The sequence below is a fragment of the Streptomyces sp. NBC_01551 genome (assembly GCF_026339935.1).
GTDB lineage: Bacteria > Actinomycetota > Actinomycetes > Streptomycetales > Streptomycetaceae > Streptomyces.
Map to the genome: position 1 here is coordinate 3,103,452 of NZ_JAPEPX010000001.1, position 56,902 is coordinate 3,160,353.

Consider the following 56,902-nt stretch of genomic DNA (forward strand, 5'->3'; position numbering starts at 1 on the left):
TCGTCATGATGTGGCCGCAACCGCAGCGCCCCCACTGCGCGCGCCGATCTTCCGACAAACACCACTCGGAAGGCCCAAAAGGCGCCCCCGGGCCCCAGGACTCGCGCGCTGCGGCGATCCGCATGACGCTGATTCCATGAGCGAGCCACCACCGGGCCTGCCACCGCCTCCCGGCCCGGAGCAGCCCTGGGGGCCGAGGCCACCGGCGCCCCGGCGCCGCAGGCGCTGGCCCTGGGTCCTGCTGGTCCTCGCCCTCCTGCTGCTCGGCGGCTGCGTCGCCTTCCTCGGCGTCGTCGTCCACGAGGTCTCGGAGGACGCCTCGCGCACCGTGCGGATCACGTACACGGCCACGGGCAACACGCGGGACGTGGACATCAGCTACTCCACGTGGCGCGACGGGAACCTGGAAGTGAGCCAGGACAACGACGCGACGCTGCCGTGGACGAAGGAGCTCCACACGAAGGGCTTCATCAAGGGCGGCTCGCTCACCGTCACCCTCGGCCCCGACGGCGGCACCGCCACCTGCGCGGTAAGGGTGGACGACAACCCCCCGATCACCGCCACCGCCACCGGCGCCTTCGCCTCGGCCGTCTGCACGGGCTTCTGACCGAGCCGGCGCTGACCCGGAAACCCCTTCGCAGGGCAACCCCGCCACAGCACACAATCCGGGGCATGGGGACAGACATATACGGGTTCATCGAATGCCGCTGGGACCGCTGGCTCGACGAGGACGACCGCAGCTGGGACGCGGCGATCGACCTCGCGCATCTCTACAACGGGCGTTCCTACGACGCGTTCGGCTGCCTGTTCGGTGTCCGCGACGACACCTTCCGGCCGCTCGCACCCGCTCGCGGGCTGCCCCCAGACACATCGCCGCATGCCCGCAGCCACTTCGACTGCTGTAGCCGCAGCGCGTCCTGGATCACGTGGGCCGAGCTGCTGACGGCCGACTGGGACGAGGTCGCGGCCGAGGTCGACGCATGCGTGCACGAGTACCGCCGCAACCCCGACGGCGTCTGGGAACTGTACGGCCGGAACACCAGCCTGACCCGCTTCGCCGAGCTGTCCGGCCTGACCGCACCGCACGACGTGTACCGCGCGGGCCGCACCCAGCCCGAAGGCACCGAGTGGCGCGACGGTGACCGTCTCTTCCGCGTCGGACGGCTCCGACGGAAGGACGCTGTGCCCGAGAGCGACTGGGGGGCCGTCTGGGCGGTCATGCGCACCCTCGCGAGCCTGCACGGCGACGACGGCGTTCGGCTCGTCGTCTGGTTCGACGGCTGATGCGCGAAGAGCGCATGCAGAAGGGGTGTCGCCGGTTCGGTGACACCCCTTCTGAGCTGGGCCTCAGGCCCTGCTGGCGGTGGGTGTGGGATTTGAACCCACGGTGACTCGCGCCACGACGGTTTTCAAGACCGGCTCCATGAAGGAACCCCTTCGTGGCCTCACCTGGGGTTTCTCTCCCACAGACACCCCGTAACGGGCCCACCTGGCCGGAGGTTGGCCACAGCCATGATCAGATACCGGCTCAGCCGAAGGGTGCCATGGGCTTCGGCGCAAGCGCGAGATCTGTAAGCGAGGAGTCCGCCAGACGCGTCGGACGCTGCGCAAGCCACCCAGACACACGGGGGCCGCCGTTGACCGCGCCACCTTCCCGCACCGTCCGGACGTGCTCGAACCCGTGGCTGAGGTAGTAGCGCTGAAGCGCCTCATTGGTGGTCCAGGCATCGAGCCGAAGCCATGAAGCGCCTGCCCGACGGGCGCGATCACCCGCCCAGTCCAAGAGGGTCCCACCGATGTCCTGCCCCGCGTGCGTCCGCGCGACAGTCAGCTTGTTCACGAACATGGACGGCTCTTTCAGTTCATCAGCCGTCCAGAGCCCGTCTTCCGCTTCCTCAGTGAGCGTGATCGTGGCGACCGTGGCGCCCTCATCCCTCAGCATGAAGACCGTCCCGGATTCGATGGTCTTCAGGAGTCGGTCCGCCGGGTACGGCCTGCGCCACTGATCACTGCCCAGCGCGCTCAGCCACGCCGCAGCCTCCTCCCGAAAAGCGAGCAGCGCGGCGAGGTCATCTGGCGTCGCGTTCTCGATGATCACAGCTGCTCGCCCTCGGCTCGGTCGGGCAGAGTGCCGATCTCATAGTTCATGCGGTTGAGGTCGCCGCGGAACGTGGTGATCGTGCAGCGGATGATGCGTTCGCCGGCGTACCCGGTTCGGGTCCAGAGCAGCACCGGCACGCCTGCGCCCACATCCAGGAGCCGCGCTTCGTCCGGCGTCGGCATGCGTGTGGCGATCTCGTCGAAGTAGCCGACCTGCTCGATCCCCGCTGCGGCGAGGTAGCGGGTCGTCCCTTCGGCGATGTCGCCCGGTTCGGCCAACCGGGGGGCCTGCTTCACGAGCCAGTCCGGGTAGTACGTCGCCTGGGTCGACCAAGGAACGTCGTCCACGAAGCGGTGGCAGAACCGAAGCACCGTGGTCGAACCGCCAGCCACCTTGAGGCGTTCGGCAACGTACTCGGTCGCCGGCGTCACCTCGACACGGAAGGTCTGAGTCGGCCTACGACCGGCATTGGTGACGTCGGTGTTGTAGGCGTCGCCGTTCTGCGGAAACGTCAAGTTCTCAAAGCGTGAGGCGTTCAGCTCGAACACCTCATGCTTGCGAACCTCGTAGCCGAGACCCTGGCTAGACGAGATCAGACCCTCGCCGACCAGGGCCTTCAGGCCCGATCGCACGGTGTTCCGCGAAGCGTCGAAACGAGCCGAGAGGTCACTTTCGGACGGCAGGCGAGTCCCCGGCGGATAGACGCCGCTGTCGATCTCCCGACGGAGGGCGTCAGCCACCTGTAGGTACTTCGGCTGCTTGTTCATGGCCCCATCATGACGCACTCGGTCAACTTGTTGGTACATGCGGGCCCCAATCGCTTGACGACTCACCGTCCGTGGGTGCAGCATCACTACATCAGCTTGTACCCACAAGTTGAGCAAGCAGTGCAGCAGGCTCAAGTATTCCGGCCTGCCCGCACAGCAGAACCACCGCGTTACAGCCCGGAGGAAAGCCCGAGAGGGCGAGTACGAAGGCAGCGTCCGTTCATTGAGAACTCAACAGTGTGTCTAAGCAATACGAGACGGGGCGCGATCCCCGCCCCCTGGCGACGGGCAGTCGCTGGCGGCAACACCTTCTTCTTCCGTGTTCCGGCTCTGGAGAACACCCCGCTTCTCAGGGGGTGCCACCCGGTACAGGCCGCCCTGCTGGCGTCAGAGCAGCAACGATGACGCGCCCGACTCTCAGGCTCGGGTGGATCGCCGTGGCAACGGGGGTCCAGTGAAGCCTTGCCCCTCCGGTTTGGAGGCTGCTGTGTTCCACCGACATCCGCGGGCGCCCGCCGTACTGGACCGGTACGGCCGGCCGCGCCCCACGCGTCACCGATCGACCGCCGTGCGAGCGACCCCCGGGCTTCACCGCCCGACCCCGCTCGCACAGCCCTTCCCTTCCGAGGGCGCCACGGCGCCCCCGGTCGGCTGCCTCCCCCGGCCGTCCGGCGCTTCTGCGCCGTACGGGCGGGGTTGCAGGGAGCCGAGTACCTCCGCTCCACCCGCAAAGCAGTGCAGCCCCCGGCGTGTCCGCGCCGAGGGCTGCTGAGTCCCGTTCCTCTCTCGAAGGAGCAAGACCCATGAAGTCCATCGCTGCACTTCAGGACGTTGTTACGCCGTGGTCCGACGGTTTGGAGCCGTCGGACGCGGAGCTGGACGCGATCGAGGCCGAGATGCCCGTGATCCTGGCCGAGGTCGAGTTGCTGAACACGCTGATCGTCCTGCTGCACCAGGAGCCGACCCAGATCCACAGTCGGCGCATCCGGCGGGCACACCGGCGGGTGCTGGCGGCCCGTCGGGACGCGGCCAACCGCGCCACTGCGCAGGTCTCGGGGGACGCGGCATGAACGAGCGCACCGAAGCGGCCCACGTCGCGCTGCTGGAAGCGATCGTGGACGCGCTGGACCTGCCGCTGCCCTCGATCGAGGCGGCGGACGAGCGTCTCTACTACCGGCTGCTGGAGCGCCGGGCCCTCGCCGTGCGGATCATCATCGAATCGAACCGCGCCGTCACCCGAGACCCCCGGCTGGCCGCGGACGCGATCCGCACCCGGACCGCCGAGGAACCCGTCACCTACACCCCGTACAAGGACGAGAAGAACGGGGAAGTCCGGTGACCGGCCGTCCGCTGACGCGAGCCCAGAAGTTCGTCCTCGGCCTCGCCTTCGTCCCGATGCTCGCCACGGGCGCGGCCGGCGGGTACGGCACCTACTCCAACATCAAGGGCGCCTACAACTCCGGCACCGCCCTCGGCGCCGTCGCCGCAGGCGAAGGCGCCACCGCCGTCCTCGCCCTCGTGTTGCTGGGGCTGACCATGCTGGGGCAGTCCTCCCCGACAGTGGTCCGCGCCGGCCTGTGGGCCCTGCCGGCCGCCGCGTCCGCCATGTCCGCCGTCGCCGCCCCGGACGGACCCCGCACCGTCATCTACGCGATCACCCCGCTCGGCATGTCCGTCTCGGCCGAGGGCATGGCCTTCCTGGCCCGGCGGATCGTGGTCCACGTCGACGGCCGTGACGCCGAGTCCGAAGCGCGGGCGGCGGCCGTGGTCCAGGCCCTGGCCTACCACCGCGCCCGCGCCGCCAACCACCCCGACAAGAACATCCGCAAGAGGTCGGACCGGGCGTCGTGGCGCCTGGCCCGCAAGGTCGGCAGGTCCGACACACCGCTTGGGGCGCGGCTGCTGGACGTCCAGCGGGAGCGGATCACCACCGGTGCGGACGTCGCCCTCGGCGACATGTTCGCCATCAACGTCACACCTCTGAGCGAGCCCGTCACGGGTGACCGTGACGCCGTCACGGCGGCCGTGACTCCCGCCCTCCCCCCGGTACCCGAACCGCCCTCCGACGAGGGCCCCGTCACGGGTGGGCGTGACGGGGAGGACACGCAGGTCAACGACCCGCCGACCGGCCTGGAGGAGGAGGGCGTCACGCCCGCCGTCACGCCCGTGACGCTCGACGAGGTCGCCGTCATCGCCGGGGTGCCCACACCGCTGATCGGGGAGCCCCTCACCGACGAACAGATCGTGGTGGTCCTCAGGTTTCTGCGCTACTCCGCCGACCCGCCCTTGTCCTACCGGCAGACCGCCGCCGCCTTCCGCGAGTTCGGATTCACCGGAGGCGAAGCTCGTATCCGGGGCGCCTGGGCCACCCTCATGGCCCAGGAGGAGAGCCCCCGGTGAGCACCCTTCCCGTCTACCGGTGGCGCCTCGCCCCGGACGGGCTCGCCACCCGACGCCAACTCCGCGCCCTGGGCCTCAGGCCGGGCGGACAGGACGTCGTCGCCCAGGTCGAGCGGCCCCGCCGCCGGCGCGGCCCGCTGGTCGCCTACCTGTACCGGATCGATGCGGCCCGGCCCGTCCGGCCGATGACCGAACGGCGGGCCGCGGCCCTGGCGAAGGCCAACGCCGCCCGCCGCCGCTGCCCCGCCTGCCGACGCGACGCCGGATACGTGATCCCGGCCTCCCTCGGCACGTGCGTCCCCTGCGCGGACACCCCGCACCTCGCCGCCTGAACGCCCGACTCTTCAAGGAGTTCCAGTGACCACCACGACCTCTTCCGCCACCGGCACCCCGACCGCCGCGCAGGGCTCCCACATGTGGGTCATGACCCTGGAGATGCCCGGTCGGGGGATGACCACGCAGTACGGGACGTGGACCCCGCCCGCCGGCGCCACCCGCTACGACGTGTTCGCCGCGCTCCGGGGCCACATCGTGGCCGAGCACCCGCAGATGGGCTCCGCCAACTGCGTCTTCTTCAGCCTGGAGCCCAACCGGCTCTGACCGGCACGAACCCGAGCACCGGAAGGAGGGAACCGCCATGTCCAGCATCGACTGGGACGAGGAGTTCACCCGCATCACCCCCTCGGCCCCGGAGAAGCCCAGCACGTCGTCCAAGTTCTCCGCCACGATCGGCAAGATCGGCGGGGTCCGACGCAACACGGCCGCTCTCGCCGTCTGCGGCACTATCGCCGTCCTCGCGGTGTGCGGCACGGTCGTGGCCATCACCGGCATGCAGGGCGAACAGGCCGCCCAGGACCGGGCCAGGGCCAAGGAGCAGGCCGCGAACACGCTGGTCGAGGCGGAGGCGGACAAGAAGCGGGCCGAGACCGAGGAAGCCGCGGCCAAGGCCCTGTACGAGCGGGAGATGGCCGTCTACCTGGAGTGCATGAAGATCCGGGCGGCGGCGGTCGCCAAGGCCGCGTCCTACGACGTCGCGAAGATCCCCGCCTGCGCCGCCCCGACCCTCGGCGGCGCGGCCCCCAAGAAGCAGGAGCCCACCGGCGGTGCCGGCGACGGCATCACGTCCAGCCCCTGGCTGTGGGTGGCGCTCGTCGGCGGCGGCGGCCTCGTCGCCTACAAGAAGCTCTCCGCACCCTCCGCTTCCGGTGCGGTCACCCCCGCGAACAACAAGGGATTCACCTTCGAGAAGGGTGCGTGAGATGACGCTCCAGTTCTTCGCCCTGGCCCTGTTCTGCTGGGCCCTGTTCTTCACCTTCAAGAAGACCAAGGGAAAGCAGCAGATGATCTGCCTACTGCTGATCGTCTCCGGGATCTTCCTGCCGTACACGCCGTTCAGTGACGAGATCCGCAGCACCCTCGCATCGGTCTTCAACACCGCGAACGACACGGTCAGCGACATCGGCACGTCACGCTGAGCGAGCGTCCACATCGGTTACCGGTTACCGGTTACAGGCCGAGGACGCCACCCTGTCCCCGCCCTGGGCGGCCCGAACCGTCGCCCGCAGTGCCTGTAACCGGTAACCGGTAACCCCCGACAACTACACAGTGTCACGGAAGGAGGCTCGTGGAACTCCTCATCCTTCTCGCCATCACCTACCTCGTCGGCGTCGACAACACGCACGGCAAATACGAGCAGGCGGGAATCAAGAAACCCCCGCCGAAACCGAAAGCCAAATGGCAGCCGACCCGGGCGCCGGACACTTTCCGAAACGCCTCCTACAACGCGGCGGCGAAAGCGCATTACGGGCTCCTCGCGGGTGCTCATTGGGCCGGGGGCCTGCGTGACGGGTGGCGGTCCGCCTACCTGAAGAAGCCGGATGTTGCGCCTTCCGGTTCGCCTTCCGCCACAGCTCCTCCGGCGCCCTCCGCACCTGCCTCGGGGGCCACCGTGCCGCCGAAGCCCACGACACCCCCGAAGCCCACCTCGCCTCCGACGGCCCCGCCACCGCCGCCCACTCCGCCTACTGCGGCGCCTCCTCCGGGTTCGACCATTCCGCCGCCCGGCACCGTTCCCCCTCCTCCGACCGTCACGCTCCCCGAGCAGATCAGGAAGGACCCTGCGATGCAGCCCAACCCGCCCGTTCCGCACACCGCGACCGTCGACGACAAGGGCGTCCACGTCACCACCGCCGGCGGGAAGACCCGCACCTACAGCGGCGGTGAGGTCATCACCCTCACGCAGGTCATCGACCTCGCCGAAGGCGCGGCCACCCTGTGCCAATCCAGCTCCGAGACCTGCCTGGAGCTCGTGGACGAGTCCGCACAGCTCGCCGCGGACTGCGACGTCCTCATCGCCGAGATCACGGCGAAGGACGTCGGCACGAACCTCATCGGCAAGTGCGGGCACCTCAAGGAGCAGCTCGACCTCCAGGCCGCCGCCGCCCAGAAGCTCCACGACCAGATCCAGGGCGGCGAGGAAGCCTGCCGCACCGCGTCCGCGAACGCCGAGGTCCGCCACGGCCAGATCTTCCGCGCCGTCGCCGACTCCCCGCTCACCAAGCCCGCCGAACGCGACTTCTACAACGCCCGATAGGAGCAGCCCGCATGACTGCCACCGAAACCCTCAAGGACGCCGCCACGTACGCGGCCCTGCGTACCAAGCTCGCCTGGCTCACCCACCAGGTCCACGCCCACGCCGACACCGTCAGCCGGCTGGCCTCCGACGTCGACGACACCGCCGAACAGATGCAGGACGCCGCCGAAACGATGAAGGCACTGGCCGTGGATGCGGCCACCACCGCCGAGTTCGCCGACGCAGCCCTGACCATGACCGGCGCCAAGGACGCGGCCGGCGCCTACACGGCCGCGGCGGACAGTGCGGCCGCGGCCGCCGACGACGCCAAGACAACCACCGAGTCCGACCACGGGGGCATCGCCGACGCGGTGGACACCTCGCCCGTCGACATGGCCGAAGCCACCTTCTACACCCAGCAGTAAGGAGAGCCGGACCATGGGGCCGACCCGAGCACAGTTCATCCAGTACGCGCCCGCCGCCCTCGCCGTGGCATCCGCCGCTGTCGGCCCCTGGTCCGCCCTCGCCGCCGCAGCGGCCGGTGCGGGGGCGTGGGCCATCAACGCCTCCGCCCCCGCTCTGCGCTCCCTGATCGCCTGCGGGATCACCACCAGCGGATGCGGCATCGCCGCCCATCAGATCTTGGCGAGCGGCATGGATCCGCTGTTTGCCCTCGGGCTCGCGGTCCCGGCCGGGGCGGCCGTCCTGGCCCACCACCGCAACACCGCCGGCGAACTTCCCGCGCTCCCTGTCCCGACCGCGGCGGGGCAGAGCTCGCAGGCGCAGCTCATCACCGCGTGGTGGGCGGAGTTCATCTCCGGGCCCACCCAGACCGAGGGCCGCAAACTGGTCCAGGCCGGGGCCGTCCTCGCGCACCTGGCCATCGACGCGGGGGACGACCACGTGTCGTTCACCGGAATCATCACCCTGCCCCAGGGCCAGCAGGTCCGGGTGAAGGCCGCCGACATCGCCGCCGTCTACCAGATCCCTGTCTCCCAGGTCGAGATGGGCGACCCCAAGCACTACGCGCCCAACGCGCTACCGGTCACCGTGCACCTCACAAAGCCATCGGCGGCACCGGCGATCGCGGCCTGTGCTCCGACGACTCCTGAGGAGCTGTGGGCCGCGCACGTCGCCATCCCCGAGGGAGCGATGCCCGGCACCACCCTGGCGCTGACTCGCTACGACGGGCCTCTGGACTGGGAGGGGGTCGCCACGCGCGACCGCAGGGCGATCGGGACGGTCAACCTGCAAGACCTCGCCGGGAACCTCGACCTGTCGAGCATCCAGATCGCTCTGGCTCCCACCGACAAGCCCTCGCAGATGGGGGTGCGCGTGATGAAGGAGCACGCGCTGATGCACGGCACGATGCTCTCCACGGTCGTGGACGAACTGGCCATGGACTCCCGCGGATACGTCCGCCTGGGCACCTACATCGACGCGAGTGCCGCCCTGGTCCCTCTGGCTCAGCCCGGTTCTGGTGCCCGCCACCTCTACCTTGTGGGCGGGTCCCGCTCGGGGAAGTCCGGGGTGCTGGAACAGGTCCTGCTCTCTGCCCACAAGTCACGCATCGCCGTGATTCTGTCCTCTCCGCAGGCCGGAACCATCGCCGGCGCGCGTCTGGCCGCCTACTGCGGGGACGGGCTGGACGAGGCGATGGGCGCCCTGCGCCTGGCCTACGCGCTCATGCTCGACCGCGAAGCCCGCTACCGCTCCCCGTCCTTCCCCTTCACCGACCCGCTGATCCTGTTCGTCATCGACGAAGCCCACATGCTGCTGTCGGTCTCCTCGCCGTACCACGCGGAGGCCAAGGCGATCGTCGAGCAGATGACCCGCCGGTCCCTCAAGCGGGGTATCGGCGTGGTTCTGGCCACCCAGACCCCGCTGGCCGAGGACCTCGGCAACTCCTCGATCATCCGCTCCCAGCTGTTGATCGGCGGCGGCGCGGTGTTCCTGCGCTGCGCCAAGGGCCAAGGCTCCCTGGTCGGGGCGAACGCGGTCCAGGGCGCTGAGGGCATCGACCTGTCGATGATCCCCGACTCGTGGCCAGGCCAGGCCCAAAGGGTCGCTGACCGGGACATGAGCGGCCTGGACACCACGGCCGTCGCCAACCCCGAGGACGGCACCTTCGGCCTCGGCTACCTGTTGACCCCCGGATCACAGGCCGTCCAGTTCCGCTCCCTGTACCTGGACGTCCCGCCCGCCTCCCTGGCCGGAGACCAGCCTCCCGTCACCGTCGAAGACTGCCAGGCCTGGCAGCACAGGGAGGCAATCACGCGCACCCCGATGGTCGACCAGCGAGGCAAGAACCTGATCGGCAGCCTCGCCGACCTCCTCACCAAGACCCAGCAGGACCCGCCCGTCCCGCACCAGCGGGCCCAGACCGACCCCGCCGCCCCCGTGGCCGCGACGGACGGTTCGGAGCTAATCAAGCCGCGAATCCTCGAACTCCTGCGACAGGAATCGATCTCCATGACCGCCGAGACCATCGCCCGAAAGCTCGGCACCACCGCCAAGAACATCAAGCCTCGCCTCTCCGAACTGAAGCGGCGCGACGAGGTCACCAACGAGAACGGACTGTGGAGGGCAGCATGACCACCCGCACCGAAACCGGCTTCACCCACGTCGACCAGGACCTGTACGAGCAGGCGTTCCAGCTCCTCGACCCCACCCCGGAACCCACCGCCCCCGCCGCGCCCGCACCGCTCTCGCTGATCCTCGCCGCGGCCCCGCCCGCGCACCGGGCCGGCCCGGTCGAGAAGACCCTCACCGACGCCCTCGCCTTCCTCGACACCCACGGCTGGGCCAAGCACCGCCTGATCCACCCCGAGGGCGCCCGCTGCTCCATCGGCGCCCTGCGCGCTGCGGCCGGCGACCGCAACGCCGCCTACCGGGACGCCGGAACCCTCCTCCTCGATGAGGCCCGCCGGCAGCACGGCAACCAGTGGGAGTCCATCCCCTCCTGGAACGACTCCCACACCGGAGCCCAGGTCCGCAGCGTGTGGGAGGTCGCCATCCGCCGCGCACACCACCTGAACGTCTGAGACCGGAGCTGCCCGTGTCGTTCTCGTTCACCGACTCCGAACCGAACAACGAACCGTCCTTCTCCTTCACCGCGCCGGGGGAGGTGGAGGAGAAGCTGCAGGCGATCGCCGACATGGCACACGAAATCCTGCGCCTCGTCGCCGAAGTACGCAGGCAGACCGGCACCCTCCACAACCGCTGAAAGGGCATTCCGTGTGCCGGAACCTCCTGTCGGAGCGGATCTCCGACGCCGCCGTCCTCATCGCCGGCAAGCACACCGTGCTCTGCCCCTACCCGGCTTGTGACGTCAGCGTCCGCTACCGCCACGTCACCCCCGACGAGGCCAAGCGCCTGATCGAACTCGCCACCGACCACAGCCGCCACTGAAACGACGAGAGCGGCCCCGTCTCGGCAAAGTCGGGCCGCTCTCGTCTCCCAGCACTCTCAAGAACTGGAGACATCCAGCATGACTCAACCCACCCTTGTCCCGCGAGTGGACGGGCCGAGGATCTTGTCCCTGTGCACCGGCTACGGCGGACTCGACCTGGCCGTCACCGCCGGACTTCCGGACGCGACCGTGGTCGCGCACGCCGAGACCGACCAGGCCGCCGCCCGGATCCTCGCCCACCACCACCCGAGCGTCCCGAATCTCGGCGACATCACGCGCGTGGACTGGGCGGCCGTGCGGGCCGCGTTCGCGCCGACCGTGATCACCGTCGGGTTCCCCTGCCAGGACATCTCCAACGCCGGTACCCGGGAGGGCATCCGAGGTGAACGCTCCGGAATCTGGACCTCCGTCGCCCACGCCGTTCGCGACGTTCGACCCGAGTACGTCTTCCTGGAAAACGTCGCCGCCCTCGTCCGACGCGGCCTCGACGTCGTCGCAGGCGACCTGGCCACGCTCGGGTACGACCTGTCGTGGACGTGCCTTCGCGCGTCCGACATCGGAGCCCCCCACCGCCGGGACCGCTGGTGGGGACTGGCCCACCGCGACGATTCCGACCCCGACACGCTCCGACGGGACTGGCGGCCCTGGCAGCAGCCCCCGACGTCGGGGCGGACTCAACCTCCGCACCTGGGTCACCACACTCCCGCACCCCCCGCACACCCCGGAGTGAGTCGGGTGCGGATGCTCCCCACCCCGAAGGCCTCCGACGGGCCCAACCAGCGTGACCGGGCCGGGAACTACTACCTCCCCGGCCTCGCCCCCCGACTGGACTCCCGCTGGGTCGATCACACCGGCACCGACCACGCTCCCGCCATCCACCGTTGGGCACACGTCCTTGGCCACCCGGCCCCGGAGCCGACCGAGCCCGCCCAACGTGGTCCGGGACGCCGGTTGGCGCCGGCCTTCGCGGAATGGCTCATGGGGGTCCCCGGCCGCGTCACCACCGTCCCCGACCTGACCCGCTCCGACCGGCTCCGCGCCATCGGCAACGGCGCCGTCCCCCAACAGGGCCACGCCGGCTACACCCACCTCGTCCACGCCCTCGCCGACGGCATGGAGGTGGCCGCATGATCCACGCGACCGGCCACCTGCGAACCGCCCTGTGGCTCGCCGAACTCGGACTGCCCGCGATGCCCCTGAGCCGCGCCAAACGACCGGTGGCCAACTGCCCGGCCTGCAAGGACAACGCCTGCGGGGACCGTCCCAACATGCTCGCCGCCGGCCCCTGCGCCTGCCCCAACCCGTGCCACGGCTGGGCCGCCGCCACCACCGACCTTGAAGTCCTCGCCTCCCCGGCCTGGGCCCCTGCCTGGCGGCAGGCCGATGGCGTCGCCTACCACCCCGGCGGTGCCGGCTACACCGTCGTGGACCTCGACCACGACGACGCCGTCGCCTGGGCCCGCCAGAACCTCCCCGCCACCAAGACCGTGCCCACCACGCGGGGCGAGCACTGGATCTACCAGGGCACGATGCCCTCGCCCAACGGCGTCCGCGACGGCATCGACATCAAGTCCTGCATGGCCTACGCCCGGTGGCGCGGCCCCGGCACCGGCACCATGACCGCCCTGCCCGACGCCGTGCGCGCCCTGGCCGTGAAGGAACCCGCCCCGGTACGCGCCGGCGTCGTGACGGTGCCGGCCCTGGCCGGGGGTGGGGAGTGCCCGCACCGCTCGCCCGCCTACCTGGAGCGGGGCATCGCCATGGCGGAGCAGCGCATCACCGACGCCGCCGACGCCATCCACCGGAGCGTCTACCGGGTCTTCCTCGCGGTGCTGTCCGTCCACGGCCGGTGCGGCTGCATCACCGACGCTCACGTCGGCCGGCTGTTCAAGGCCGCAGGGGACAAGGGCGAGTCGCTGCGGCACTGCGAGATGGCCTGGGCCAACGCCCGCACGAAGCTGGGAGTGTGACCGTGCCCGACGAGGACAAGAACCCCGCGCGGCAGGTCATCACCGACTACGCGCAGGACCACTTCCGGTACTTCCGCACCACCGAAGGCACCGTCTACGCGCAGCGCAACGGCCATCCGGTCGCCCGGCCGATCCGTTCCCAGGGCACGACCGGCAGCCACCGTCAGGAACTCATGGTCGGCCTCTACAACGACGGCGTCGGCTCCTTCAACGGCACGGCTCTCAAGGAGGCACTGGACTTGATCGAGGCACTCGCGCTCAGCCAGGAAGTACAGCCCACCCACATCCGGGTCGCCCCCGGATTCGACGGCGCGACCTGGCTCGACCTGGGCCGTGACGACGGCAAGTCCGTCCGCATCCACCCCACCGGCTGGGACATCCGCGTCCCCGACCCGCGCGAGGTCTGCTGGCGGCGCACCCAGCTCACCGGCGAACTCCCCCTTCCCGAGAAGGACACCGACGGCAAGGGCATCGACGCCCTGCTACGGCTGTGCAACTTCGCCGGCGCCGAAAGCGAGTGCCTGGCCGTGGCGTGGGTGATCGGCTGTCTGGAGCCGTCCGTGCCCGTCCCCGCGCCGTTCCTCACCGGCCCCCAGGGCGCGGGGAAGTCCACCGCGGCTCGCATGCTGATGCGGATCGTGGAAGGCATGACCGGCGACCTGCGCCGTGCCCCGAAGGACGAGGAGAACCTGATCACGGCCGTCGCCGCCGGATGGATCACCGCCCTCGACAACCTCTCCCACCTGCCCCCGGACCTGTCCGACCTGATGTGCTGCATCGTGACCGGCGCCGAGAGCATCAAGCGGGCCCTGTTCAGCGACGGCGACGTCTACCGCTCCCGCTACCGCCGGCCCCTCCTGCTGACCGGCATCGACGTCGGAGTCATCCGCCCCGACCTCGCCGAACGCCTCCTGCCCCTGCGCCTGGTACGGCCCCGGGTACGGCGGACCGAAGCCGAGCTGTGGACGGAGTACGCGCAGAAACTGCCGGTCATCCTCGGCTCCGTCCTGGACCTCACCGTCAAAGTCCGGGCTGCCGAGGCTGACACCCCCACCGACCTGCGCATGGCCGACTTCGCGCACCTGTGCGCGCAGCTCGACGCCGCAAGCGGCTTCGGTGCCCTCCACGCCTACCGGGCGGGCCTGGACGAGCTGAACGACGACGTGATCGAGGGCGACCTCATGGCGCAGGCCGTCCTCAAGCACGCGGCCGGCGCCGAACCGGGCGAGGAGGTCCGGATGACGTCGGCGGAGTGGCTGCACGCCGTCACCCAGCTCTACGCCGGTGAGGACTTCCGGCCCCTGCCCAAAGGGTGGCCCACCACCGGCAAGGTCTTCTCCGACCGCCTCAAGCGCCTCCAGCCCACCCTGGCCGCCCGCGGCGTCCTCGTCGACTGGGGCCGCACCAAAGCGGCCCGCTACATCGCCATGACCCGACCGGCCCCCGAACCGCCGGGCCACCAGCAGACGGTGTTCTGACCCGCGCCCCCAGGGCGCACCTGTACGGGCAAGAAGAGCACGCCCCGCCGTGACCGGGGTGCTCCTCTTGCCTGTCCGGCGGCTCGCCGCCGCCGCAGAGGTCGTGCCGCGAAGCGGCCCCTCACTTCGTCTTGAGCGGAGCGCACCACAACAGAAACCACCCCCGTCTTTTCCTAAGAGAGGAAATGCTGCGTCACCCGCGTCACCACGGCCCCCGAAACGGTCTATGACCTGCGACTACAGGGGTGACGCAGACGGCCAACGGCTGCGTCATCGTGCGTCACCTGCGTCACCACCTCCGACACCCCGATGACGCGGGTGACACAGCCGATGACACACGAACCCCTGCTGCGTCACCCCAAACCCGCAGGTCAGAACCATAAATGACGCAGATGACGCGGTGACGCAGAAATCCCAGCCTCGGACAGCACGCCCTACCAACGAAGCCCCTTGCTCACCGCAAGCTAAGGAGTGGAACGATGGCCCGCCCCAAGATGCTCAAGCTCGCGGAAGTCCTCATCGAGATCAACATGAGCCGCGCTGCCTTCTACCGGCAGCGCGCCCGGGGCAACGCGCCCCGCCTCTTCAAGCTCCCGAACGGGCAGCTCCGTATCCGGCAGTCCGACCTGGACGACTGGCTGGCCAAGTGCGAGGAAACGGCCGCATAGCCAAGTCAGCCCACACGGGCCCCAGCCACTCCGGCTGGGGCCCTTCCCTTTGAACGGAGTCGACTTGTACAGCTATGACGTGCGGATCTGGGGCATCCGGACCCGCCAGAGCAAGAGTGCCCCCTACCAGCTCCGATGGATCGTCGGGGGCGAGGAGCACCAGGCACCGTTTCTGACCAAGACTCTGGCCGATGGTCGACGCGCTCAGCTCATGGAGGCCGTGCGAAAGGGCGAGCAGTTCGATGTGTCGTCCGGGTTGCCCGTTTCCGAACTTCGTCAGCTCAAGTCGCCCACCTGGTTCGAGCACGCCAGGGCCTATACCTGCATGAAGTGGCCGGACGCTGCGGCCAAGCACCGGGTAGGCATTGCCGAAGCGATGACGAACGTGACCATGGCTCTGGTCACGGGCGGAAAGTCGGCTCCCGACCCGAAGGTGCTGCGGCTCGCCTTGCGGTCCTGGGCCTTCCAGATGACGCTGGACGATCACGGCAACGCCGTCCCCCGTATGAAGGCCGAACAGCCGCCCGCGCCAGCAGCCCAGGCTCTGGAGTGGATGGCCAGGCATTCCCTTCGCCTGTCCGAAGTGGCGGAGGCGGAGAACCTGCGCCGTGCGCTGGCTGCCATCTCCCGGCGCCTCAACGGCAAGCGGGCGGCCGACAATACGATCAGGCGCAAGCGCGCCGTCCTGAGCAACGCGCTTCGGTACGCCGTCGAATGCGACTCGCTGCCCACGAATCCGCTACCCAAGGTCGACTGGGACCCGCCACAGACCGATGACGAAGTGGACTTCCAGTACGTGCCTGGGCCCGAGCTGGTCCGTCGGCTCCTGGACGCCGTCCGGGCTCAGGGGAGCCGCGGCGAGCACCTCCACGCGTTCTTCGGGTGCATGTACTACGCCGCGATGCGCCCATCGGAAGTGGCAGCCCTCTCCAAGAACGACTGCAAGCTGCCCCGGACGGGCTGGGGGGAGTTGGTCTTGCGCCGGAGTCGCCCTGAGGTCGGCGCGGGCTGGACTGATGGCGGAACCCCCTACGACGAGCGGGGGCTCAAGCGGCGGGCGCGCAAGGCCAGCCGGTCGGTACCCGTGCCGCCGGCGCTCGTACAGCTCCTCCGGAGCCACCTGGACCGTGAAGGGACCGCTGCCGATGGGCGGCTGTTCCGGGCGGTGGAAGGTGGCCGGGTCGGCTCCAACGAGTACACCCGTGTCTGGGACGAAGCGCGGGCGAAGGCCCTGCCCGCCGCGGACGTGGATACGCCATTGGCCGAGGTTCCCTACTCGCTGCGGCATGCGGGTGTCTCGCTCTGGATCAAAGCAGGCGTCGATCCGGTGGAAGTGGCCCGTCGTGCCGGCCACAGCGTGGCTGTCCTCTGGAAGTTCTACGCGAAGATCCTGCGCGGCCAGCAGCAGGTGTCGAACCAGCTCATTGATCAGGCCCTGGCAGAGGACGGCGCCCCCGGAGACGCCTGACGGCCTGGCCACAAGTTGGCCACACGCGCTGGTCAACAGCGGGATATGGGCGATCCGGGGTGAGACAGGGTGAGCAGAGAGGGCGTGACCCCGAAACGGGATCACGCCCTCTGACCTGCTGCTTCTCTGACCTGGCGGTGGGTGTGGGATTTGAACCCACGGTGACATCGCTGCCACGACGGTTTTCAAGACCGTTCCCTTAGGCCGCTCGGGCAACCCACCTGGCCGGTACAGAGTACCGGCAGGTGGGGGGCGGGTGGGTCAGGAATTCTGGGCCTTGTCGTAGGCCGCCTTCGCCTCGTTGCCGAAGTACGGGCCGTACATCCGGTTGGGCAGGAAGGTGTAGCCGAAGCTGTTCACCGAGACCTGCGTGCCCAAGCCGGTGGCCTCGTTGAAGTCCTGGAACCAGGGGCCGCCGCTGGAGCCGCCGGTCATGTTGCAGGCCAGGCTGTGGTCCTTGGTCAGCAGGAAGTCCTTGCCGGAGTTCCCGCTGCAGTAGACCAGCTTGGTGCCGTCGTACGGGGCCGCCGCGGGGAAGCCGAAGGAGTACATCTTCTTGTTGTAGCCGCCGTTGAAGAGGATCCCCTGGGCCCCGACCACCTGGCTGAGCTTCTGGCCGCCCAGGGGGGCCACGACGGCGAGGCCGACGTCCATGTTCATGTCCTCGCTGGCCGCCCACTGGTCGGTCGCGAAGGTCTTGGTGGCCGACCACTGGCCGTAGGGCGCGTTGCCGTTGTCGTACGCCGGGACGAAGACCCAGTTGGTGTGCCAGGCGCCCTGGTACTTCACGCAGTGGCCGGCGGTGATCACCGTGCTGCCGTTGGCGCTGGTGATCGAGTCGCCGGAGCAGGAGGCGGTCCGGTCTCCCATGGTGAAGAAGACCCGGCCGGAGGTCTTCACGACCGCTCCGCCGCCCGTCCACGCGCCTCCCGCCTGCGGGAACGCGGTGGGGGAGGAGGGCGCTGTGGGGGCGATCGCCGTGGGGCGGTCCGCCGCCGAGACCGCGGTGCGGGTGGCGCCCGGGGCCGCCGTCACGTCGAGCGGGGTGGCGTTGCGCATCCGCTCGGCGGTCCAGAAGCCCTGGGTGTGCTGCTGCCGGAACGAGGACGTGTCCGCGGGGGCGGCGGCCGAGGGGGTGGCCGCCGTCAGCGCGCCCGCGATCAGGGCGCCCGCCGCCAGGAGGACCGATGCTGCCGTGTGATGACGATTCACGCATGACTCCTTCTGCCGTGCCCGGTCCGGTCGGTCCCGGGCAGGGTGGGGGTGAAGAGCTGTCGGTGCGGATCGGCTGCAGGGTCGCACGCACGGCACGAGATGTCAGGGCACGGTCAGAACGTTCGGTCGGTTCCGGCCAGGAATTGGCCAACTCCGTTCCCTGCGCGGCTCATACGGTGAGTACAACACCGGCGTACGAGACCCCGGCCACCACCACCCACGCCCCGAGCCCCAGCACCGCGGCCCGCCCTCCCGTCCGGGCCAGCGTCGGCAGGTGCACCGCGCTCCCCAGGCCGAACAGGGCCGCCGCCAGCAGCGCTTCCTGCGCGGTGTGCGCCCACTCCAGCGCCGCGTCCGGCAGGACCCCGGTGGCTCGCAGCGCGGCCGCCGCCAGGAAGCCGGCCACGAACAGCGGCACCGGGGCCGGCCTGCGGCCCGACGCGGTGCGGACCCCGCGCCGCCGGGCCCGTACGGAGAAGGCGACCGCCGCCACCAGCGGGGCCAGCAGTGCCACCCGCATCAGCTTGACCAGCACGGCCTCGCCGAGCGCCCCGGGGCCCGCCGTCTGGGCGGTGGCCACCACCTGGCCGACGTCGTGGACGCTCGCGCCCACCCAGCGCCCGAAGGCCAGGTCGGAGAGGCCCAACGGCCCCTGGAAGAGCGGGAGCACGGCGATGGCCAAGGTTCCGCACAGCGTCACCAGCGCCACCGAGGAGGCCACGTCCTCCTCGTCGCTGCCGGACACCTCGCTAACCGCGCCGATCGCCGAGGCCCCGCATATGGAGTACCCGGTGGCGATCAGCAGGGGCTGGTCTCCCGGCAGCCCGAGTCTGCGGCCCAGCCAGAGGGTCCCGAGGAAGGTGGCCGCCACGACCCCGACGACCATCGCCACCGTCGCCCAGCCCAGCCGGAGCACCTGGTCCAGGCCCAGACCGAGGCCCAGCAGGACGATGCCGAGCCGCATCAGCCGCCGCCCGGCCAGGGAGAGCCCCGGACGGGCGGCTCCGCGCACGAAGGTCCGTATGCGCGGGAGGTGGGCCACCGCGATGCCCAGGACCACCGACGCGGTCAGCATCGGCACCGCCGGGACCAGCCGGTGGACGCTCCACGCGACGAGCGCGCCCGCGGCCGCCAGTACCAACCCCGGCCAGGAGGTGGATGTTTCACGTGAAACACGGCGCACCCGCACCACCTGGTGGGTGGGGCGGTTCAGCAGGGCCATCAGTCGGTGGGGAGCGTGTAGACGCGGCGGACGCTGCTGCCGAGGCGGGCGACGTCGGCGCCGTAGACGTGCAGGGAAATCGCCGTCGTGCGACAGGAGTTGCGGACCTTGTGGATGTCGCCGGGCGGGGCGAACCCGCAGACGTCACCGGGGCCGTTGACCACCTGCTCCGTCGCCACCAGCCGGGCGCCGCCGGATCCCGTGGCGGGGGCGAGCCGGTAGCGCAGCTCACTCTCCTCGCCCTCGTGGACGCCGGCCACGCACCACGAGACGTGGTCGTGGATGGCGGTCTCCTGACCGGGCAGCCACACCAGCGCCACCACCGAGAAACTGCCGTCCGCCTCGGCGTGCAGGATGTGCTGCCGGTACCGGTCGGCATGCCCCACGCGCTGCTCGGGGGTGAGCAGGTCGGGTGTGCCCAGGTGCGGGGCCACGCGTTCACCGACCAGGTAGGCGGTCAGGTCGGGGGCGAGGCCCCGGTCCACGACCGTGCGGATCTCACTGACGAGTGCGGCCATCCTCGCGGTGGTGCGGGCCTGGGTGCTGGTGGTCATATGGGCAGCGTCGAACAGCCCATCCATCACGTCCAACGACAGTTCTGACCCGAAATCCCAAGCTCTGCTTATGGGTTGGGACCCGTCTGACAACCGGGCTCAGCAGCCGACCCGATTCGACGCCACCCGCTTCAGCTCGTCCAGCACCACGGCCGTCGCCGGGATCCGCAGGTGGTCGCGGTACACGTACGCGGCGATATGGCGGCGCGCGGCGGGTTGCAGCGGCCGCCCGCAGACCCGGCTCAGGGAGAGGGAGGGCAGCACCAGCGCGGGCATCATGGCCACGCCGAGGCCCTGGGCGACCAGGCTCTGCACCACCAGGTTGTCATCGGTGGCGAACCGGATGTCGGGTACGAAGCCCAGCTCGGCGCACTCGTGCAGCAGGTTCGCCCGGCAGCGCGGGCAGCCCGCGATCCAGCGCTCCTCGGCCAGGTCGGCGAGGTTCACGGCGCGCCGCCGGGCCAGCGGATGGCCGGTCGGCAGGAGCACCGTCAGCTGGTCCTCCAGCAGCCTGACCTCGGTGACCTCGTCCGGGATCTCCTCGTGCAGCCCCGGGTAGGTGAAGGCCAGGGTGATGTCGCACTCCCCGCGCTCCAGCCGCCGCAGGGACTCCGGGGGCTCCCCCTCCAGCAGTTCGACCTGGACGCCCGGATGGTCCTTGGCGAGGCCGCTCAGGGCCTCCGGGACGAGCGTGACGTTGGCGCTGGGGAAACCGCAGAGCCGGACGCGTCCGGTGCGCAGCCGGGCGTACGCCTTCAGCTGGGCCTCGGCGGCGGAGAGGGTGCCGAGGATCGACTCGGCGTGCCGGGCCAGGGATTCGCCTGCTTCGGTGAGCTGCATCCTGCGGCCCACGCGGGTGAACAGCGGTGTGCCGACAGCGCGTTCGAGCGCCTTCATCTGCTGGGTGATCGCGGGCTGGGTGTACCCCAGGACGCGGGCGGCCGCCGAGTAGGACCCGGAGGCGACCACCTCGTGGAACGTCCGTATGTGCCGCGAATCGAACACATGTGAAGCATAAGCGGACGTTGGGAGGGGCCGTAGGCGAAATCCGCCCACGGCCCCTCACCTTCAAGCCAGGGATCCCTACTTGTCGCCGACCCGCGAGCCGAGCGTGATGTCGACCGTGGTCGGCTTGCCGTCGCGGACGTAGGTCAGCTTCACGACGTCGCCCGGCTTGTGCGTCCAGATCTCGCTGATCAGGCTCGGGCCGCTGTCGATCTGCTTGCCGCCGAACTGGGTGATCAGGTCGCCGGGCTTCAGGCCCGCCTTGCCGGCCGGGCCGTTCGGGTCCACGAGGTCGCCCGCGGCGGCCCCGCTCTCGGAGATCTTGGCGCCCTCCGCCTTGGACTGGATGTCCACGGAGACCGAGATCACCGGGTAGACCGGCTTGCCCGTCTTGATGAGCGACTCGGCGACGTTCTTCGCCTGGTTGATCGGGATGGCGAAGCCGAGGCCGATGGAGCCGGCCTGGCCGCCGCCGAAGCCGCCGTTGCCGGCGGACTGGATCGCGGAGTTGATGCCGATCACCGCGCCGCGGCCGTCGATCAGCGGGCCGCCGGAGTTGCCCGGGTTGATCGAGGCGTCGGTCTGGAGCGCGCTCATGTACGAGTTCTTGCTGCCGGAGCCGTCGCCGGAGGCCACCGGGCGGTTCTTGGCGCTGACGATGCCGGTCGTGACCGTGTTGGACAGGCCGAACGGCGCGCCGATGGCGATGGTCGGGTCGCCGACCGCGACCTTGTCGGAGTCGCCCAGCGGCAGCGGCTTGAGGCCGGACGGCGGGTTCTTCAGCTTCAGCACGGCCACGTCGTAGCCCTGGGCGCGGCCGATGACCTCGGCGTCGTACCTCTTGCCGTCGGAGAAGGTCGCGGAGAGCTTGCCGCCGTTCGCGGCGGAGGCCACCACATGGTTGTTGGTGAGGATGTGGCCCTGCTGGTCGTAGACGAACCCGGTGCCGGTGCCGCCCTCGCCGTCGCCGGCCGAGGCCTCGATGGTGACCACGCTGGGCAGCGCGCCGGCGGCCAGGCCCGCGATGGAGCCCGCCTCCCGCTTGAGGTCCTTGGGGGTGTTCCCGGCGGTGATCGTGGTCGAGCCGGTGCCGGTGCCGCCGTTGTCGTTGCGCTCGGCGGCCCAGTAGCCGATGCCGCCGCCGACGCCGCCCGCGAGCAGGGCCGCCACCAGCACGGCGGCGACGAGACCGCCGCGGCCCTTCGGCTTGGGCGCCGGCTGGCCGTCGGCGGCGAGGTGCGCGCCCCAGCCGCCGTGGCCGGCTCCGCCATAGGCGGGAACCGCGGGCGGGGGCGGCGGCCAGCCCTCGGCGCCGTACGCGGCGGGAGCCGGGCCTGCGGCGCGGGGCCCTGGGGCGGCGGGGCCTGGCCGTAGGCCGGGTTCGGCGGGAACTGCTGGGTGGCCTCGGTCCCGGGCGCGGGCGTCGGCGGGATCTGCTGGGTCACCGGCTCGGCGGGCGCGGCCGCGGGCGCGGCGACGGGCACCGCGTCAGTGGGCGCGGCGGGTGCAGCGGGTACGGCGGGTGCAGCAGGTGCACCCGCAGGCTCCGGCGCGACGGGCCCGGTCCCGGGCGCGGACGCCGGCGCCGCGGGCGTCTCGGCGGTCGGGGCCCCGTCGGCGTGGGGAGCGGCCACCGGCACGGGGGGTGCGGACGGGGCCGCGGGGGGCGTAGGGGCCGCGGTGCCCTCGTTCTCGGTGCTCACAGCGCTCTCTCCTCGTCACACGCAACACACACGGCTTCTGCACTATCTGGCGATATCGGTCCGACTGAACGTTCGACATGCCGCACAAGTTCCTGGGCAAAGCCTTTCCCATGACCCGTCAGAGCACTGTAAGCCGGACCTGTGCGTCTCCCCCCATCCTTTATCCCCGGCATTTCGGGCGCATCCCCAGGGTTCCCCCCGACGCCGGGCACCCGCTCGGTGGCACCATGACCCGGTGACCCACGCAACGCCGCGCCCCATCCAGGTCGTCGCCCACCGCGGCGCCTCGGAGGATGCCCCCGAGCACACCCTGGCCGCCTACCGCAAGGCCATCGAGGACGGCGCCGACGCGCTCGAATGCGACGTCCGGCTCACCGCGGACGGCCATCTGGTCCTGGTCCACGACCGCCGGGTCAACCGCACCTCCAACGGCCGCGGCGCCGTGTCCGCCTTGGAGCTGGCCGAGCTCGCCGCCCTCGACTTCGGCTCCTGGAAGGACCGCGAGGAGTCCCCCGACTGGGACGCGGACCCGGAGCGCACCTCGGTGCTCACTCTGGAGCGGCTGCTCGGGCTGGTCTCCGACGCCGGCCGCCCGGTGGGCCTCGCGATCGAGACGAAGCACCCCACCCGCTGGGCCGGCCAGGTGGAGGAGCGGCTCCTCTTCCTCCTCAAGCGCTTCGGTCTGGACGCCCCGCCCGCCGAGGGCCCGCACCCGGTCCGGGTCATGAGCTTCTCCGCGCGCTCGCTGCACCGGGTGCGGGCTGCCGCGCCGACGATCCCGACCGTGTACCTGATGCAGTTCATCTCCCCCCGGATGCGGGACGGGCGGCTGCCTGCCGGCGTACGGATCGCGGGGCCGGGCATGCGGATCGTGCGCAACCACCCCGGCTACATCCGCAAGCTCCAGGCCGCGGGCCATTCCGTACACGTCTGGACCGTGAACGAGCCCGAAGACGTTCAGCTCTGCGCTGATCTGGGTGTCGAAGCGATCATCACGAACAGGCCGCGGCAGGTTCTGTCACAGCTGGGACGCTGACATCCCGGTTTGCGCACCCGCCACCCGCGACCCGTTCGTCACAGGGTGTGCCCCGGCGCATCCGCTCCGCATTCACTGGTCATGAATGCGTCAGAGCTCTCCGCTTCGGCGGTTTCCGGTCCAGGCCATTGGGGCATCCAGACCATGGCGTGGGGCTAAGGAGGTTCCGGGGGTGGCGTTGGTGGTGGCACAAGAAGTGCCCACGTCGTCGTGCGTGGACGTGACCCATGGTCCTGCGGGCGTGGGCGAGGCGAGACACCGCATGCGTGAGCAACTGCGCATGAGCGGGGTGTCCGAATCGGTCGTGGACGACGCCGTACTGATCCTTTCCGAACTGCTCAGCAACGCCTGCCGGCACGGCCGGCCGCTGGGCTCGCGGGAGGTCGGGGACGGGGAGATACGCGCTGCCTGGCGCGTCGACAAAGCGGGGCGGCTGACGGTCGAGGTCACGGACGGGGGCGGTCCCACCCGCCCGGTTCCGGCCACGCCCTCGGTCACCGCGCGCGGCGGCCGGGGGCTGAACATCATCAGCGCCCTGGCCCAGGACTGGGGTGTCCGGGACGGTGCGGCGGGCGAGGTCACCGTATGGGTGATTGTCGCGTGCGGGGCCCGGCACGAGGATTTCGCTACGCGCGTTGCGCCCCCGGCGGTCGACTTCAGCACGGCCTTCGACGATCTGAATCCCTGACCGGATTCCGCTCGGGATCCGCACGGACGCCGAGCGCGATTCCACAAGCATGAGACACGCGATCAGACATCCGTCAGACACGCGTTCAGACACGTGATCGCACATGCGGCCGACCGGGAGCGCACGCCGACCGTGCTCCCGGCCGCACCCCGCCGGTTCCGGTGGTACGAACGGCTAGGCTCGCGCCCAGACACACCCGTACCGCCGCAACCGGGAGACACCCACGATGGCCAAGAAGCGCCCCGCAGCGAAGACTGCAAAGCCGCAGCTCAACAACGGGGAGATCCCGGTGGTAGGCGCCCGCGAGCCCTGCCCCTGCGGATCCGGTCGCCGCTACAAGGCCTGCCACGGCGCGGCCGCCGCGCACGCCGTCACCGAGCACGTGCAGCGCCCGTTCGAGGGCCTGCCCGGCGAATGCGACTGGGTGGCGCTGCGCGAGCTCGTCCCGGCGGCCACCATCCCGCTCACCCTCAAGGGCGGACTGCCCGAGGGCGTCCCGTCCGTCACGCTGGTGACCGTACTCCCCATGGCATGGCCGGCACTGCGCCGCGAGGACGGGTCCGTCCTGCTCGGCCTCCAGAACGACTCGACCACCGGGGACCTCTCCCGGGACATGGCCGACACCCTGGAGCGCGCGCTCGCCGCGGAACCGGGAACTCCGGTCCCGGCCCGCCGGGTTCCGGCCGAGGGTCCGCGACTTCAGGATCTCCTGGACACGGACGGCGCTTTCGAGCCGGTTGTGCACAGCGGCTTCGAATTCTGGATTCCGGAGTCGGAGAGTGCCCAGAACTCCTCTCCGGAGATCGCCGCCTCGCTGGAACGCGCCAACGCGGCCGCCATCCCGACGGTCAAGCTGGCCGGCGTGGACGCCGCCTACTGGTGCGAGACCCCGGACAAGAACCACCTGCGCTGGGTCATGCCGCACCCCGAGGAGAAGCTGCTCGACGCCCTCGCGCGACTGCACTCCGCGGGTACCTCCTCCCTCGGCGAAGGCACCAAGCTCGTCGGTTCCTTCCGTGCGCACGGCCTGATGGTCCCCGTCTGGGACCTGCCCACCGGGGTCACCGCCGACGACGTGGAGAAGCCCGCCGCGGAGTTCGCGGAGCGGCTGGTCGCGGCCCTCGCCTCGGACGCTCCGCTCACCACGGAAGAGCGCCGGGCGCGCGGTGGCCTCACCAACCGCCAGGTCACGCTGAGCTGACGACCGCACACGCGCGGGTCCGGTGACTGGGGTCACAACTCCCGCTAATCGCCTGCAAATCGGTGTCTGAATATCAGAGATCGAATTTGCGAACAGGCGATCTCTTGTTACGGTTCTTGTAGCCCGGTCGCTGGTGCATCCCCCGTCGCCAGCGACCGGGCCCTCACATTTCCACGGTGTTCAACCGTCTCGCGGTGCCGGTGAGTTGCTCCCGGACCGCAGCAGCAGCGCTCCCTCATCATCCGGAGCTGCAAACTCCGCTACGGCCGAGTAGTCCTCCGGCGTTCCCGTCGACGCCTCGCGCGGCGTCTCGCACAGCGCCGGCTCGTCCCCCGCGTCGACCGCGCACCGAATCTGCACCGTGCGTCCCGCCGGCCCCATCACCGTCAAAACGGCGTCCAGCGGGTGGCCGCTGGTGTTGCGGTAGTAGCTGCGGCCCCAGGTCTGGCCCTCGCCCACCAGCACGCAGGTCTGCGCCTCCACGCCGTGCGGCGAGGAGAGTTCGGGGCCGCACCGGGAATCCGTACGGGGCTGCTCCGGCGGACCGGGAGATGCCGGATCGGCGGGCCGGGCGTCCGGACCGGCGGACTCCGGCCGGCCCTGAGCCCCTGTCGCGCCCGCGCGACCCTGCTGGTCCGGCCGCGCCTGACCCGACGTACGCGAGGTGTCCGCGGGATCGGACAATCCCAGCGAGGTGAGCAACCCACCGCCCTTTCCGTCGCCCTGACCGGCGAAATCCGGCCCGGCGATCGCTCCCGCGAGGGGAAGCGACAAGATGACCAGCACACCGGCGCCGATACCGATCAAGCGGAGATTCATTCGCCGAAGATAGCGACGCGGGAATGGGGCACGGAGATCCCCGCGCCCAATTCCCTTGGAAACTCGTCCTGCTGGCACCCGTACGAGTGATGTGCCGAATGAGCCGTGGCGCCGAAAACGATCAGTACGCGAGCCGGCTGCCGCCACCGGGCGCCCCGCTGCTCGCCTCGACCAGCGCGTGCACGACGTCCTCGACCTCCGGCAGCCACGGACCACCCGCTCCGGCCACCGGCTCCCGCTCCCAGTGGACCTGACCGCCGCCCGACGCGGCGGAGGGCGGCAGCAGCAGATAGCCGCCCTCGCCGTGGAAGCGCAGCGAGGAGGGCACGTGGTCCTTGGAGTAGAGCAGTTCGCCGAGCCGCTCCAGCGAGTACGGGGCCACCAGCAGCGACCACCGCGTCGGCGTCGCGACGATCGGGCCGAGCCGCATGCCCTGCGCGTCCAGACGCACGACGGCGCGCGCGGCGGCGACCGCCGGAAGGCTCACCGCGCACGGAGCGGCCCCGCCCGTGGCCAGCAGCACCGGAGCGGAGGGCCGTCTGGCCCACCACCAGGCCACCATCCGGGCGTCGGTGGTGGCCGCGAGCAGCCCGGGGTCGAACGGATGCGCGCCGGGCACCACGCAGTCGGGGTCGGGGCAGGCGCACCGGGCGCTGTCGGCGCCGGCCCGGCCGACACCGGGCAGCACCGGCCACTGCCAGGCGGTGGCGCAGGTCAGCGCCGCGTCGAGGAGGGTGGGGGCAGGTGCCGTGGTACGGGCCGCGCCGCGCTTCGCCGGGGTACGGGTTGCCGGAGTTCGGGTCGTCGGAGTACGGCCGTCCGCCGCGAGGGAGCCCCGGGCCGGGGCGGCCGGACGCAGGGACTGCAAGCGATCGCGGAGCCGCTGGAGACGCCTTCCGAGGATCTCGCGCATGAGCGCTCGTTCCTTTCCGTTGAACGCCGAGGGCCACATCACACCATGTAAGCGGTGTTTCACCGCACGTACACGTTCGTGCAGTTTCTTACGGGTCCGTGAAACGTCCGGCGGGGGCGGAGCGCGACCCACGCCGATGCCCAGACCGGCTGCCGCCGCTAAGGACGGCGGCCCGCGCCGGGCGGTTCCCGGCGGGTGCCGGATCGCGTCAACTGTCCCTGGGCACCAGGGGTTACGTACCCGGAGCGACTTCGACGCCCGCTCAGTCGATCGCAAAAACCGCTTGCTTCCGGCTTTTTCCGGCCAAGTTCTAGCCTTGGCTCGACAGTGAGTTGCCGTCCCACGGACACCAGGATTCCCACTGGGACAATGCTGGACATCGCTCCTCGTGTGCGTGTAGATGTGGATTCATTGATGGCGGCGCAGCACGATCTGGGGGTTTGCGATGCTATATGGCGAATCGCACCAGGTGGAAAGGCGGACGCCATGAGCGCCCCGCATCTGCCGAAAGTGGCTGGAATCGATCCGGCAGTTACAGCGTCACCGCACACTGCGGCGCCCACGCCCGCACGCACGACCCACGCACCGACCCCCACCCCTCCCACCGGCACCCTCATCCAGGACCGGCTGGCGGGCATGGTCTCCGACCTCACCACCCTCAACGAGCTCACCGAACGCCTGGCCCGCGCGGGCGACCTCGACTCCTCGCTGCACGAGTTCCTGCGCGCCGGAGCCGTCCTGGTCGGCGCCCGCCGCGGCCTGATCGTCCTCGAACCCTCCGACGGGCTCGGCCCCAGCACCACCATCGGCCTCGGCCTCGGCCGCGCGGATCTCGGGCACATCGAGACCGTGCCGCGCAGCGCCACCTCGTACGGCCGCATCCTCGACGGACTCCCCGACGCGCAGGGCGGCTCCGAGGTGCTCCCCGAACCCGGCGCGCCCCCCGGCGCCGGGGGGCCGGGCGCCCCCGTCGACCCCCGCCACCGCGAGGTCGCCGCCCGGCTCGGCTATGCCGCCAGCTACGCGCTTCCGCTGACCGCCGAGGCCACCGGGCGGCTCGGCGCGGCCGTCTGGCTCTACGACGAGCAGGCCGAGCCCAGCGAACGACAGCGCGACCTCATCGGGCTGTATGTCCGCCACGGCTCTGAACACCTGGCCCGGATGGTGGAGGTGGAGCGCTCGCGCTCCCGGCTGGCCACCGTCGCCGAGGAGCTGCTGCCCAGCCGGCTCCCCCGGATCCCCGGGGTCCAGCTCGCCGCCCGCCACCACACCGGCCCGCTCGGCGGTGGCGACTGGTACGACGCGCTGCCGCTCCCTGAGGGGGCGATGGGTCTGGCCGTCGGCTCCGTCACCGGGGCCGGCCCGAGCGCCGTCGCCGCGATGGGACGGTTGCGGGCGTCGCTGCGCGCGTACGCCGTCATGGAGGGGGAGGACCCCGTCGCGGTCCTGTCCGACCTGGAGCTGCTGCTGCGCCTGACCGAGCCGGCGCGCTCGGCGACCGCCCTCTTCGCGTACTGCGAGCCCGCCCAGCGGAAGATCATCCTGGCCGGGGCCGGGCACGCCCCGCCGCTGCTGATCGGCGAGCGCCGCACCGAGTACGTCGAGACCTCGCTCTCCGCGCCGCTCGGGATGCTGGCCTGCTGGGAAGCGCCGAGCGTGGAGATCGAACCCGCGCCCGGAGAAACGGTGCTGCTGTACACCGACGGGCTGCTGCGGCGCACCGGTGACCCCATGGACCGGGCGTACGCCCGGCTGCACGCGGCGGCCGCGGGGGTCCCCCGTAGCGCCCGCGACGACCCGGGCGCCATCTGCGACCACATCCTGCGCAACGTGCTCCCGGAAGGAGACGCCGAGGCGGCGCTGGAAGACGCCGTCGAGGACATCGTGCTGCTCGCCGCCCGGTTTGACTGATCAATCACACATCAGCCGGTTTTCTTCCCTCCCCGCCTACGATGGACGGGGTCCTCACCCGGACCTCGCTATGCCGTTCCGTCGCAGCTGAGGAGAAGAAGTGGCTGACGAGCTCACCCCGGAGACCCCGGAAGAAGAGCAGCCCCAGAAGAAGCACGAGCAGCGCAAGAACGGGCTGTACCCGGGCGTCAGCGACGAACTCGCGGACAACATGCGCACCGGCTGGGCCGACACCGAGCTGCACGGCCTGAAGCCGATCGCCCAGGCCGCGCACACGGCCCAGCGTCGCGCCGCGCTGTCCGCGCGCTTCCCCGGCGAGCGGATCGTCGTCCCCGCGGGCCGCCTCAAGACCCGCTCGAACGACACCGAGTACCCGTTCCGCTCCTCGACCGAGTACGCGTACCTCACCGGCGACCAGACCGAGAACGGCGTTCTGGTGCTGGAGCCCACGGGCACCGGCGGCCACAGCGCCACCATCTACCTGCTGCCGCGCTCCAACCGTGAGAACGGCGAGTTCTGGCTGTCCGGCCAGGGCGAGCTGTGGGTCGGCCGCCGCCACTCCCTCGCCGAGGCCGAGCAGCTCCTGGGCATCCCCGCGCAGGACGTCCGCGAGCTCGCCGACGCCCTCGCCGAGGCAAAGGGCCCGGTCCGCCTGCTGCGCGGCCACGACGCCGTCATCGACAAGGCCCTGACCGACAAGGTCACCGCCGAGCGGGACGAGGAGCTGCGCGTCCACCTCTCCGAGGCCCGCGTCGTGAAGGACGCGTTCGAGATCGGCGAGCTGCAGAAGGCCGTCGACTCCACCGTGCGCGGCTTCGAGGACGTCGTGAAGGTGCTCGACAAGGCCGAGGCCACCTCCGAGCGCTACATCGAGGGCACCTTCTTCCTGCGCGCCCGCGTCGAGGGCAACGACGTCGGCTACGGCTCCATCTGCGCCGCCGGCCCGAACGCCTGCACCCTGCACTGGGTCCGCAACGACGGCCGGGTCCGCCCCGGCGACCTGCTGCTGCTCGACGCCGGCGTGGAGACCCGCGACCTCTACACGGCCGACGTCACGCGCACGCTGCCGATCAACGGCACGTACAGCGACATCCAGCGCAAGGTCTACGACGCCGTGTACGAGGCCCAGGAGGCGGGCATCGCCGCCGTCCGGCCCGGCGCGAAGTTCCGCGACTTCCACGACGCCGCGCAGCGCGTGCTCGCCGAGAAGCTCGTCGAGTGGGGTCTGCTGGAGGGCCCGGTCGAGCGCGTCCTGGAGCTGAGCCTGCAGCGCCGCTGGACCCTGCACGGCACCGGCCACATGCTCGGCATGGACGTCCACGACTGCGCCGTCGCGCGCACCGAGGCGTACGTGGACGGGACGCTGGAGCCCGGCATGTGCCTCACCGTCGAGCCCGGTCTGTACTTCCAGACCGACGACCTGACCGTGCCCGAGGAGTACCGCGGCGTCGGTGTCCGGATCGAGGACGACATCCTCGTCACCGAGGACGGCAACCTGAACCTGTCGGCCGGGCTGCCGCGTGCGTCGGCCGAGGTCGAGGCGTGGATGGCGCGGCTGAAGAGCTGACCTTCGACGCGGCTGAAGGGCTGGCCTCCGGCGCGCCTGGGGGGCGGCCTCCACCGCGACCACTGGTGGGCGGGGTTCTCGTGCTCTCGTACGCGAGTCCCGCCCATCGGCATGTCCGGGAGCCTGCTTCGGCGGGTTTCACGACACCTTCAGGAGCGCTCCCTCGCGCCACTTGAGGATCTTGTCGAAGCTGACCACCGCGCCCCGCCCGGGCCGGTTGCGGAACAGGGCGTGGTCGGCGAGTTCCGTGATCAGCCCCAGCCCCCGGCCGTGTTCCTTCTCCGAGGGGCCGGCCGGCCCCGGTCTGTACCCGGACACCGTCGAAGGCGGGAACCCAGGGCCCGAGTCGGTCACCTCGATGCGGCAGCAGTCCCCGTCCAGGTACGCCGTAACGCGGTACGCCGCGCACGCCTCGGAGACCGGGTCCCCGTCCGGGCCGGAGCCCGCGCCGGCGGCCGGACCACCGTGCTCCACCGCGTTCGCGCAGGCCTCGCTCAACGCCACCGACAGGTCGAAGGAGATGTCCGGGTCCACCCCCGCGGTCTCCATCGTCCCCAGCAGCAACCGCCGGGCGAGCGGGACGCTCGCGGCTTCGCGCCGCAAGTGGAGAGACCACCAGATGCTCATACGGTTACCTATTGCCTCATGCGGTCGGCCGTAAGCGCCCGGCGGCCGACACAGCCCTCATTCGGCCGATGTGACACTCCCGGGCCGCGGTGTAAGGCCACGGCGCCGTTCCACCACCGCGCGCCGCGGGCGGCACCCGCCCTCCCCGCTGGGACGCATCGGACGTTCCGGACCTGCCGTATGCGCCGCCCAAGCGCAGTGCGATGATGACCCGGCCATGACTGCCCCCCACACGACGCATGCCGGAGCGGGCCTCCGGACGATCCGGGCCGCGGTGTTCACCGCGGTCTGCGTCGTGCTGTCCGCGGCCGGGCACGCGGTGGCCTCCTGCGCCACCGTGCCGTGGTGGGTCCTCGGCATCGCCTTCCTCGCCGTCTTCGCGGTCGCCGTCCCCCTCGCGGGACGCCGCCGCACGCTGCCCGGCATCGCCGCCGGGCTGACCGTCGGCCAGTTGGGGCTGCACGCGCTGTTCGGCCTCGGCCAGCACGGCGCGGCGGCGGGCAACACCGCCTCGTCGGACACCTCGCTGGCGGCGCTCGCCGCGCAGCTGGTCTGCGGCGGCAACTCCATTCCGCTCAGCCCGGCCGACGCCCGGCAGATCCTGGAGACCGCCGGACTGGACCCGGCCGCCCTGGCCGCACAGGCCGCCGCGCAGGGCCACACGGCCCACGCGCACATGGCCCAGAGCGCCACGGCACCCGCGACCGGCCTGTTCAGCCCGGCCATGCTGACCGGCCACCTGCTGGCCGCGCTCGCCGTCGGCTGGCTCCTCGGGCGCGGCGACGCCGCCCTGTTCCGGCTGGTCGAGCTGTCCCGGCTGTCCTGCGGGGCCGACCCGGTACGTCCGCTGCGGGCCGCGCTGGCCTTCGCACGCGCCCTCGTGTCCGGGCTTGCCGGCGCTCCGGCCCGTACCCCGCGGGCCACCCGGACCGCGGCCGCCCCGGCGGCGGCGACCGGCCGGGAGGCACTCCAGCACACGGTGATCCGGCGCGGGCCGCCCGCGGCCGCGTTCGCCCTCGCAGCCTGACGCGGCACCCACTCCCAGGGACATCCAGCGGGAGCACGGTGCCGCGAACTCCGCGCGCGCCGCGCCCGGAGCCACCGTCATCCCTGCTTCCGTGGAGTGATCCCGCAATGAAGACCTCTCGCGTCTCCTTCGCCGCCGCCCTTGCCGCCGGTACCGTCCTCGCCCTGTCCGGCACGGCCTTCGCGCACGTCAGCGTGCAGCCCGGCGACGCCGCCAAGGGCGGCTACGCGACCATCAACTTCAAGGTCCCGAACGAGCGCGACAACGCGTCGACCACCCAGCTGGAGGTCAACTTCCCGGTCGACCAGCCGCTGACGTCCGTCATGCCGCAGGACATCCCCGGCTGGACCGTGAAGGTCGAGAAGAGCAAGCTCGACAAGCCGCTCACCGTGCACGGCAAGCAGGTCAACGAGGCCGTCACCAAGGTCACGTGGAGCGGCGGCAAGATCGAGCCCGGCAAGTTCCAGCAGTTCCCCGTCTCCGTCGGCAAGCTGCCCGAGGACGCCGACCAGATGGTCTTCAAGGCGATCCAGACGTACGACAACGACGAGGTCGTCCGCTGGATCGAGGAGGCCAAGGAAGGCGCCGCGGAGCCGCAGAACCCGGCGCCCGTCCTGAAGCTGACCGCCGCCAAGGACGACGGCCACCACGGCGCCGGCGACAAGAAGGCCGACGCGGCCGACGGCGGCAAGAACGCCGACAAGGACCACAAGGGCAGCCAGGACAAGGCCGCCAAGAGCGGCTCCGACACGACCGCGCGCGCCCTCGGCATCGCCGGCATCGTCGTCGGACTCGGTGGCATCGCCTTCGGCGTCGCCTCGCGCCGCCGGGCCTCCTGACCCGCCGCACCCGTAGAACATCCTCAGCATCCCCGATCCCAGGGACATCTCTTCATGCGCACCACACGTGTGACGGTCGCCGCCCTCGCGGTGGCGGCCGCCCTCACCCTCACCGCCTGCGGCGGCGAGACGGCCAAGAGCAGCGCGGTCCAGCAGATCAGCGGCCAGACCAAGGTCGGCCCCGCGACCGTGCTCGACCGCCCGTTCACCAAGCCGGACCTCGTCCTGACGGACACCACCGGCAAGCCCTGGAACCTGCGCGAGCAGACCAAGGGCAAGCCGACGCTCATCTACTTCGGCTACACCCGCTGCCCCGACGTGTGCCCCCTGACGATGAGCAACATCGCCGTCGCCAAGAAGGCACTCCCGAAGGCCGACCAGGAAAAGCTCCAGGTCGTCTTCGTCACCACCGACCCCGAACGGGACACCCCCGAATCCCTCCGCGCGTGGCTCGGGTCCCAGGACACCGCGTTCACCGGCCTGACCGGGGACTTCGCCACCATCCAGGCCGCCGCGCGCAGCCTCGGCATCGGCATCGAGGCCGCCAAGACGGAGGCCAACGGCGACGTCGTCTCCATGCACGGCGCGCAGGTCATCGCGTTCTCTCCCAAGACCGACGAGGGCTACGTCCTCTACGGCGAGAGCACGACCGTCGATGACTACACCAAGGACCTGCCGAAGATCGTCAAGGGGGAGAACCCGTGAACCGCCGCACCACCCGCACCCTCGCCGCCGCCCTCTCCCTGACGGCAGCGCTCGCCATATCCGGCTGCTCCTCCGACTCGGACTCCGCTTCCGGCTCGGACTCCGGCTCCAAGAGCTCGGCGGCCAAGCCCGCGATGACGGTCAGCGGCGGCTACATGCCCGAGCCCGTCAACGACAAGATGGCCGGCGCCTTCATGGTCATCAAGAACGACTCCAAGACCGCCGACAAGCTCGTCGCCGTCACCAGCCCGCTCTCGGACGATCTGCAGATCCACGAGACCAAGGACCAGCAGATGCGGCACGTCCAGGCGATGGAGGTACCCGCCAACGGCGAGCTGAAGCTGGAGCGCGGCGGCAACCACGTCATGTTCATGGGCCTGAAGAACACTCCGAAGGTCGGCGACAAGGTCACCGTCGAGCTGCGCTTCGAGAAGGCCGACCCCGTCAAGGTCGAGCTGGACGTCAAGGAGCGGACGTACAACGCGAAGGCTTCGGCACACACCGACGGCACCGCCCACTGACGGACCGAGGGACTGAGACGCCATGACGGCCACCGCCCCCGCCCCTTCCACGGCCCGCGTCCGGACCGCGGCACTCCTGCCGCGGCTCGCGCTGGTCCTCGCCGCCCTGCTGGCAACCCTGTTCACCGCGGCCACCCCGGCCACGGCGCACGCCGCACTCACCGCGAGCGACCCCAAGGACGGGGCGGTGGTCGCCACGGCCCCCGCCCAGGTCACCCTCTCCTTCTCGGAACAGGTCGCCATGGGCGGCGACTCCATCCGCGTCCTGGACCCCCAGGGCAAACGCGTCGACACCGGCGAACTGCGCGACATGTGCAGTGGATCAACCATCCGCTACGGCACCGCGCTGCACTCCGGCCTGCCCAACGGCACCTACACGGTCGCCTGGCAGGCCGTCTCCGCCGACAGCCACCCGGTCTCCGGCGCCTTCACCTTCTCCATCGGCGCCCCTTCGGAGACCAACGTCAGCCTGCCCGACCGGCAGGCGGGCGGCGGACCCGTCGGCATCGCCTACGACATCGCCCGCTACGCCGCGTACGGGGGCTTCGCCGTCCTCATCGGCGGCGCCGCCTTCGTGCTGCTGTGCTGGCGCCGGGGCGCGGCCGAGCGGCCCCTGCAGAAGCTCGTCGTACGGGCCTGGGTCACCCTCACCGCCGCCACGCTCGTGATGCTGGTGCTGCGCAACCCGTACACCGGCTCCGGGAAGTTCGCCGACGCCCTCGACCTGGACGGGCTGCGAGCCGTCCTGGAGACCAAGACCGGCGCCTCCCTCGTCTCCCGGCTGCTGCTCCTCGGCGCGGCCGCGCTGTTCATCGCCGTCCTCTTCGGGGCGTACGCGCGCAGCCAGAGCGGCGCCGGCCCCGCGAAGGGCGCCAAGTCCTCCGACGGCCCGGGCTCCGCGAAGGACTCGAACGACCTCGTCTTCGGCCTCGGGATCGGCGGAGCCGTCGTCGCCGCCGGCATCGCGGCCACCTGGGCGCTCTCCGAGCACGCCTCCACCGGCATCCAGCCCGGCATCGCCATGCCCGTCGACATCCTGCACCTGCTGGCCGTCGCGGCCTGGCTCGGCGGGCTCACCGCGCTGCTCGTCGCCCTCCACAAGATTCCCGAGATCGAGCGCGAGGCCGTCCAGCGCTTCTCCAAGGTCGCCTTCATCAGCGTCCTGGTCCTCGCCGTCACGGGCGTCTACCAGTCGTGGCGCCAGGTCGGCAGCTGGTCCGCACTGACCGGCACCGGCTACGGGCAGCTGCTGCTCGTCAAGGTCGGTCTGGTCATCGTCCTCGTCGGCATCGCCTACCTCTCCCGGCAATGGACCGCACGGCTCGCCGAAACCCCCGCGGGGCGGAAGACCAAGGTCGTCTCCCAGCGCGATGTTTCACGTGAAACAGAGCCCGTGACCGTCCCCGCCGACCCCAAGCGCGCCGCTCAGCTCGCCCGGCAGCGCGCCGCCCGGGCGAACGCGCGCGAGAAGCAGGTCCGTGACGCCGACGCCGACCGGGTCGGCCTGCGCCGCTCCGTCCTCGCCGAGGCGGCGGTGGCCGTCGTGCTGCTCGCCATCACCACCATCCTGACCAGCACCGAGCCTGGCCGGACCGCGGAGCTGGAGACCGGCTCCGGCTCCGCCGACGCCGCCACCGCCGTCCCCGACCGCGCCGTCAAGATCAGCCTCCCCTTCGACACCGGCGGCCAGGCCGGCAAGGGAACCGTCCGGCTCGAACTCGACCCGGGCCGGGTCGGCGCCAACACCCTCCACCTGTGGGCGGACACCCCCGACGGCCGGCCGCTGGAGCTGCCCGAGATCAAGGTGGCCTTCACCCTCCCCACCAAGGACATCGGACCCCTGCCCGTCGTCCCCGAGCAGGCCGCGCCCGGCCACTGGACCGCTTCCGGCGTCCAGCTCCCGCTCGCCGGCGAATGGCGGATCGACGTGACCGTCCGTACCTCCGACATCGACCAGACGACCGTCCAGAAGAACGTGAAGATCGGCTGACCCGCGTGACCGAGAGCAACGAGAGCAACCCCGACATCGAGATCTCACGGCGCCGGCTGCTGGGCACCGTAGGCGCCGCCGGCGCCGCCGGGCTCGCGCTCGGCGCCACGGGCGGCGCCCTTGTGCGGTCCGCGGCGGACGACCAGGGGACGGCCGCCGCACCCGGCAGCCGCGGCGCGCTCAGCTCCCTCGGCGCCACCAAGATCGCCTTCAACGGGGACCACCAGGCGGGCATCACCCACCCGCTCCAGGCCAAGGGCCACGTCGTCGCCTTCGACCTCGCCCCCGGCGCCGGGCGCAAGGAGGCCGCCGCCCTGCTGCGCCGCTGGTCGGACACCGCCCGCCGGCTCATGGCCGGCGAGAGCGCCCCGACCGCCGACACCGGCATCGCCCTCGACGCCGGGCCGTCCTCGCTGACCGTCACCTTCGGCTTCGGCCACTCCTTCTTCGAGCGCACCGGCCTCATCGACCGCCGCCCGACCGCCCTCGACCCGCTGCCCGCCTTCTCGGCCGACCAGCTCGACGCCCAGCGCAGCAACGGCGACCTGTGGATCCAGATCGGCGCCGACGACGGGCTCGTCGCCTTCCACGCCCTGCGCTCCCTCCAGAAGGACGCCGGGGACGCCGCCCGCGTGCGCTGGCAGATGAACGGCTTCAACCGCTCGCCCGGAGCCACCGCCGCCCCGATGACCGCCCGCAACCTGATGGGCCAGATCGACGGCACCGCGAACCCCAAGCCGGCCCAGCCGGACTTCGACAAGCGGATCTTCGTCCCCGCCGCCGGCCCCGGGCCCGCCGAGCACGCCTGGATGGGCGGCGGCTCGTACGCCGTCGTCCGGCGCATCCGGATGCTCCTCGACGACTGGGACAAGCGGTCCACCGCCGAGCAGGAGCAGGTCATCGGCCGCACCAAGGCCACGGGTGCGCCGCTGACCGGCGGCACCGAGACCACTGCGATGGACCTCGCCAAGATCGGCGCCGACGGCAAGCCCGTCATCCCCTCGAACGCCCACGCCCGGATCTCCGCCCCCGAGCAGAACGGCGGGGCCGCCATGCTCCGGCGCCCCTTCTCCTTCCACGACGGGATCGGCGCGGACGGCACCCCGGACGCCGGACTGCTGTTCATCTGCTGGCAGGCGGACCCCCTGCGCGGCTTCGTCCCCGTCCAGCGCAAGCTCGACCGGGGCGACGCGCTGTCCGCGTTCATCCGGCACGAGTCCAGCGGGCTGTACGCCGTGCCTCCCGGACCGCGCGCGGGTGAGTACGTGGGGCAGCGGCTGCTCGAAGGGTGAACGGACCCGCCCCGGCCGCTGACCCGGCGTTAGGCTGACCGCATGTCGGCCACCCGCTTCACCTATCTCGGTCCCGAGGGCACCTTCACCGAAGCCGCCCTCCGCACCCTCCCGGAAGCCGCCACGCGGGAGCTCGTCCCGATGGTGTCGGTCCCGGCCGCCCTGGACGCCGTACGCAACGGTGAGGCGGCCGCCGCGCTGGTGCCCATCGAGAACTCGGTGGAGGGCGGGGTCACCGCGACCCTCGACGAGCTGGCGTCCGGCGAACCGCTGATGATCTACCGCGAGGTGCTGCTGCCCATCGCGTTCGCGCTGCTCGTGCGGCCGGGTACCAAGCTGCCGGACATCAAGACCGTCACCGGGCACCCGGTCGCGCAGCCGCAGGTACGCAACTGGCTGCGGGCCAACCTGCCCGAGGCGGTGTGGGAGTCGGCCGCCTCCAACGCCGACGGCGCCCGGCTGGTCCAGGAGGGCCGTTTCGACGCGGCCTTCGCGGGTGAGTTCGCCGCCGCCACCTACGGGCTGGAGGCGCTGGTCACCGAGATCCACGACGCGCAGAACGCCGAGACCCGGTTCGTGCTCGTCGGCCGGCCCGCCCGGCCGGCCGCGCCGACCGGAGCCGACAAGACCTCCGTGGTGCTGTGGCTCGGCGACGACCACCCCGGTGCGCTGCTGGAACTGCTCCAGGAATTCGCCGTGCGCGGGGTCAACCTGATGCTGATCCAGTCCCGGCCGACGGGCGCGGGCATCGGCAACTACTGCTTCGCGGTGGACGCCGAGGGCCACATCTCCGACCGCCGGGTGAGCGAGGCGCTGATGGGCCTCAAGCGGACCTGTCCGCAGGTCCGTTTCCTCGGCTCCTACCCGAGGGCCGGTGTCGCTGTGGGTGACGTCCGCGCCACGCGGCCCGGTACGTCGGACGGTGATTTCACGTCCGCCTCCGACTGGCTGGCGCGCTGCCTCGACGGCCGGGCTTAGTCGTTCGTCCACTGTCCACAGAGTTATCCACAGGACGAGATGGGGACCTGGGGACAAGTCGACAGAACGGCACGACAAGGTCGACAAATCGGTCGGGGGGCCCAGGTTTCGCGCTGGGGAGCGGGAGGTGAACGGCGTCACCCCCGCATCACCAGGCAACTCTTTGGGGCGAGTCATTCCCACCCGAATGAGTGTGTGAGGGCGGTTTGAACCCCGATTCGCCCCGACCCCCCGCCGGCCGCGAATGATCTATTTCCGTGTCCACAGATGCGGCGCACAGCCTGTGGATAAGACAGGGATCCTGTGAATTCCTGTGGACAAGGAACGGCCTCCGGCCCTGCTCAGGGGCTGACCGGCGGCCGACGTTCTGCCCCATTTCGGGGAATGGGCCGCTTTTATTGACTCGCCCTGGAACGATCGCTTCCGGCCAGCGGCCGCTTCTTTTGCATTCACCTCAATTGGGGCATAGCGACACACAGCGTGATATCGGTGTGATCCTCAGAAGCCCGGCCCGGTAGCCTGGAGGGGTGATTGACCTCCGGCTGCTCCGTGAAGACCCTGACCGTGTCCGTGCCTCGCAGCGCGCCCGTGGAGAGGACGTCGGCCTCGTCGACGCATTGCTCTCCGCCGACGAGCGCCGCAGGTCCTCCGGCATGCGTTTCGACGAACTGCGCAATGAGCAGAAGTCGCTCGGCAAGCTCATCCCGAAGGCCTCCCCGGAGGAGCGGGCGGAGCTCCTGAAGAAGGCCGAGCAGCTCAAGACCGACGTCAAGGCCGCCGAGGCGGAGCAGAACGAGGCCGACGAGGCTGCCAAGGGGCTCCTCCTCCAGCTCGGGAACATCGTCCACACGGACGTCCCGGTCGGCGGCGAGGAGGACTTCACCGTCCTCGAAACGCACGGCACCATCCGCGACTTCGCCGCCGAGGGCTTCGAGCCCAAGGACCACCTGGAGCTCGGCGAGTCGCTGGGCGCCATCGACGTCGAGCGCGGCGCCAAGGTGTCGGGCTCGCGCTTCTACTACCTGACCGGTGTCGGCGCGCTGCTGGAGCTCGCCCTGGTCAACGCCGCGATCACGCAGGCCACCGAGGCCGGCTTCATCCCGATGCTCACCCCCGCGCTGGTCCGCCCGCGCGCCATGGAGGGCACCGGCTTCCTCGGCCAGGCCGCGGAGAACGTGTACCACCTGGAGAAGGACGACTACTACCTCGTCGGCACCTCCGAGGTCCCCCTCGCCGCGTACCACATGGACGAGATCATCGACGCCGAGAAGCTGCCGCTGCGGTACGCCGGCTTCTCGCCGTGCTTCCGCCGCGAGGCCGGCACGTACGGCAAGGACACCCGCGGCATCTTCCGCGTCCACCAGTTCGACAAGGTCGAGATGTTCTCGTACGTCGCGCCGGAGGAGGCCGAGGCTGAGCACCAGCGCCTCCTGGAGTGGGAGAAGCAGTGGCTGACCAGCCTGGAGCTGCCGTTCCAGGTGATCGACGTCGCCACCGGTGACCTGGGGGCCTCCGCCTCGCGCAAGTTCGACTGCGAGGCGTGGATCCCGACCCAGGGCAAGTACCGCGAGCTGACCTCCGCCTCGAACTGTGACGGCTTCCAGGCCCGCCGCCTGTCGATCCGCTACCGCGACGGCAAGAAGACCGCGCCGCTCTCGACGCTGAACGGCACGCTGTGCGCCGTACCGCGCACGATCGTCGCGATCCTGGAGAACCACCAGCAGGCCGACGGTACGGTGCGGGTGCCCGTGGCACTGCGCCCGTTCCTCGGCGGCCGCGAGGTCCTGGAGCCGATCGCCAAGTGAGCCCGGTTCCGTTCCCGTACAAGCTCGTCGCGACCGACCTCGACGGCACGCTGCTGCGTGGCGACGACACCGTCTCGGAACGCACCCGTGAAGCGCTCGTCGCGGCCACCGCGGCGGGCGCGGCCCACATCATCGTCACCGGCCGGGCCGTGCCCTGGACCCGGGGCGTGCTGGACGACCTCGGGTACAAGGGGATCGCGGTCTGCGGTCAGGGCGCACAGGTCTACGACGCGGGCGCACACCGGCTGCTGACCTCGGTGACCCTGGACCGGCAGCTGGCCGGGCTGGCGCTGTCGAAGCTGGAGGCCGAGATCGGCCCGCTGGCGCTGGCGGCCAGCCGCGACGGCGTGGACGGCGAGGTGCTGTTCGGGCCCGGCTACCAGGTGCAGGAGGGCCTCCCGGCCGTCTACCTGGACGACACCGCCGCAGTGTGGACGGCCCCCCTGAACAAGCTGTACATCCAGCACCCGACGCTGGGCGACGACGAGCTCGTCCGGGTGGCCCGGCAGACCGTGGGCAGCCTCGTCGACATCGTCATGGCGGGCGCCGGGATAGTGGAGATCCTGCCGCTGGGGCTGACGAAGGCCACCGGCCTGTCGCTGGCCGCGCGCCGGCTGGGGGTGAAGGCGGCGGAGACGATCGCCTTCGGCGACATGCCCAACGACATCCCGATGTTCGGCTGGGCCGCGCACGGAGTGGCGATGGCCAACGCCCACGCGGAGCTGAAGGCGGTGGCCGACGAGGTGACGACCTCCAACGAGGAGGACGGCATCGCGGTGGTGCTGGAACGTCTGCTCGGCGCCGCCTGACGGCTCCGCCCTGAAACGGGGAAAGGTCCGGAACAGCCCGCGCCGCAAGGCGCGCTCGAAGTGGCTGCTCCGGACCTTTTTTGTTGCTCCCCGCACGGCTCACTCTGCCCGGGCCGCACGTCCCGTACCAGTGATTTTCCGCGCCGCTCCCTGCTCGGCCCCGCTCATGTTTCACGTGAAACAGCGGTCGGCTGCGGATGCCGGGTCAGCGGCCAGGCGAGCAGGCCGACGGCGAGCGCGATGGCGTGGCCGAGGTCGGTGAAGTTGGCCCCGCCGGCGAGCGGGATCCCGAAGAAGGCAACGGCCGCGGCGAGATAGAACCAGCGCCAGGGGTTGGGGAGCCGGTACGTCAGAACGCCGACGGCGGCCGCGAGTCCGTAGCTGACGCCGATGTCGACGACGTGGACCATGCTGCGCGGGGCGCGGTGGTCCTGGATGGCCATCAGGACGGCCCGCTGGCTGACCAGGGTGGCCGTGATGTGGGCGGTGGCGATGATGACGAGCCAGCGAAGCGTGCCGAGCCAGCGTTCGACCGGGGCCTGGAAGAACTCGAAGAGCACCACGTACAGGGCGAGGGAGGCCGGGTTCTCGATCCAGAAGGCGCTGGAGATCAGGGAACGTATGGGGTGCCGGGTCAGCTCGTGGAGGTTGCTGCTGTTGCGGTGGAGCAGGACGTGATCGAGCTGGTCGGGCGCGATGGCCACGATGACGCTGGTGAGGGCGATGATCAGCAGCCATAGATGGGTGCCCGGCGAGGAGCGTATCCAGGACCTCAGCGGCCTCGACAGCTCCGGCTCGGGATGCTCGATCATGCACTGATGATGGCCCGCGCGGCTGTGCCCCGCCTGGCCGGTGGGCCGGGCGGGGCACAGTGCGGGCAGCGGTCCTACTCCTCGCCCGCCAGGGTGAGGCGGCGCAGCTTCTGGCCGGCGTAGGCGGTGGCGCCGACGGTGACCACGGCGAGCAGGACGGCCGCCGTGGGCAGGCCCACGGTGGCGTCGACGTAGCCTTCGCCCGCGACCTTCTCGGCGAGGGCCAGGGCCCACTGCTGGACGCTGAGCGTCTTGGCGCCCGAGACCAGGCTGCCGAAGAGCGACTCCCAGATCAGGGCGTAGACGAGGCCGAAGACGACCGCGTGCCGGCTGACGGTGCCCAGCAGCAGGAACAGCGCGCTGTAGGCGATCGAGGCGACGAGGGCGGCGACGGTGTAGGCGACGGCGATCTGCTGGCCGTTGCCGTTGAGGATGAACCCGGCGATCAGGGTGGGGATCGCGGAGAAGGCCATGGTGACGGCGATCGCGACGATCAGCTTGGTCATGATGATCGTCGGGCGCTTCACGGGCTTGGAGAGCAGGTAGACGATCGAGCCGTCGTCGATCTCCGGGCCGATGGCTCCGGTACCGGCGATGACGCCGATCAGCGGGACCATCGTGGCGAGGGCGAACCCGCCGAGCAGGTCGGCGGCGACCTTGTCGTCCACGCCGGTGAAGGCGCGGACGGCGACGGCGATGACGATCAGCAGGGCAGGCAGCGCGAAGAGGATCAGCGCGCGGCGGCGGCCGAGCAGGGCCCGGTAGGTGAGCCGGGCGACGGTGGGGTTGTACATGGTGCCAGCTCCTTCAGGCCGCGACGAGGTAGGAGAAGACCGACTCGAGGGACTCGTCGGAGGGCGAGACCGTCAGCAGCCGGATGCCGTGATCGCGGGCGACCTGCGGCAGCAGCTCGGTGAAGCGTCCGAAGTCGACGGCCTGGATGCGCAGGGCGCCTTCCTTGTGGTCGACCTCGATGCCGGCGGTGGACGGGTCGGCGATCAGGGCCGCGGCGAGGGCCCGGTCGTCGGAGGAGCGGACGAGGTAGCGGTGCGGGCGGTCCGTCATCAGGCGGCGGATCTTGCGGAAGTCGCCGGAGGCGGCGTGCCGGCCGGCGACGACCACCTCGATGTGGGAGGCGAGCTGCTCGACCTCCTCCAGGATGTGGGAGGAGAACAGGACGGTGCGTCCCGAGTCGCCCATCCGCCGCAACAGGTCCATGAGCTGCATGCGCTGGCGCGGGTCCATGCCGTTGAACGGCTCGTCGAGGAGCAGCACGGACGGGTCGTGCACGAGGGCGGAGGCCATCTTCACACGCTGGCGCATGCCCTTGGAGTACGTGGAGATCTTGCGGTCCTGGGCGTACTCCATCTCGACGGTGGCGAGGGCCCGCTGGGCGGCCGCGTCGTCGAGCCCGTGGAGTTCGGCGTTGGCGACGACGAACTCGCGGCCGGTGAGGAAGTCGTACATGGCCTCGCGCTCGGGCACGACGCCGATCTGCTTGTAGACCTGCTCGTTCTGCCAGATCGGCGCGCCGTCGAGGGTGACGGTGCCGGTGGAGGGGGCGAGGAAGCCGCCCATCATGTTGATGAGGGTGGACTTGCCGGCGCCGTTGGGACCCAGCAGCCCGGTGACACCGGGGCCGATGCGCATGGAGACGTCGTTGACGGCCACGACGTTTCCGAACCAGCGGGAGGTGTGGTCGATGTCGATGAAGGTCACAGCCCGGCCTTCCGGTAGCGGGCCATCAGGACGGCGTAGGAGCCGGCGATGAGGCCGAGGACGACGAGCAGGTAGACGACGCCGACACCGGTCGACGGGGCCTCCTGGCCGGGGAAGGCGGAGGTGGCGCCGAGGAACGAGGCCTGGACGCCGTCGATCAGGCTGATCGGGGAGAAGAGGCCCATCCACTCGATGGCTCCGGTGGAACCCGTGGAGTAGGCGACGGCCTGCACGGTGGAGACGGCGCCGTAGGGGATGAGCAGCAGGGCGATGACGGCGGCGACGCCGAACCCGCGGCGTGGGGTGAGCGCGGCCATGACCAGGCCGAGGCCGGCGAAGAGCAGCGACAGCAGCAGTACGGACACGAGGCCCTGCCCGAATCCCTTGGTCTGGTGGGCGAAGTCGAACTTCGCCAGGAGCGAGCCGATGTACATGATCAGCAGCGGCGTGGCGGTGAGCATGAACAGCGCCGAGGCCATGGCCGCGTATTTGGCCAGGACGTAGTCGGCGCGCTCGATGGGCCGCGAGAAGTACAGCGGCACGGTCTTGAAGCGCAGGTCTCGGGAGACCGACTGCGGCGCCTGGGAGGCGAGGTAGAGGCCGATGACCACCTGGGTGGTCAGGGCGTACGTCGTGTACTTGAGCGGCAGGTCGGTGGAACCGGGGACCGCGATGGCCACCGCGACGATGATCAGTGCGGGCACGCACATCACCGCGAAGAGGATCATCGGGAGGACCTTGGACTTTGCGGAGCGACCCAGACCGTAGGCGCCGCGCAGGGACTGCGAGAACAGCGACTTGCGGGCGTAGGCGCGGCCGAGGCGGGAGCCTTCGTAGGACCGGTATCCGATGTTGTGGATCTGGGTGGAGGTGTCAGGCGCCATCGGTACCGGCTCCCTTCCGGACGAGCTGCTGCTGGTCGTTGTCGCGGAAGACCTCCGCGATGTGGTGGCGGCGCTGCTCCATGCGGACCAGGCCGAGGCCGAGGTCGGCGACGGTGTCGCGGACCCGGTCGTACGTCTCTTCCCCGGTGGCCTCGACCAGCAGGATGTGGCCGGCGCCGGGCAGGCCCTGCTCCTCGCCCGCGTGCAGGGTGATGCCCGCGTCGGTGAGCGCCTTGCGCAGGGCGGCGGTGCCGTCCGGGTGGGTGTCGGAGTCGGTGACCTCGACCGCGAGGGTCGTGGTGATCTGGGTGAAGTCGCTGGTGGAGCTGGAGCGCAGCAGCTTGCCGCCGTCGACGACCACGACGTGGTCGCAGGTCCGCTCCAGCTCTCCGAGGAGGTGGGAGGTGACCAGGACCGAGATCCCGAAGTCGGTGTAGACGCGGCGGATCAGGCCGAGCATCTCGTCGCGGCCGACGGGGTCGAGGCCGTTGGTGGGCTCGTCGAGGAGGACCAGCTGGGGGTCGTGGACGAGCGCCTGGGCCAGCTTGACGCGCTGCTTCATGCCGGTGGAGTAGCCGCCGATGGGGCGGTAGCGCTCCTCGTACAGCCCCACGTGGCGCAGGGTGTCGGCGGTCCGCTCGCGGGCGGCGGTCGGCGGCAGTCCGGACATGCGCGCCATGTGCACGACGAACTCGGTGGCCGACACGTCGGGTGGCAGGCAGTCGTGCTCGGGCATGTAGCCGACGCGCTCACGGATGGCGCTGCCGTGAGTGGCGACGTCGAGTCCGAGCACGGCGGCGCGTCCCTCGGTGGCGGGGGACAGTCCCAGCAGGATCTTGATCAGCGTGGACTTGCCGGCTCCGTTGGCACCCACGAGCCCGGTAACGCCGGGTCCGATGTCCAGGGAGAGCCGGTCGAGGGCGGTCACTCGGGGGTACCGCTTGCTCAGGCTTTCGGTCGCGATGACAGTCACGAGTGAGACGTTATCGGCGGGGCTCCTGTGAGACGTCAGACCTGGAGCTGGATCCCGTCTCCGCCTTCCGGCGTACACACCCGTACTGGAGGCTGATGGTCCGGTGCGGAACCGGCCGACTTATCCACAGGTGCGTGCACGACCCTTGACGTGATCTCCAGTCATTGTCACATTCATCAGTGTCAACTTACGGGCGCGTACGGCTACACGGACGGACGGCTGGCATGGCTGGGGACACCAAGCAACACACGAGGCAACTCTCGGCCGACCTCATCGGGTTCAGGGAGGTCCAGCGCCTCTCCTACGCGTGCGCGGAGGCCGTCGCGGCGCAGCTGCGGCCCGGCGTCACCGAGCGCGAGGCGGCCCGGATGCAGCGCGAGTGGCTGCGCGAGCGCGGGGTGCGGGACTGGTTCCACCTGCCGTTCGCCTGGTTCGGGGACCGCACCGCCTTCGCGAACTTCAAGATCCCCCTCCAGTTCTTCCCCACCAACCGGAAGCTGGAGCCGGGGATGCCGTTCATCCTCGACATGGCACCCGTCCACAAGGGGTACGCGGCCGACATCGGCTACTCCGGCAGCCTCGGGCTCAACCCGGTGCAGGACCGGCTCATGTCCGATCTGCGCGAGCACCGCACGCTGATCCTGGAGCAGGTGCGCGAGCGCCGCACCCTGCGCGAGATCTACGAGAACGTCGAGCGGCTGATGACCCGGCAGGGCTATGCCAACCGGCACCGCGCGTACCCCTTCGGCGTGATCGCGCACAAGATAGACCGGGTCAAGGAGCGGCGCTGGTCCCCGACCGCGTTCGGTTTCGGCACGCAGTCCCTGAAGGGCCTGGCCGGCGACGTCCTGCACGGGCACCGCGAGGGCTGGTCCCCGCTGTGGAGCCCGTACCGCTTCTCCGACCACCCGCCGCAGCCCGGACTGTGGGCGGTGGAACCGCACCTGGGCTTCCGGGGCACCGGCGCGAAGTTCGAGGAGATCCTGGTCGTCACCGACTCCCGGGACCCCGAGGAGAGCGCCTTCTGGCTGGACGAGGATCTGCCGCACGTGCGGCGCTGGGCTGAGGAGAAGACGGCATGAGCGGGACGGCTGCATTCGCGGGGGCGCGCGAGCGCCGGGTGAGCACCGGCGGGATCGAGCTGTGCGTCATCGAGCTCGGCGAGACGGACCGGCCCACCGTCGTACTGGTGCACGGCTACCCGGACAGCAAGGAAGTCTGGTCGGAGGTCGCCGAGCGGCTCGCGGCCCGCTTCCACGTGGTGCTGTACGACGTACGCGGCCACGGGCGCTCCACGGCTCCGGTGCCCCTGCGCGGCGGCTTCACCCTGGAGAAGCTGACCGACGACTTCCTGGCCGTGGCGGACGCGGTCAGCCCGGACCGGCCGGTGCACCTCGTCGGCCACGACTGGGGCTCCGTACAGGGCTGGGAGTTCGCCACGACCGCCCGCACCGAGGGCCGGATCGCCTCCTTCACCTCCATGTCGGGACCCTCCCTCGACCACTTCGGGCACTGGATCAAGAAGCGGATGGCGCGGCCGACCCCGCGCCGGGCCGCGCAGCTGCTGAACCAGGGCGCGAAGTCCTGGTACGTCTACATGCTGCACACGCCCGTGCTGCCGGAACTCGCCTGGCGCGGTCCGCTCGGCAAGCGGTGGCCGCGGATGCTGGAACGCGTGGAGAAGATCCCGGCCGGCTCCTACCCCACGGCCTCGCTGCCCTCGGACGCGGCGAACGGGGCCTGGCTCTACCGCGACAACATCCGGCCCCGGCTGCGCCGACCGCGCGCCGACGCGTACGCGCACGTTCCGGTCCAGCTGATCACCCCGACCGAGGACGCCTTCCTGTCCGAGCGGCTCTACGACGAGCTGGAGCTGTGGGCTCCGGATCTGCTGCGCCGCACGCTGCCCGCCAAGCACTGGGTGCCCCGGACCCGGCCCGACCAGCTGGCCGCGTGGATCACCGACTTCGTCACCGCGCGGGAGGAGCCCGCCACGCGCGCGCCCGAGCGGAAGGCGCCGGGCAAGTACGCCGACCGGTTCGGCGGCCGACTGGTCCTGGTCACCGGCGCCGCCAGCGGGATCGGGCGGGCCACCGCGTTCGCCTTCGCCGAGGCCGGCGCCCGGGTGGTGTGCGTGGACCGGGACGCCGAGGGCGCGGCGCGCACCGCGGACATGGCCCGCCTCGTCGGGGCGTCCGAGGCCTGGGACGAGTGCGTCGACGTCAGCGACGAGCAGGCCATGGAGAAGCTCGCGGCGAAGGTCGCCGCCGAGTACGGCATCGTGGACGTGCTGGTGAACAACGCCGGGATCGGGCTGTCGGGGCCGTTCCTGGAGACCACCTCGGAGGACTGGAAGAAGGTCCTCGACGTCAACCTGTGGGGCGTCATCCACGGCTGCCGGATCTTCGGCAGGCAGATGGCCGAGCGCGGCCAGGGCGGCCACATCGTCAACACCGCCTCCGCCGCCGCCTATCTGCCGTCCCGGACCCTGCCCGCGTACAGCACCTCCAAGGCGGCGGTGCTGATGCTGTCCGAGTGCCTGCGCGCCGAGCTCGCGTCGCAGTCGATCGGGGTCTCGGCGATCTGCCCGGGCATCGTCAACACCAACATCACCGCCACCTCCCGGTTCGCAGGGGTGGACGCGGCCGAGGAGAAGCGCCGCCAGGAGCGTTCGTCGCGGCTGTACGGGCTGCGCAACTTCCCGCCGGAGAAGGTCGCCGACGCGATCGTGCTCGCGGTGGTGCGGAACCAGGCCGTGGTGCCGGTGACGCCCGAGTCCAAGGGCGCGCTGTGGATGTCGCGCTTCGCGCCGAGGACGCTGCGGCGGCTCGCGAGGCTGGAACCGAAACTGTGAGCGGGGCGGCGGAGGGGGTCGCGGACGCGGCTGGTGCGGAGGGGGGAGGAGTGGGCGCGGCTGGTGCGGGTTCGGCTGGTGCGGGCGTGCGCGGGGCTTCGTACGAGATCGGTCCGCGTCGAGTGGCCTTCGACTGGAAGGCCACCCCGCTGCACTGGATACCGGGCGAGCCCACCGCCACCCATGTGATCAACGTGCTGCACCTGCTGCTGCCCGCCGGGGAGCGGTGGTTCGTGAAGGTCCTCAAGGAGGCCCTTCCACTGGTCACCGACCCCCGGCTGCGCATGGACGTCAAGGGGTTCATGGGCCAGGAGGCCACGCACAGCGTGCAGCACGCCTACGTCCTGGACCACCTCGCCGAACAGCGGCTGCCGACCGAGGCGTACACGAAGTACGTGGACCTCCTCTTCGACCGGCTGCTGGGGGAGACCCCGCCCTTCGGCGCTCCGGTCAACGCGCGGGAGTGGCTGCGTTTCCGGCTCGCCGTGATCGCCGCGATCGAGCAGTTCACGGCGGTCCTCGGGGACTGGGTGCTGCGCGCCGACGGGCTCGACCGGGCCGGCGCCGACGAGATCATGCTGGACCTGCTGCGCTGGCACGGCGCCGAGGAGGTGGAGCACCGCTCCGTCGCCTTCGACATGTACCAGCACTGCGGGGGCTCGGGCCTGCCCCGCTACGCGCGGCGCGTCGAGGGCATGGTCGTCGTCGCACCGGTGCTGGCCTGGCTGTGGGTGTGGGGAACCTCGTACCTCCTGCGCCACGATCCCCAACTGGCCGCGCCGCAGCGCTATTCGCTGCGCGCGCACAACCGAGCCGTGGCCAAGGGGCTGCTCCCTCCGTGGAGAGAGCTAGGCACGGCCATACCCCGCTACTTCCGGCGGTCGTACCATCCCTCGCAGGAGGGCTCGCTGCGCAAGGCTGTCGAGTACCTGGCGGCTTCACCTGCCGCCCGGGCCGCGGCGGGCGCGGTCGGCCGAGCCGCCATGTCGTAGGGAGCCGGGATTGTCCGATCAGGCGGTAGCCGAGTACCGGATCGAGGATCTGGCCCACCACAGTGGGGCGACGGTGCGCACGATCCGGGCGTACCAGGACCGCGGCCTGCTGCCGAAGCCGGAGCGGCGCGGCCGGTCCAATGTCTACCGGGCCACGCACCTGGCGCGGCTGCGCCAGATCGCGGACCTGCTCGACCGCGGCTACACCCTGGCCTCCATCAAGGAGCTGCTGGAGGCGTGGGACGCCGGGCGCGGGCTGGGCGGCGTACTGGGGCTGGTCGCCGAGGTGCACGGGCCGTGGACCGACGAGGAGGCGGCCCGGATCAGCCGGGACGAGCTGAACGAGCGGTTCGGCGGCAAGCCCGACGACGACGCGGTGGGCGAGGCGTGCGAACTGGGGGTGCTGGAGCGGATCCCGGGGCGCCCGGACGAGTTCCTGGTGCCCTCGCCGCAGGAGCTGGCGGTGGCCGCCGAGCTGTACGCGGCCGGGGTGCCGCTGGCCGCGATCACCGGGCACCTGCGGGAGCTGCGCGGGCAGGTGGAGCACATCGCCTCGCGCTTCCTGGAGTTCACCACCGAGCACGTCTTCGCCCGCTACCTCGGGCACGTGCCGCCGACGGACGCCGACGCGGCGGAGGCGGCGACGATGGTACGCAGACTGCGGCCGCTGGCGCAGCAGACGGTGGACGCCGAGCTGGCGCGGGCGATGCGGCTGTTCGCCACCCGGCATCTGCAGCGGCACCTGGGGGCCGCCGGGTCCACGCAGCCGTCCGGTCCGTCGCCGGTGGCGCTGCCGGCCGAGACGGTGCGGGCGGTGCAGGAGCTGGTGGGCCCCGATCATGTGGCGGAGTTCGTCCGGGCCGCGACGGAGCGGGAGCTTCAGGCCCGGACGATGAATGACCTGGCGCGCCGGGGCGGCCGGTAAGGCTCGCTCGGGCTCGCTCAGTAGTCCACAGGGCGGATCACGCGTTTGGCAGTAAAACCGGGCCAAACGGTTGTGGACAACTCGGGTGTTCTTGTGGGCAACACCGAGCTCGTCTCAAACGATGGGCTCGTACGCCTGCTTGGTGCGCGGTATTTCGGCCACCGGACCGGAGCCGGCGGCGGTGCCGGAGTCGGCATCGGCGTGGGCGTCAGAGCCGGAGCCGGAGCCGGGGTCGGAGCCTGCGTCGGATGCCGCCCGGCCCGTGTTCCCGTAGAGCAGGCTCGCGAGGACCAGTCCGACGGCTCCGCCGACCAGCTGGGCGGCGACGAACCCGGGCAGCGACTGCGGGGCGATCCCGGCGAAGGAGTCGCTGAAGGCGCGCCCGATGGTGCCGGCCGGGTTGGCGAACGAGCCGGAGGACGTGAACCAGATCGCGGCGGCGATGTACGCGGCGACCGCGGCCGGGATCAGCCTCGGCCGGCCGATGCGGCCGAGCCCCTGGATGACCAGGACGAGTCCGGCGGTGGCGACGACCTCGCCGACCAGCAGGTGGCCGCCGCCGCGGACCTGGGTGGCGAAGGTTCCGGGGACGCGCCCGAACATGACCTCGGCGAGAACGGCCCCGCCGACGGCCCCGGCGGTCTGGGCGGCGGCGTAGACGAGCGCCTCCGGGCCGCTGACCCCCTCGCCGCCGCTCCGCCGCCCCCACCAGGAGGTGAGGGTGACCACGGGGTTGAGGTGGGCGCCGGAGAGCGGCCCGAACAGGGTGATGATCAGGCCGAGGCCGATCGCGGAGGCGAGCGAGTTGGCGACGAGGGCGACACCGGTGTCACGGCTGAGGGCCGCGGCCTGGATTCCGGATCCGATCACCACCACGAGCAGGCCGGCGGTGCCGATGAGTTCGGCGGCCGCGCGGCGCGGCAGAGATGCGTCGACTGGCATGTTTTCTCCCTCGGGGCAGCAGTTCAGCGGAAAATGTATTCCGTATCTTGGAAGTGCGATAGGGGCGGTCCAGTCCTCGGTGACGGCGGAAATTCCCTGCCGGAACCGCCCGCGACGCGGCACCCTGGGGCCATGGACGACAGACGCACCGTGAAGGTGTCCAAATACGTCTCGAAACACCTGCGGCATCAGCCGGAACGCATCGGACTGGTGCTCGACCCCCAGGGCTGGGTGGAGATCGACGACCTGCTGCGGGCGGCCGCCGCCCACGGCTTCCCTTTCAGCCGCGCCGAGCTCGACCACGTCGTCGCCCACAACGACAAGAAGCGCTTCGCCGTCGACGGCACCCGCATCCGGGCCAGCCAGGGCCACACCGTCGCCGTGGACCTGGACCTGCCGGAGGCCGAACCGCCCGCGTACCTGTACCACGGCACCGTGGCCACCGCCCTGGACGCGATCCGCGCCGAGGGCCTGCGCCCGATGGCCCGCCACCACGTGCACCTGTCCCCCGACCGGGAGACCGCGACCCGGGTGGGCGCGCGGCGCGGCCGGCCGGTGGTGCTCAGCGTGGACGCGGGAGCGATGCGGGCGGCCGGGCACGTCTTCCGGGTCAGCGCCAACGGCGTCTGGCTGGCCGACGCGGTACCGCCGGAATTCCTGCGGCTCCCCTAATCGGCGCGGCCGAATTCACGGGGAGATTGTCAGCTCATCGCCCTACCCTGTTGCTCACTCCGGGATCTGTGAGGGGGGTACCTCGCGATCGCCGAACCTTCCAAGCGAGCACGCGAGGTGACGCCCCATGACGTCCTCATCCCCGAACCAGACAGCCGAGAACGAGATACCCGAAGCCTCCAACAGCTTCCAGGTCGATCTGCGCGGGCTCGTCGACCTGCTCTCCCACCACCTCTACTCCAGCCCGCGCGTCTACGTCCGCGAGCTCTTGCAGAACGCCGTGGACGCCGTCACCGCCCGCAGCGCGCACGAGCCCGGGGCGCGGATCCGCATCCGCCTGTCCGCCTCCGCCGGGCGCGTCACCATCGAGGACTCCGGCATCGGCCTGACCGCCGCCGAGACGCACTCCTTCCTCGCCACCATCGGCCGCAGCTCCAAGCGCGGCGGCGACCACGATTTGGAGAGCGCCCGCCGGCAGTTCCTCGGGCAGTTCGGCATCGGCCTGCTCGCCTGCTTCGTCGTCGCCCGCCAGATCCGCGTCGTCACCCGCTCCGCCCGCGACCCGCAGGCCGCGCCCGTCGAATGGCTTGCTTCGGACGACGGCTCGTACACCGTCCGCGAACTGCCCCACGAGGCCCGCCCGGAGCCCGGCACCACCGTCATCCTGGAGGCCCGCGCCGGCGCCGAGGAGTGGACCACCCCGGCCAAGGTCGAGCAGCTGGCCCGCGACTACGGCTCCCTGCTGCCCTACGACATCACCTTCGACGACGGCGAGGGCGGCGAGCCCCGCCCCGTCACCGACCGGCCCGCCGTGTGGGACCGCCCCTACCCCACCCCCGCCGCCCGCCGGGTCGCGCTCGCCGGGCACTGCGCGCAGCTGTTCGGCTTCACCCCGCTCGACAGCATCGACCTCGACCTGCCGGTCGCCGGGGTGCGCGGCGTGGCGTACGTCCTGCCGGAGCCGACCAGCCCCGCCCACCGGGCCGGACACCGCGTCCACCTCAAGGGCATGCTGCTGACCGACCAGGCCGACAACCTGCTGCCCGACTGGGCGTTCTTCGTCCGCGCCGTCCTCGACACCGACACGCTGCGGCCCACCGCCTCCCGCGAGAACCTGTACGACGACGAGACCCTGGCCGCCGTACGGGAGGCCCTCGGCGCCCGCGTCCGCGGCTGGCTCGCCGAACTCGCGGCAAGCGAACCGGAGCGCCTGGCCGCGTTCCTGAGCGTCCACCACCTCGGCGTGAAGTCGCTGGCCCGGCACGACGCGGAGCTGCTCGGCCTGATGCTGCCCTGGCTGCCGTTCGAGACCAGCGACGGCTCGATGAGCCTGCAGGAGTTCGCGGCCGCCCACACCGAGATCCACTTCACGCGCACCGTCGAGGAGTTCCGCCAGATCGCCCCGATCGCGGCGGCCCACGGCCTCGGCGTCATCAACGCCGGCTACACCTACGACGCGGACCTGCTGGCCCTGCTGCCCTCCGTACGGCCCGACCTCAAGGTCGCCGAGCTGGATGCGGGAGCCGTCACCGAGCGGCTCGACCCCGTTCCCAGCTCCGCCGAACTGGCCCTCGCCGCCTTCCTGTCCACCGCGCGCACCCGCCTGGAGCCGCAGGGCTGCGACGTGGTGCTGCGCGCGTTCCAGCCCGTCTCCGTCCCCGCCCTCTACCTGGACGACCGCCAGGCCCGGCAGGAGCGCGACCGGACCACCGCGCTGGAGAGCGCCGACTCGCTGTGGACCGGCATCCTCGGCGCACTGCGCGGTTCGGCGCCGCGCGCCCGCCTGGTCCTCAACCACAACAACCCGCTGATCCGGCGGATCGCTTCGCTGCCCGACGAGACGCTGACCGGCACGGCCGTCGAATCGCTGTACGGGCAGGCGCTGCTGATGTCCCAGCGGCCGCTGCGCCCCGCCGACTCCACGCTGCTCAACCGGGCCTTCCTCGGGCTCCTGGAATGGGCGACCCACCCCGTCGAGACCCAGGAGGACCCGAAGTGACGACGATGACGCGCGAGGAGATCGAGCGGGGCCTCGAAGAGAACCGCCGCTCGCCCGGCGGCGCCGCCCGCAACGCGCACGCGGAGGCGCTGTCCGCCGCCGCCGAGGCGAGCGGCGACCGCGCGCTGTTCCGCGAAACGCTCGACAACCAGATCAACGCCTACCTCTACAGCTCGGAGTCGACGAAGCTGCTGGTGCCCTTCGCGCGGCTGCTCCAGGAGTACGACAAGGACGCCGGCGCGTTCTCCGAGTGGGAGGCTCACTCGCTGTTCTGGCAGTTCAAGTGGGTGGCCTCGTCGATCGCCGATTCCCCCGAGATCCCGGTGGAGTCCGCCGCCGGGTGGCTGGACGAGATGGAGCGCCGCTACCGGATCGCCGGCTACGGCGAGCGTCCCGTACGCAAGTCGGAGCTGTGGTTCGCCGACGCGATCGGCGACGACGACCGGGCCGAGCGGGCGTACCGGCGCTGGCAGGAGGCCGAACGCGACGACATGAGCGACTGCCACGCCTGCGAGCTCAACGGCCAGGGCCACTACGCGGTCCTGCGCGGTGACGACGCCCGCGCCCTGGAGGTCTGGCAGCCGGTGCTGGCGGGCGAGGAGACCTGCGCCGAGGAACCGCACCGGGTCATGGCGGCCGCGCTGCTGCCGCTGCTGCGGCTCGGGCGCTTCGAGGAGGCCCGCGCCCAGCACCTGCGCGGCTACCGGCTGGCCCGGGGCAAGGAGAGCCTGCTGCCCTCGGTCGGCCGGCACATCGAGTTCTGCGCGCTCACCGGGAACGAGCCGCGCGGCCTGGAGATCCTGGCCGAGCACGCCGCCCTGGTGGCGCCACTGGCCAACGTCGACGACCGGCTGTCCTTCCACGGCGGCATCCTCGTCCTGCTGCGCCGGCTGCGTGAACTGGGGCACGGCCACCTCCCGGCCGTCCCCTACGAGGGCGTGCCGCGCACCGTGTCCGAGCTGTACGAGGTGCTGCGCGCGGGCGCGCTCGACATCGCCCGGCGGTTCGACGCGCGCAACGGCACCACCCGGGTCTCAGAGCGGTTCCTCACCCGCATCGACCGGGCGCCGCTGGTCGGCGCACTTCCGCTCGGGGTACGCAGCGCGGCCCTGCCACAGCCGGTTCCCGCCGCGCCGGTGGCTGCGCCGGTGCCGGTCGCCGCTCCGGACGGGGCCGCGTTCGCCGAGCTGGTGGAGCGCGCCCGGGCGGCGCGTGACGTGGGGCATCCGGCTTCGGACGCGCTCTGGGCCGAGGTGGCCGGGCGTGCGTACGCGCTCGGGGACGCTGTGGATCCGCTGGTCCGTGCCGATGTGGCGGACCAGCGGGCCCTGGCCGCCGCGCGGGGCGGGGCCGCGGACGCGGCGCTGCTGGTGGCGGCGGCCCGTGACGGCTACCGGGCGCTGGGCCGGCAGGAGCGGGCCGCGCTGGCGGAGCTGCGGCTGGCGAGCGTGGCCGCGCAGTCGGGGGCCGCGCCGGGGGAGATCCGGGAGCTGCTGGCGGTGGCCCTGCGGGCCGCCGAGGCGCTGGACGCGGCCGAACCGCTGCGGGTCCGCCGGATCGCGCTCGCGGAACTGTCCGCGATCCGCCTGGAGTCGCACCTGCGCTCGGTCGAGGCCGCCGACGGACACGGGCACGGTCCCGGCCAGGAGCACGGACACGTACACGGGCACGGACAAGACCACGGGCACGGGCGCGGCGAGCTGGCCGCGGAACTCGGCGCCTTCGTCGCCTCCTACGCGCGGACGCTGCCCGATCTGGTGGCGGATGCCGAGGAGATGCTCGGCCGGGTGGCCCTGTCCGAGGGTGACCCGGAGCGGGCCGTGCCGCTGCTGGCCTCCTCCGCCGACCGGGCGGTCGCGGCGGGCCGGCCCTGGCAGGCGGTGGACCCGCTGGTGCTGCGCGCCGGTGTGCTGATGTCGCTCGACCGGCCCGAGGAGGCCGAGGAGGCGGCGCGCTCCGCGCTGGCGCATGCAGGAGAGCTGACCGACGCCGAGCTGCAGGCCGTCGTACGGCTCACCCTGGCGGACATCCTTCTGGGGCGGGCCGACGGGGCCGAGGAGGTGGCCGAGCTCGCGCTCACGGCGTCGCACTGGTTCGACCAGGCCGGCCTCAGTGCCGACGGCGGGGCCCAGGCCCGGCTGCTGCTGGCGCGGGCGTACGCACGCCAGGCCCGCCACGCCGACGCGGCCGAGGTGCTGCGGTCGACGCTGCCGGACCTGCTGGAGCACGGTGAGCAGCAGGCCGTGGCCGTACGGGAGTTCCTCGGGGATCTCCTGCGGGAGTCGCGGGAAGCGCGCGAGGCGGCGGAGCAGTACCTGCTGGCGGCGGAGCTCGTGAAGGACTGGGAGGACCCGCGTCCGCAGGCGGGCTTCGCGCAGGCAGCCGCCGATCAGCTGAGCGAGGCGCGGCTGTCGCGGGAGGCGGTCGCGGCGTACGAGCGGGCCCTGGAGCTGCACCGGCTGGCGGGGGACGCGCCGGTCGCCGAGGTCCGCGTCCTGCGGTCCCTGGCCTGGCTGGCGATCCGCGACGAGGTCAGCGCGGCGGGGGTGGCACGTGCCCGGGCCCTGATGGCCGAGGCGGCCGGGGTGCTGGAGAAGGCGCTGACGGGCGATCCGGACGTACCGGAGCTGCGGTCGGAACTCGCCCAGACCTGGCATCAGCTGGCGCAGGTGCTGGACCGGTGGGTCGGCGTCCACGACCCGCAGGACGGCGACGGCGGGGACCAGAACCAGGACAGCGAGGGCTCCGGCCACGCCGAGCCGCTGAGCGACGCGGAGCTGGAGGCGCTGCGCCAGGAGGAGATCCTGCTGTGGGACCGGGCGGCCGGCGTCTACGCCGGCCTCGGCCCCGAGTACCTGCGCGATCGC

At 71.4% G+C, this 56,902-nt stretch carries 57 protein-coding genes and 1 tRNA gene (1 of these 58 running past the window's edge); 41 read left to right on the plus strand and 17 right to left on the minus strand.

Annotation, left to right across the window (positions count from 1 at the left end):
* Positions 1-136: 136 nt before the first annotated feature.
* Positions 137-607 (plus strand): hypothetical protein, encoded by a 471-nt coding sequence (locus tag OG982_RS13840; protein WP_266948613.1) that lies wholly within the window; start codon positions 137-139, stop codon positions 605-607.
* A 65-nt stretch (positions 608-672) separates the two neighbouring features.
* On the plus strand, positions 673-1,284 hold the full coding sequence (locus tag OG982_RS13845; RefSeq protein WP_266948615.1) for a hypothetical protein: 612 nt from the start codon (positions 673-675) through the stop codon (positions 1,282-1,284).
* A gap of 244 nt (positions 1,285-1,528) precedes the next feature.
* On the opposite strand, the gene OG982_RS13850 is transcribed toward OG982_RS13845, so the two are convergent.
* On the minus strand, positions 1,529-2,098 hold the full coding sequence (locus tag OG982_RS13850; RefSeq protein WP_266948616.1) for a GNAT family N-acetyltransferase: 570 nt from the start codon (positions 2,096-2,098) through the stop codon (positions 1,529-1,531).
* On the minus strand, positions 2,095-2,868 hold the full coding sequence (locus OG982_RS13855) for a GntR family transcriptional regulator (protein ID WP_266948618.1): 774 nt from the start codon (positions 2,866-2,868) through the stop codon (positions 2,095-2,097). The genes OG982_RS13850 and OG982_RS13855 overlap by 4 nt, the downstream gene beginning before the upstream one ends.
* Positions 2,869-3,671: 803 nt before the next feature.
* On the opposite strand from OG982_RS13855, the gene OG982_RS13860 reads away from it, so the two are divergent.
* The 18 genes from OG982_RS13860 (at position 3,672) to OG982_RS13945 (ending at position 16,836) form a co-directional block, all read left to right on the plus strand.
* On the plus strand, positions 3,672-3,938 hold the full coding sequence (locus tag OG982_RS13860; RefSeq protein ID WP_266948620.1) for a DUF6284 family protein: 267 nt from the start codon (positions 3,672-3,674) through the stop codon (positions 3,936-3,938).
* Complete coding sequence (locus tag OG982_RS13865) at positions 3,935-4,207, plus strand: hypothetical protein (RefSeq protein ID WP_266948621.1); 273 nt, start codon at positions 3,935-3,937, stop codon at positions 4,205-4,207. Before OG982_RS13860 ends, OG982_RS13865 begins: the two co-directional genes overlap by 4 nt.
* A gap of 56 nt (positions 4,208-4,263) precedes the next feature.
* On the plus strand, positions 4,264-5,268 hold the full coding sequence (locus OG982_RS13870; RefSeq protein WP_266949912.1) for a hypothetical protein: 1,005 nt from the start codon (positions 4,264-4,266) through the stop codon (positions 5,266-5,268).
* A complete protein-coding gene (locus tag OG982_RS13875) occupies positions 5,265-5,600 on the plus strand; it encodes an RRQRL motif-containing zinc-binding protein (RefSeq protein WP_266948622.1) in 336 nt (111 codons plus the stop codon). Before OG982_RS13870 ends, OG982_RS13875 begins: the two co-directional genes overlap by 4 nt.
* A 25-nt stretch (positions 5,601-5,625) precedes the next feature.
* Positions 5,626-5,868 carry a hypothetical protein gene (locus OG982_RS13880; RefSeq protein ID WP_266948623.1) on the plus strand — a complete coding sequence of 81 codons (243 nt, stop codon included), beginning with the start codon at positions 5,626-5,628 and terminating at the stop codon, positions 5,866-5,868.
* 37 nt (positions 5,869-5,905) lie between these two features.
* Positions 5,906-6,526, plus strand: a complete 621-nt coding sequence (locus OG982_RS13885) for a hypothetical protein (RefSeq protein ID WP_266948624.1) — start codon at positions 5,906-5,908, stop codon at positions 6,524-6,526.
* A 1-nt stretch (position 6,527) separates the two neighbouring features.
* A complete protein-coding gene (locus OG982_RS13890; RefSeq protein ID WP_266948625.1) occupies positions 6,528-6,743 on the plus strand; it encodes a hypothetical protein in 216 nt (71 codons plus the stop codon).
* A gap of 647 nt (positions 6,744-7,390) precedes the next feature.
* On the plus strand, positions 7,391-7,861 hold the full coding sequence (locus OG982_RS13895) for a hypothetical protein (RefSeq protein ID WP_266948626.1): 471 nt from the start codon (positions 7,391-7,393) through the stop codon (positions 7,859-7,861).
* 11 nt (positions 7,862-7,872) lie between these two features.
* Positions 7,873-8,265: a hypothetical protein gene (locus tag OG982_RS13900; RefSeq protein WP_266948628.1), complete on the plus strand. Its 393-nt coding sequence runs from the start codon at positions 7,873-7,875 to the stop codon at positions 8,263-8,265.
* Positions 8,266-8,278: 13 nt separating this feature from the next.
* Entirely contained in the window at positions 8,279-10,435 is a 2,157-nt protein-coding gene (locus OG982_RS13905) for a type IV secretory system conjugative DNA transfer family protein (RefSeq protein ID WP_266948629.1), read from the plus strand.
* Positions 10,432-10,884 (plus strand): hypothetical protein, encoded by a 453-nt coding sequence (locus tag OG982_RS13910; RefSeq protein ID WP_266948630.1) that lies wholly within the window; start codon positions 10,432-10,434, stop codon positions 10,882-10,884. The genes OG982_RS13905 and OG982_RS13910 overlap by 4 nt, the downstream gene beginning before the upstream one ends.
* Before the next feature lie 14 nt (positions 10,885-10,898).
* On the plus strand, positions 10,899-11,066 hold the full coding sequence (locus OG982_RS13915; RefSeq protein ID WP_266948631.1) for a hypothetical protein: 168 nt from the start codon (positions 10,899-10,901) through the stop codon (positions 11,064-11,066).
* Between the two features lie 11 nt (positions 11,067-11,077).
* Complete coding sequence (locus tag OG982_RS13920) at positions 11,078-11,251, plus strand: hypothetical protein (RefSeq protein ID WP_266948633.1); 174 nt, start codon at positions 11,078-11,080, stop codon at positions 11,249-11,251.
* Between the two features lie 79 nt (positions 11,252-11,330).
* Positions 11,331-12,383, plus strand: a complete 1,053-nt coding sequence (locus tag OG982_RS13925; RefSeq protein WP_266948635.1) for a DNA cytosine methyltransferase — start codon at positions 11,331-11,333, stop codon at positions 12,381-12,383.
* The gene (locus OG982_RS13930; RefSeq protein WP_266948637.1) at positions 12,380-13,222 is read left to right on the plus strand and encodes a bifunctional DNA primase/polymerase; all 843 of its coding nucleotides are present in this window, start codon (positions 12,380-12,382) and stop codon (positions 13,220-13,222) included. The genes OG982_RS13925 and OG982_RS13930 overlap by 4 nt, the downstream gene beginning before the upstream one ends.
* Before the next feature lie 2 nt (positions 13,223-13,224).
* Positions 13,225-14,700 (plus strand): ATP-binding protein, encoded by a 1,476-nt coding sequence (locus OG982_RS13935; RefSeq protein WP_266949914.1) that lies wholly within the window; start codon positions 13,225-13,227, stop codon positions 14,698-14,700.
* Positions 14,701-15,179: 479 nt separating this feature from the next.
* Positions 15,180-15,368 carry an AlpA family transcriptional regulator gene (locus tag OG982_RS13940; RefSeq protein WP_266948639.1) on the plus strand — a complete coding sequence of 63 codons (189 nt, stop codon included), beginning with the start codon at positions 15,180-15,182 and terminating at the stop codon, positions 15,366-15,368.
* Between the two features lie 64 nt (positions 15,369-15,432).
* Positions 15,433-16,836 carry a tyrosine-type recombinase/integrase gene (locus OG982_RS13945; RefSeq protein ID WP_266948640.1) on the plus strand — a complete coding sequence of 468 codons (1,404 nt, stop codon included), beginning with the start codon at positions 15,433-15,435 and terminating at the stop codon, positions 16,834-16,836.
* A gap of 132 nt (positions 16,837-16,968) precedes the next feature.
* Here the strand turns inward: OG982_RS13945 and OG982_RS13950 are convergent.
* The 6 genes from OG982_RS13950 to OG982_RS13975 all read right to left on the minus strand — a co-directional run bounded on the left by OG982_RS13950 (position 16,969) and on the right by OG982_RS13975 (position 22,008).
* Positions 16,969-17,058 (minus strand) — tRNA-Ser (locus OG982_RS13950).
* A 39-nt stretch (positions 17,059-17,097) separates the two neighbouring features.
* Positions 17,098-18,048: a serine protease gene (locus OG982_RS13955; protein ID WP_266786899.1), complete on the minus strand. Its 951-nt coding sequence runs from the start codon at positions 18,046-18,048 to the stop codon at positions 17,098-17,100.
* A gap of 172 nt (positions 18,049-18,220) precedes the next feature.
* Positions 18,221-19,273: a YeiH family protein gene (locus OG982_RS13960; protein ID WP_266786898.1), complete on the minus strand. Its 1,053-nt coding sequence runs from the start codon at positions 19,271-19,273 to the stop codon at positions 18,221-18,223.
* On the minus strand, positions 19,273-19,827 hold the full coding sequence (locus OG982_RS13965; protein WP_266948641.1) for a cysteine dioxygenase family protein: 555 nt from the start codon (positions 19,825-19,827) through the stop codon (positions 19,273-19,275). The genes OG982_RS13960 and OG982_RS13965 overlap by 1 nt, the downstream gene beginning before the upstream one ends.
* Positions 19,828-19,926: 99 nt before the next feature.
* A complete protein-coding gene (locus tag OG982_RS13970; RefSeq protein WP_266786896.1) occupies positions 19,927-20,832 on the minus strand; it encodes a LysR family transcriptional regulator in 906 nt (301 codons plus the stop codon).
* A 78-nt stretch (positions 20,833-20,910) separates the two neighbouring features.
* The gene (locus OG982_RS13975; protein WP_266948642.1) at positions 20,911-22,008 is read right to left on the minus strand and encodes a S1C family serine protease; all 1,098 of its coding nucleotides are present in this window, start codon (positions 22,006-22,008) and stop codon (positions 20,911-20,913) included.
* Positions 22,009-22,770: 762 nt separating this feature from the next.
* Here OG982_RS13975 and OG982_RS13980 point away from each other — a divergent pair.
* The 3 genes from OG982_RS13980 to OG982_RS13990 all read left to right on the plus strand — a co-directional run bounded on the left by OG982_RS13980 (position 22,771) and on the right by OG982_RS13990 (position 25,460).
* Positions 22,771-23,571, plus strand: coding sequence for a glycerophosphodiester phosphodiesterase (locus OG982_RS13980; protein ID WP_266786894.1), 801 nt, complete (start codon positions 22,771-22,773; stop codon positions 23,569-23,571).
* 85 nt (positions 23,572-23,656) lie between these two features.
* On the plus strand, positions 23,657-24,259 hold the full coding sequence (locus OG982_RS13985) for an ATP-binding protein (protein WP_266786893.1): 603 nt from the start codon (positions 23,657-23,659) through the stop codon (positions 24,257-24,259).
* A gap of 226 nt (positions 24,260-24,485) precedes the next feature.
* The gene (locus OG982_RS13990) at positions 24,486-25,460 is read left to right on the plus strand and encodes a DUF5926 family protein (RefSeq protein ID WP_266786892.1); all 975 of its coding nucleotides are present in this window, start codon (positions 24,486-24,488) and stop codon (positions 25,458-25,460) included.
* A 180-nt stretch (positions 25,461-25,640) separates the two neighbouring features.
* Here OG982_RS13990 and OG982_RS13995 read toward each other — a convergent pair whose 3' ends face one another.
* The gene (locus OG982_RS13995) at positions 25,641-26,267 is read right to left on the minus strand and encodes a hypothetical protein (protein ID WP_266948644.1); all 627 of its coding nucleotides are present in this window, start codon (positions 26,265-26,267) and stop codon (positions 25,641-25,643) included.
* Between the two features lie 133 nt (positions 26,268-26,400).
* Positions 26,401-27,192, minus strand: a complete 792-nt coding sequence (locus OG982_RS14000; protein WP_266948645.1) for a bifunctional DNA primase/polymerase — start codon at positions 27,190-27,192, stop codon at positions 26,401-26,403.
* A 369-nt stretch (positions 27,193-27,561) separates the two neighbouring features.
* Here OG982_RS14000 and OG982_RS14005 point away from each other — a divergent pair, with 369 nt between their 5' ends.
* On the plus strand, positions 27,562-29,103 hold the full coding sequence (locus tag OG982_RS14005) for a PP2C family protein-serine/threonine phosphatase (RefSeq protein ID WP_266786889.1): 1,542 nt from the start codon (positions 27,562-27,564) through the stop codon (positions 29,101-29,103).
* Between the two features lie 100 nt (positions 29,104-29,203).
* On the plus strand, positions 29,204-30,670 hold the full coding sequence (locus OG982_RS14010; RefSeq protein WP_266948646.1) for an aminopeptidase P family protein: 1,467 nt from the start codon (positions 29,204-29,206) through the stop codon (positions 30,668-30,670).
* Positions 30,671-30,808: 138 nt separating this feature from the next.
* Here the strand turns inward: OG982_RS14010 and OG982_RS14015 are convergent, their stop codons facing one another.
* Positions 30,809-31,297 carry an ATP-binding protein gene (locus OG982_RS14015; RefSeq protein WP_266786887.1) on the minus strand — a complete coding sequence of 163 codons (489 nt, stop codon included), beginning with the start codon at positions 31,295-31,297 and terminating at the stop codon, positions 30,809-30,811.
* Positions 31,298-31,514: 217 nt separating this feature from the next.
* Between OG982_RS14015 and OG982_RS14020 the strand changes: the two genes are divergently transcribed.
* From OG982_RS14020 to OG982_RS14060, 9 genes are all read left to right on the plus strand, one after another.
* A complete protein-coding gene (locus tag OG982_RS14020) occupies positions 31,515-32,324 on the plus strand; it encodes a hypothetical protein (protein ID WP_266948647.1) in 810 nt (269 codons plus the stop codon).
* 107 nt (positions 32,325-32,431) lie between these two features.
* Positions 32,432-33,163 (plus strand): YcnI family protein, encoded by a 732-nt coding sequence (locus OG982_RS14025; RefSeq protein WP_266786885.1) that lies wholly within the window; start codon positions 32,432-32,434, stop codon positions 33,161-33,163.
* Between the two features lie 54 nt (positions 33,164-33,217).
* On the plus strand, positions 33,218-33,868 hold the full coding sequence (locus OG982_RS14030) for an SCO family protein (RefSeq protein ID WP_266786884.1): 651 nt from the start codon (positions 33,218-33,220) through the stop codon (positions 33,866-33,868).
* Positions 33,865-34,389 (plus strand): copper chaperone PCu(A)C, encoded by a 525-nt coding sequence (locus tag OG982_RS14035; protein WP_266948648.1) that lies wholly within the window; start codon positions 33,865-33,867, stop codon positions 34,387-34,389. The genes OG982_RS14030 and OG982_RS14035 overlap by 4 nt, the downstream gene beginning before the upstream one ends.
* Before the next feature lie 22 nt (positions 34,390-34,411).
* Entirely contained in the window at positions 34,412-36,379 is a 1,968-nt protein-coding gene (locus OG982_RS14040; protein ID WP_266948650.1) for a copper resistance protein CopC, read from the plus strand.
* 5 nt (positions 36,380-36,384) lie between these two features.
* Positions 36,385-37,671, plus strand: coding sequence for an iron uptake transporter deferrochelatase/peroxidase subunit (efeB, locus tag OG982_RS14045; RefSeq protein ID WP_266948651.1), 1,287 nt, complete (start codon positions 36,385-36,387; stop codon positions 37,669-37,671).
* A 42-nt stretch (positions 37,672-37,713) separates the two neighbouring features.
* Positions 37,714-38,649 (plus strand): prephenate dehydratase, encoded by a 936-nt coding sequence (gene pheA / locus OG982_RS14050; protein ID WP_266786880.1) that lies wholly within the window; start codon positions 37,714-37,716, stop codon positions 38,647-38,649.
* Between the two features lie 527 nt (positions 38,650-39,176).
* Positions 39,177-40,454, plus strand: coding sequence for a serine--tRNA ligase (gene serS, locus OG982_RS14055; RefSeq protein ID WP_266786879.1), 1,278 nt, complete (start codon positions 39,177-39,179; stop codon positions 40,452-40,454).
* Positions 40,451-41,263 carry an HAD family hydrolase gene (locus OG982_RS14060; protein WP_266786878.1) on the plus strand — a complete coding sequence of 271 codons (813 nt, stop codon included), beginning with the start codon at positions 40,451-40,453 and terminating at the stop codon, positions 41,261-41,263. Before serS ends, OG982_RS14060 begins: the two co-directional genes overlap by 4 nt.
* A 164-nt stretch (positions 41,264-41,427) precedes the next feature.
* Here the strand turns inward: OG982_RS14060 and OG982_RS14065 are convergent, their stop codons facing one another.
* The 5 genes from OG982_RS14065 to OG982_RS14085 form a co-directional block, all read right to left on the minus strand.
* Positions 41,428-42,075, minus strand: a complete 648-nt coding sequence (locus OG982_RS14065) for a rhomboid-like protein (RefSeq protein WP_266948652.1) — start codon at positions 42,073-42,075, stop codon at positions 41,428-41,430.
* 74 nt (positions 42,076-42,149) lie between these two features.
* Positions 42,150-42,869 carry an ABC transporter permease gene (locus tag OG982_RS14070; protein ID WP_266786875.1) on the minus strand — a complete coding sequence of 240 codons (720 nt, stop codon included), beginning with the start codon at positions 42,867-42,869 and terminating at the stop codon, positions 42,150-42,152.
* Between the two features lie 13 nt (positions 42,870-42,882).
* Positions 42,883-43,794 (minus strand): ABC transporter ATP-binding protein, encoded by a 912-nt coding sequence (locus tag OG982_RS14075; protein WP_266786873.1) that lies wholly within the window; start codon positions 43,792-43,794, stop codon positions 42,883-42,885.
* Positions 43,791-44,678 carry an ABC transporter permease subunit gene (locus tag OG982_RS14080; RefSeq protein WP_266948653.1) on the minus strand — a complete coding sequence of 296 codons (888 nt, stop codon included), beginning with the start codon at positions 44,676-44,678 and terminating at the stop codon, positions 43,791-43,793. Before OG982_RS14080 ends, OG982_RS14075 begins: the two co-directional genes overlap by 4 nt.
* Positions 44,668-45,651 (minus strand): ABC transporter ATP-binding protein, encoded by a 984-nt coding sequence (locus tag OG982_RS14085; protein WP_266786869.1) that lies wholly within the window; start codon positions 45,649-45,651, stop codon positions 44,668-44,670. The genes OG982_RS14080 and OG982_RS14085 overlap by 11 nt, the downstream gene beginning before the upstream one ends.
* A gap of 224 nt (positions 45,652-45,875) precedes the next feature.
* On the opposite strand from OG982_RS14085, the gene OG982_RS14090 reads away from it, so the two are divergent.
* The 4 genes from OG982_RS14090 (at position 45,876) to OG982_RS14105 (ending at position 50,422) form a co-directional block, all read left to right on the plus strand.
* Positions 45,876-46,733 (plus strand): M24 family metallopeptidase, encoded by an 858-nt coding sequence (locus tag OG982_RS14090; protein WP_266786867.1) that lies wholly within the window; start codon positions 45,876-45,878, stop codon positions 46,731-46,733.
* Entirely contained in the window at positions 46,730-48,505 is a 1,776-nt protein-coding gene (locus OG982_RS14095; RefSeq protein ID WP_266948655.1) for an SDR family oxidoreductase, read from the plus strand. Before OG982_RS14090 ends, OG982_RS14095 begins: the two co-directional genes overlap by 4 nt.
* An 86-nt stretch (positions 48,506-48,591) precedes the next feature.
* The gene (locus OG982_RS14100) at positions 48,592-49,497 is read left to right on the plus strand and encodes a metal-dependent hydrolase (RefSeq protein WP_266786863.1); all 906 of its coding nucleotides are present in this window, start codon (positions 48,592-48,594) and stop codon (positions 49,495-49,497) included.
* Positions 49,498-49,507: 10 nt separating this feature from the next.
* The gene (locus OG982_RS14105; RefSeq protein WP_266948657.1) at positions 49,508-50,422 is read left to right on the plus strand and encodes a MerR family transcriptional regulator; all 915 of its coding nucleotides are present in this window, start codon (positions 49,508-49,510) and stop codon (positions 50,420-50,422) included.
* Between the two features lie 114 nt (positions 50,423-50,536).
* On the opposite strand, the gene OG982_RS14110 is transcribed toward OG982_RS14105, so the two are convergent.
* The gene (locus tag OG982_RS14110; RefSeq protein ID WP_266948659.1) at positions 50,537-51,364 is read right to left on the minus strand and encodes an aquaporin; all 828 of its coding nucleotides are present in this window, start codon (positions 51,362-51,364) and stop codon (positions 50,537-50,539) included.
* 132 nt (positions 51,365-51,496) lie between these two features.
* On the opposite strand from OG982_RS14110, the gene OG982_RS14115 reads away from it, so the two are divergent.
* The 3 genes from OG982_RS14115 to OG982_RS14125 all read left to right on the plus strand — a co-directional run.
* On the plus strand, positions 51,497-52,036 hold the full coding sequence (locus tag OG982_RS14115; RefSeq protein ID WP_266786857.1) for an RNA 2'-phosphotransferase: 540 nt from the start codon (positions 51,497-51,499) through the stop codon (positions 52,034-52,036).
* Positions 52,037-52,163: 127 nt separating this feature from the next.
* Positions 52,164-54,035, plus strand: a complete 1,872-nt coding sequence (locus OG982_RS14120) for an HSP90 family protein (protein WP_266948660.1) — start codon at positions 52,164-52,166, stop codon at positions 54,033-54,035.
* Positions 54,032-56,902, plus strand: the 5' portion of a protein-coding gene (locus OG982_RS14125) for a tetratricopeptide repeat protein (protein ID WP_266786853.1). It continues 171 nt past the right edge of the window; only the first 2,871 of its 3,042 coding nucleotides appear in the window; the start codon lies at positions 54,032-54,034; its stop codon lies off the right edge, out of view. The genes OG982_RS14120 and OG982_RS14125 overlap by 4 nt, the downstream gene beginning before the upstream one ends.

Bases quoted from the DNA above. Each gene is read 5' to 3' on its own strand.
- OG982_RS13840 (WP_266948613.1), top strand. From the start codon at position 137: ATGAGCGAGCCACCACCGGGCCTGCCACCGCCTCCCGGCCCGGAGCAG.
- OG982_RS13845 (WP_266948615.1), top strand. From the start codon at position 673: ATGGGGACAGACATATACGGGTTCATCGAATGCCGCTGGGACCGCTGG.
- OG982_RS13855 (WP_266948618.1), bottom strand. From the start codon at position 2,868: ATGAACAAGCAGCCGAAGTACCTACAGGTGGCTGACGCCCTCCGTCGG.
- OG982_RS13860 (WP_266948620.1), top strand. From the start codon at position 3,672: ATGAAGTCCATCGCTGCACTTCAGGACGTTGTTACGCCGTGGTCCGAC.
- OG982_RS13865 (WP_266948621.1), top strand. From the start codon at position 3,935: ATGAACGAGCGCACCGAAGCGGCCCACGTCGCGCTGCTGGAAGCGATC.
- OG982_RS13870 (WP_266949912.1), top strand. From the start codon at position 4,264: ATGCTCGCCACGGGCGCGGCCGGCGGGTACGGCACCTACTCCAACATC.
- OG982_RS13885 (WP_266948624.1), top strand. From the start codon at position 5,906: ATGTCCAGCATCGACTGGGACGAGGAGTTCACCCGCATCACCCCCTCG.
- OG982_RS13890 (WP_266948625.1), top strand. From the start codon at position 6,528: ATGACGCTCCAGTTCTTCGCCCTGGCCCTGTTCTGCTGGGCCCTGTTC.
- OG982_RS13895 (WP_266948626.1), top strand. From the start codon at position 7,391: ATGCAGCCCAACCCGCCCGTTCCGCACACCGCGACCGTCGACGACAAG.
- OG982_RS13900 (WP_266948628.1), top strand. From the start codon at position 7,873: ATGACTGCCACCGAAACCCTCAAGGACGCCGCCACGTACGCGGCCCTG.
- OG982_RS13905 (WP_266948629.1), top strand. From the start codon at position 8,279: ATGGGGCCGACCCGAGCACAGTTCATCCAGTACGCGCCCGCCGCCCTC.
- OG982_RS13910 (WP_266948630.1), top strand. From the start codon at position 10,432: ATGACCACCCGCACCGAAACCGGCTTCACCCACGTCGACCAGGACCTG.
- OG982_RS13925 (WP_266948635.1), top strand. From the start codon at position 11,331: ATGACTCAACCCACCCTTGTCCCGCGAGTGGACGGGCCGAGGATCTTG.
- OG982_RS13930 (WP_266948637.1), top strand. From the start codon at position 12,380: ATGATCCACGCGACCGGCCACCTGCGAACCGCCCTGTGGCTCGCCGAA.
- OG982_RS13940 (WP_266948639.1), top strand. From the start codon at position 15,180: ATGGCCCGCCCCAAGATGCTCAAGCTCGCGGAAGTCCTCATCGAGATC.
- OG982_RS13960 (WP_266786898.1), bottom strand. From the start codon at position 19,273: ATGGCCCTGCTGAACCGCCCCACCCACCAGGTGGTGCGGGTGCGCCGT.
- OG982_RS13965 (WP_266948641.1), bottom strand. From the start codon at position 19,827: ATGACCACCAGCACCCAGGCCCGCACCACCGCGAGGATGGCCGCACTC.
- OG982_RS13985 (WP_266786893.1), top strand. From the start codon at position 23,657: ATGCGTCAGAGCTCTCCGCTTCGGCGGTTTCCGGTCCAGGCCATTGGG.
- OG982_RS13990 (WP_266786892.1), top strand. From the start codon at position 24,486: ATGGCCAAGAAGCGCCCCGCAGCGAAGACTGCAAAGCCGCAGCTCAAC.
- OG982_RS14000 (WP_266948645.1), bottom strand. From the start codon at position 27,192: ATGCGCGAGATCCTCGGAAGGCGTCTCCAGCGGCTCCGCGATCGCTTG.
- OG982_RS14005 (WP_266786889.1), top strand. From the start codon at position 27,562: ATGCTGGACATCGCTCCTCGTGTGCGTGTAGATGTGGATTCATTGATG.
- OG982_RS14015 (WP_266786887.1), bottom strand. From the start codon at position 31,297: ATGAGCATCTGGTGGTCTCTCCACTTGCGGCGCGAAGCCGCGAGCGTC.
- OG982_RS14020 (WP_266948647.1), top strand. From the start codon at position 31,515: ATGACTGCCCCCCACACGACGCATGCCGGAGCGGGCCTCCGGACGATC.
- OG982_RS14025 (WP_266786885.1), top strand. From the start codon at position 32,432: ATGAAGACCTCTCGCGTCTCCTTCGCCGCCGCCCTTGCCGCCGGTACC.
- OG982_RS14030 (WP_266786884.1), top strand. From the start codon at position 33,218: ATGCGCACCACACGTGTGACGGTCGCCGCCCTCGCGGTGGCGGCCGCC.
- OG982_RS14040 (WP_266948650.1), top strand. From the start codon at position 34,412: ATGACGGCCACCGCCCCCGCCCCTTCCACGGCCCGCGTCCGGACCGCG.
- pheA (WP_266786880.1), top strand. From the start codon at position 37,714: ATGTCGGCCACCCGCTTCACCTATCTCGGTCCCGAGGGCACCTTCACC.
- OG982_RS14065 (WP_266948652.1), bottom strand. From the start codon at position 42,075: ATGATCGAGCATCCCGAGCCGGAGCTGTCGAGGCCGCTGAGGTCCTGG.
- OG982_RS14070 (WP_266786875.1), bottom strand. From the start codon at position 42,869: ATGTACAACCCCACCGTCGCCCGGCTCACCTACCGGGCCCTGCTCGGC.
- OG982_RS14080 (WP_266948653.1), bottom strand. From the start codon at position 44,678: ATGGCGCCTGACACCTCCACCCAGATCCACAACATCGGATACCGGTCC.
- OG982_RS14090 (WP_266786867.1), top strand. From the start codon at position 45,876: ATGGCTGGGGACACCAAGCAACACACGAGGCAACTCTCGGCCGACCTC.
- OG982_RS14095 (WP_266948655.1), top strand. From the start codon at position 46,730: ATGAGCGGGACGGCTGCATTCGCGGGGGCGCGCGAGCGCCGGGTGAGC.
- OG982_RS14110 (WP_266948659.1), bottom strand. From the start codon at position 51,364: ATGCCAGTCGACGCATCTCTGCCGCGCCGCGCGGCCGCCGAACTCATC.
- OG982_RS14115 (WP_266786857.1), top strand. From the start codon at position 51,497: ATGGACGACAGACGCACCGTGAAGGTGTCCAAATACGTCTCGAAACAC.
- OG982_RS14120 (WP_266948660.1), top strand. From the start codon at position 52,164: ATGACGTCCTCATCCCCGAACCAGACAGCCGAGAACGAGATACCCGAA.